General features: G+C 54.4%; 48 protein-coding genes (2 of these 48 cut by a window edge). 36 read left to right on the top strand and 12 right to left on the bottom strand.

Going from position 1 to position 57,671, the window contains the following annotated elements; all coding sequences use genetic code 11:
• From araA to ABIE48_RS24775, 4 genes are all read left to right on the top strand, one after another.
• Positions 1-393: the final stretch of an L-arabinose isomerase gene (araA, locus tag ABIE48_RS24790; protein ID WP_145029586.1), read on the top strand. The gene continues 1,098 nt to the left of window position 1, outside the view; only the last 393 of its 1,491 coding nucleotides appear in the window; its start codon lies off the left edge, out of view; the stop codon is at positions 391-393.
• Between the two features lie 125 nt (positions 394-518).
• A complete protein-coding gene (locus ABIE48_RS24785) occupies positions 519-1,619 on the top strand; it encodes a GntR family transcriptional regulator (RefSeq protein ID WP_192717420.1) in 1,101 nt (366 codons plus the stop codon).
• An 82-nt stretch (positions 1,620-1,701) separates the two neighbouring features.
• Complete coding sequence (gene araD / locus ABIE48_RS24780) at positions 1,702-2,397, top strand: L-ribulose-5-phosphate 4-epimerase (protein ID WP_145029582.1); 696 nt, start codon at positions 1,702-1,704, stop codon at positions 2,395-2,397.
• Positions 2,398-2,438: 41 nt separating this feature from the next.
• Complete coding sequence (locus tag ABIE48_RS24775) at positions 2,439-4,130, top strand: ribulokinase (RefSeq protein WP_145029580.1); 1,692 nt, start codon at positions 2,439-2,441, stop codon at positions 4,128-4,130.
• Between the two features lie 263 nt (positions 4,131-4,393).
• On the opposite strand, the gene greA is transcribed toward ABIE48_RS24775, so the two are convergent.
• Together greA and ABIE48_RS24765 are read right to left on the bottom strand one after the other, a co-directional pair.
• Complete coding sequence (greA, locus tag ABIE48_RS24770; RefSeq protein WP_076173555.1) at positions 4,394-4,867, bottom strand: transcription elongation factor GreA; 474 nt, start codon at positions 4,865-4,867, stop codon at positions 4,394-4,396.
• Between the two features lie 103 nt (positions 4,868-4,970).
• Positions 4,971-5,888, bottom strand: coding sequence for an ArsR/SmtB family transcription factor (locus ABIE48_RS24765; protein WP_076173556.1), 918 nt, complete (start codon positions 5,886-5,888; stop codon positions 4,971-4,973).
• A 302-nt stretch (positions 5,889-6,190) separates the two neighbouring features.
• Between ABIE48_RS24765 and arfA the strand changes: the two genes are divergently transcribed.
• The 15 genes from arfA to ABIE48_RS24690 all read left to right on the top strand — a co-directional run bounded on the left by arfA (position 6,191) and on the right by ABIE48_RS24690 (position 23,681).
• Positions 6,191-7,786, top strand: coding sequence for an arabinosylfuranosidase ArfA (arfA, locus tag ABIE48_RS24760; RefSeq protein ID WP_105444973.1), 1,596 nt, complete (start codon positions 6,191-6,193; stop codon positions 7,784-7,786).
• Between the two features lie 393 nt (positions 7,787-8,179).
• Positions 8,180-9,394: an extracellular solute-binding protein gene (locus ABIE48_RS24755; RefSeq protein ID WP_145029575.1), complete on the top strand. Its 1,215-nt coding sequence runs from the start codon at positions 8,180-8,182 to the stop codon at positions 9,392-9,394.
• 88 nt (positions 9,395-9,482) lie between these two features.
• Positions 9,483-10,358 (top strand): carbohydrate ABC transporter permease, encoded by an 876-nt coding sequence (locus ABIE48_RS24750; protein ID WP_116233998.1) that lies wholly within the window; start codon positions 9,483-9,485, stop codon positions 10,356-10,358.
• Positions 10,359-10,409: 51 nt separating this feature from the next.
• Positions 10,410-11,255 carry a carbohydrate ABC transporter permease gene (locus ABIE48_RS24745; protein WP_116233999.1) on the top strand — a complete coding sequence of 282 codons (846 nt, stop codon included), beginning with the start codon at positions 10,410-10,412 and terminating at the stop codon, positions 11,253-11,255.
• A 54-nt stretch (positions 11,256-11,309) separates the two neighbouring features.
• Positions 11,310-12,794 carry an alpha-N-arabinofuranosidase gene (locus tag ABIE48_RS24740; protein WP_192717418.1) on the top strand — a complete coding sequence of 495 codons (1,485 nt, stop codon included), beginning with the start codon at positions 11,310-11,312 and terminating at the stop codon, positions 12,792-12,794.
• A gap of 63 nt (positions 12,795-12,857) precedes the next feature.
• Positions 12,858-13,118, top strand: a complete 261-nt coding sequence (locus ABIE48_RS24735) for a DUF6171 family protein (protein WP_145029567.1) — start codon at positions 12,858-12,860, stop codon at positions 13,116-13,118.
• A 139-nt stretch (positions 13,119-13,257) separates the two neighbouring features.
• Positions 13,258-14,220, top strand: coding sequence for a glycoside hydrolase family 43 protein (locus ABIE48_RS24730; protein WP_192717417.1), 963 nt, complete (start codon positions 13,258-13,260; stop codon positions 14,218-14,220).
• Between the two features lie 435 nt (positions 14,221-14,655).
• Positions 14,656-15,084: a MarR family winged helix-turn-helix transcriptional regulator gene (locus ABIE48_RS24725; protein ID WP_240913402.1), complete on the top strand. Its 429-nt coding sequence runs from the start codon at positions 14,656-14,658 to the stop codon at positions 15,082-15,084.
• Positions 15,085-15,242: 158 nt separating this feature from the next.
• Positions 15,243-16,880: an MFS transporter gene (locus tag ABIE48_RS24720; protein ID WP_192717416.1), complete on the top strand. Its 1,638-nt coding sequence runs from the start codon at positions 15,243-15,245 to the stop codon at positions 16,878-16,880.
• A 42-nt stretch (positions 16,881-16,922) separates the two neighbouring features.
• On the top strand, positions 16,923-17,555 hold the full coding sequence (locus ABIE48_RS24715; RefSeq protein WP_192717415.1) for an HlyD family secretion protein: 633 nt from the start codon (positions 16,923-16,925) through the stop codon (positions 17,553-17,555).
• Between the two features lie 391 nt (positions 17,556-17,946).
• Positions 17,947-18,528 (top strand): SLOG family protein, encoded by a 582-nt coding sequence (locus tag ABIE48_RS24710; RefSeq protein WP_192717414.1) that lies wholly within the window; start codon positions 17,947-17,949, stop codon positions 18,526-18,528.
• Positions 18,529-18,593: 65 nt separating this feature from the next.
• Positions 18,594-19,580: a Gfo/Idh/MocA family protein gene (locus tag ABIE48_RS24705; RefSeq protein ID WP_192717413.1), complete on the top strand. Its 987-nt coding sequence runs from the start codon at positions 18,594-18,596 to the stop codon at positions 19,578-19,580.
• A complete protein-coding gene (locus ABIE48_RS24700; RefSeq protein WP_354519830.1) occupies positions 19,574-20,110 on the top strand; it encodes a hypothetical protein in 537 nt (178 codons plus the stop codon). The genes ABIE48_RS24705 and ABIE48_RS24700 overlap by 7 nt, the downstream gene beginning before the upstream one ends.
• A gap of 44 nt (positions 20,111-20,154) precedes the next feature.
• Complete coding sequence (locus tag ABIE48_RS24695; protein ID WP_192717412.1) at positions 20,155-21,387, top strand: aminopeptidase; 1,233 nt, start codon at positions 20,155-20,157, stop codon at positions 21,385-21,387.
• Between the two features lie 368 nt (positions 21,388-21,755).
• Entirely contained in the window at positions 21,756-23,681 is a 1,926-nt protein-coding gene (locus ABIE48_RS24690) for a PAS domain S-box protein (protein ID WP_192717411.1), read from the top strand.
• Between the two features lie 105 nt (positions 23,682-23,786).
• On the opposite strand, the gene ABIE48_RS24685 is transcribed toward ABIE48_RS24690, so the two are convergent.
• The gene (locus ABIE48_RS24685) at positions 23,787-25,232 is read right to left on the bottom strand and encodes an esterase-like activity of phytase family protein (protein WP_192717410.1); all 1,446 of its coding nucleotides are present in this window, start codon (positions 25,230-25,232) and stop codon (positions 23,787-23,789) included.
• Between the two features lie 238 nt (positions 25,233-25,470).
• Between ABIE48_RS24685 and ABIE48_RS24680 the strand changes: the two genes are divergently transcribed.
• The 4 genes from ABIE48_RS24680 (at position 25,471) to ABIE48_RS24665 (ending at position 30,593) form a co-directional block, all read left to right on the top strand.
• A complete protein-coding gene (locus ABIE48_RS24680; protein WP_192717409.1) occupies positions 25,471-26,064 on the top strand; it encodes a nitroreductase family protein in 594 nt (197 codons plus the stop codon).
• Between the two features lie 183 nt (positions 26,065-26,247).
• Positions 26,248-29,109: a family 78 glycoside hydrolase catalytic domain gene (locus tag ABIE48_RS24675; protein ID WP_192717408.1), complete on the top strand. Its 2,862-nt coding sequence runs from the start codon at positions 26,248-26,250 to the stop codon at positions 29,107-29,109.
• Positions 29,110-29,409: 300 nt separating this feature from the next.
• Positions 29,410-30,426, top strand: a complete 1,017-nt coding sequence (locus tag ABIE48_RS24670) for a TIR domain-containing protein (protein ID WP_192717407.1) — start codon at positions 29,410-29,412, stop codon at positions 30,424-30,426.
• Positions 30,423-30,593: a hypothetical protein gene (locus tag ABIE48_RS24665; protein ID WP_163881768.1), complete on the top strand. Its 171-nt coding sequence runs from the start codon at positions 30,423-30,425 to the stop codon at positions 30,591-30,593. The genes ABIE48_RS24670 and ABIE48_RS24665 overlap by 4 nt, the downstream gene beginning before the upstream one ends.
• A gap of 152 nt (positions 30,594-30,745) precedes the next feature.
• Here the strand turns inward: ABIE48_RS24665 and ABIE48_RS24660 are convergent, their stop codons facing one another.
• Both ABIE48_RS24660 and ABIE48_RS24655 read right to left on the bottom strand, forming a co-directional pair.
• Positions 30,746-31,654: an RCC1 domain-containing protein gene (locus ABIE48_RS24660; protein WP_192717406.1), complete on the bottom strand. Its 909-nt coding sequence runs from the start codon at positions 31,652-31,654 to the stop codon at positions 30,746-30,748.
• 23 nt (positions 31,655-31,677) lie between these two features.
• Positions 31,678-32,361, bottom strand: a complete 684-nt coding sequence (locus tag ABIE48_RS24655) for a DUF6273 domain-containing protein (protein WP_192717405.1) — start codon at positions 32,359-32,361, stop codon at positions 31,678-31,680.
• Positions 32,362-32,543: 182 nt separating this feature from the next.
• On the opposite strand from ABIE48_RS24655, the gene ABIE48_RS24650 reads away from it, so the two are divergent.
• The 4 genes from ABIE48_RS24650 (at position 32,544) to ABIE48_RS24635 (ending at position 37,746) form a co-directional block, all read left to right on the top strand.
• On the top strand, positions 32,544-33,335 hold the full coding sequence (locus ABIE48_RS24650) for a TatD family hydrolase (protein ID WP_192717404.1): 792 nt from the start codon (positions 32,544-32,546) through the stop codon (positions 33,333-33,335).
• Positions 33,336-33,645: 310 nt separating this feature from the next.
• On the top strand, positions 33,646-35,244 hold the full coding sequence (locus ABIE48_RS24645) for a sensor domain-containing diguanylate cyclase (RefSeq protein WP_192717403.1): 1,599 nt from the start codon (positions 33,646-33,648) through the stop codon (positions 35,242-35,244).
• Between the two features lie 511 nt (positions 35,245-35,755).
• Positions 35,756-37,027 (top strand): GTPase HflX, encoded by a 1,272-nt coding sequence (hflX, locus tag ABIE48_RS24640; protein ID WP_076173579.1) that lies wholly within the window; start codon positions 35,756-35,758, stop codon positions 37,025-37,027.
• A gap of 326 nt (positions 37,028-37,353) precedes the next feature.
• The gene (locus ABIE48_RS24635; protein WP_105444991.1) at positions 37,354-37,746 is read left to right on the top strand and encodes a YmaF family protein; all 393 of its coding nucleotides are present in this window, start codon (positions 37,354-37,356) and stop codon (positions 37,744-37,746) included.
• A gap of 9 nt (positions 37,747-37,755) precedes the next feature.
• Here ABIE48_RS24635 and ABIE48_RS24630 read toward each other — a convergent pair whose 3' ends face one another.
• Positions 37,756-39,489 carry a PQQ-dependent sugar dehydrogenase gene (locus tag ABIE48_RS24630; RefSeq protein ID WP_192717402.1) on the bottom strand — a complete coding sequence of 578 codons (1,734 nt, stop codon included), beginning with the start codon at positions 39,487-39,489 and terminating at the stop codon, positions 37,756-37,758.
• Positions 39,490-39,927: 438 nt separating this feature from the next.
• Between ABIE48_RS24630 and ABIE48_RS24625 the strand changes: the two genes are divergently transcribed.
• The 5 genes from ABIE48_RS24625 to speD all read left to right on the top strand — a co-directional run bounded on the left by ABIE48_RS24625 (position 39,928) and on the right by speD (position 43,660).
• Positions 39,928-40,257, top strand: coding sequence for a PadR family transcriptional regulator (locus ABIE48_RS24625; protein ID WP_192717401.1), 330 nt, complete (start codon positions 39,928-39,930; stop codon positions 40,255-40,257).
• A gap of 14 nt (positions 40,258-40,271) precedes the next feature.
• Positions 40,272-41,135: a pentapeptide repeat-containing protein gene (locus tag ABIE48_RS24620; RefSeq protein WP_145029531.1), complete on the top strand. Its 864-nt coding sequence runs from the start codon at positions 40,272-40,274 to the stop codon at positions 41,133-41,135.
• Positions 41,136-41,150: 15 nt separating this feature from the next.
• On the top strand, positions 41,151-41,912 hold the full coding sequence (locus tag ABIE48_RS24615; protein ID WP_192717400.1) for an ABC transporter ATP-binding protein: 762 nt from the start codon (positions 41,151-41,153) through the stop codon (positions 41,910-41,912).
• Positions 41,913-42,680 (top strand): ABC transporter permease, encoded by a 768-nt coding sequence (locus tag ABIE48_RS24610; protein ID WP_076173584.1) that lies wholly within the window; start codon positions 41,913-41,915, stop codon positions 42,678-42,680. It begins immediately after the preceding gene.
• 173 nt (positions 42,681-42,853) lie between these two features.
• On the top strand, positions 42,854-43,660 hold the full coding sequence (gene speD / locus ABIE48_RS24605; protein ID WP_116234020.1) for an adenosylmethionine decarboxylase: 807 nt from the start codon (positions 42,854-42,856) through the stop codon (positions 43,658-43,660).
• Positions 43,661-43,802: 142 nt separating this feature from the next.
• On the opposite strand, the gene ABIE48_RS24600 is transcribed toward speD, so the two are convergent.
• The 6 genes from ABIE48_RS24600 to ABIE48_RS24575 all read right to left on the bottom strand — a co-directional run bounded on the left by ABIE48_RS24600 (position 43,803) and on the right by ABIE48_RS24575 (position 49,749).
• The gene (locus tag ABIE48_RS24600) at positions 43,803-44,072 is read right to left on the bottom strand and encodes a hypothetical protein (RefSeq protein WP_076173586.1); all 270 of its coding nucleotides are present in this window, start codon (positions 44,070-44,072) and stop codon (positions 43,803-43,805) included.
• A gap of 218 nt (positions 44,073-44,290) precedes the next feature.
• Entirely contained in the window at positions 44,291-46,024 is a 1,734-nt protein-coding gene (locus ABIE48_RS24595; protein ID WP_192717399.1) for a hypothetical protein, read from the bottom strand.
• 225 nt (positions 46,025-46,249) lie between these two features.
• Positions 46,250-47,077 carry a phosphonate ABC transporter, permease protein PhnE gene (gene phnE / locus ABIE48_RS24590; protein WP_192717398.1) on the bottom strand — a complete coding sequence of 276 codons (828 nt, stop codon included), beginning with the start codon at positions 47,075-47,077 and terminating at the stop codon, positions 46,250-46,252.
• Entirely contained in the window at positions 47,074-47,889 is an 816-nt protein-coding gene (phnE, locus tag ABIE48_RS24585) for a phosphonate ABC transporter, permease protein PhnE (protein WP_192717397.1), read from the bottom strand. Before phnE (ABIE48_RS24585) ends, phnE (ABIE48_RS24590) begins: the two co-directional genes overlap by 4 nt.
• Positions 47,886-48,656 carry a phosphonate ABC transporter ATP-binding protein gene (gene phnC / locus ABIE48_RS24580; protein ID WP_145029517.1) on the bottom strand — a complete coding sequence of 257 codons (771 nt, stop codon included), beginning with the start codon at positions 48,654-48,656 and terminating at the stop codon, positions 47,886-47,888. The genes phnE (ABIE48_RS24585) and phnC overlap by 4 nt, the downstream gene beginning before the upstream one ends.
• Positions 48,657-48,771: 115 nt before the next feature.
• Entirely contained in the window at positions 48,772-49,749 is a 978-nt protein-coding gene (locus ABIE48_RS24575) for a phosphate/phosphite/phosphonate ABC transporter substrate-binding protein (protein ID WP_076173590.1), read from the bottom strand.
• A 307-nt stretch (positions 49,750-50,056) separates the two neighbouring features.
• On the opposite strand from ABIE48_RS24575, the gene ABIE48_RS24570 reads away from it, so the two are divergent.
• From ABIE48_RS24570 to ABIE48_RS24555, 4 genes are all read left to right on the top strand, one after another.
• The gene (locus ABIE48_RS24570) at positions 50,057-52,087 is read left to right on the top strand and encodes a bifunctional 2',3'-cyclic-nucleotide 2'-phosphodiesterase/3'-nucleotidase (protein ID WP_354519822.1); all 2,031 of its coding nucleotides are present in this window, start codon (positions 50,057-50,059) and stop codon (positions 52,085-52,087) included.
• A gap of 70 nt (positions 52,088-52,157) precedes the next feature.
• Entirely contained in the window at positions 52,158-52,706 is a 549-nt protein-coding gene (locus tag ABIE48_RS24565) for an AAA family ATPase (RefSeq protein WP_192717396.1), read from the top strand.
• Positions 52,707-52,982: 276 nt separating this feature from the next.
• Complete coding sequence (locus ABIE48_RS24560; RefSeq protein ID WP_192717395.1) at positions 52,983-56,630, top strand: DUF6359 domain-containing protein; 3,648 nt, start codon at positions 52,983-52,985, stop codon at positions 56,628-56,630.
• 216 nt (positions 56,631-56,846) lie between these two features.
• Positions 56,847-57,671, top strand: the 5' portion of a protein-coding gene (locus ABIE48_RS24555) for an S-layer homology domain-containing protein (protein ID WP_192717394.1). Its footprint extends 282 nt past the window's final position; only the first 825 of its 1,107 coding nucleotides appear in the window; it begins with the start codon at positions 56,847-56,849; the stop codon falls past the right edge of the window.

Genomic DNA, 57,671 nt, shown 5'->3' with positions numbered 1-57,671 from the left:
CCGCTCGGCATCGGCGGCAAAGAGGATCCGGCACGCATCGTGTTCGACGGCCAGGACGGCCCGGCGGTTAACGCTTCCCTCGTCGACCTCGGACACCGCTTCCGCCTTCTGGTGAACGTCGTGGACGGCGTGAAGGTCGACAAGCCGATGCCGAAGCTTCCGGTTGCACGCGTGCTGTGGAAGCCGCAGCCGTCGCTCCGCGAATCGGCTGAAGCCTGGATCCTGGCCGGCGGCGCGCATCACACGGTGCTGTCTTATGCCATGACGGCCGAGAACCTGACGGACTTCGCCGAAATGGCCGGCATCGAAGCCGTGGTCATCGATAAAGATACGTCCGTGCAGCGCCTGAAGAACGAGCTCCGCTGGAGCGAGGCGGCTTACCGCTTGAGATAACCGGACCGATGTCTGTGTTCACCCGGCCTTGTGTTACAATACTCAAAGAGAACGAAGCCTTCCGGGATGAATCGGCAGATCCAGCCCGCAAGGCCGAAATACAGAGCATGCCGCTGAGGTGAATGATGAATAACAGACGGATTCCCAAATATATTCTACTGAAGAACGAGCTGCTGTCCTGGTTTGAATCGGGCAAGCTGAAGCCCGGGCAGCAGGTTCCTTCTGAAAATGAAATTGCCGAACAGTTCGGCCTGAGCCGCCAGACGGTGCGCCAGACGTACAGCGAGCTGGAGAAGGAAGGCTGGCTTGAACGGATCCAGGGCAAAGGCACCTTCGCCCGGTTTCCGGGGCGCCGCGAGAGCGAGCTGGTCAAGACGATCGGCATTATGACGACGTATATATCGGATTACATCTTCCCGCATATCGTACGGGGTGCGGAAGCCGAGCTGCGGAGCAGAGGCTACCGGCTGCTGCTGTCCAGCACCGACAATAACAAGGACAAGGAAATGGAGAGCCTGAAGCTGATGACCAGCCAGCCGCTCAGCGGACTGATCATCGAACCGACGAAGAGCGCGGAGGGCAACCCGAACCTTGGCTATTATTTGGAGCTGCAGGAGAAGGGCATTCCTTACCTGATGATCAACGAGAAGTACCGGGAGCTCGAATGCCCGCTGCTTCGGATCGACGATGAGCTGGGCGGCTACAAGGCAGCCGACCATCTTCTGGCGAACGGGCATACCCGGATCGCCGGATTCTTCAAGCGGGACGACCTGCAGGGCGTCAACCGGTTGAAGGGCTTTCTGGCCGCCCACAAAGCGCGCGGCGTCGCCGTAGCTCCCAAGCGGGTCGTCACGTATACGACCGAGCAGAAGAACGACCTGCCGTTCCGGCAGGCGCTGCAGCTGCTGAGCGGAGCGGCGGAGGAACGACCGACGGCATTCGTCTGTTACAACGATGAGCTGGCGGTCAGCCTGATGGAGGCCGCGCTGCAGCTCGGACTCCGAGTGCCGGAGGACGTGTCGTTCGTCGGCTTCGACGACTCGATGCTCGCCTCGGCTTCCGGAACGAAGCTGACGACGCTGACCCATCCCAAGACGGCCATGGGCCGGGATGCGGCCAGCCAGCTGATCGCGATGATCGAAGAGGGATTGGCTCCCGGAGATACCCTGTACGAACCCGAGCTGGTGGAGCGGGACTCGGTTGTAAACCTGAACGTTAACGTGTAAAAAGGCAGATGAAAGTCCGGTTATGCGGACTTTCATCATACAACTTGTACGTACAACTATATTGGGAGAGGAAGTGTCTGCAATGCTGGAAGCACTGAAACAGCAGGTGCTGGAAGCGAATTTGGACCTGCCCAAACACGGGCTCGTCACGTTTACCTGGGGAAATGTCAGCGGCATCGACCGCGAGAGCGGGTTGTTCGTCATTAAGCCGAGCGGAGTGCCTTACGAAGAATTGAAGGCGGAGGACATGGTTGTCGTTGACCTGGAAGGCCGGGTGGTTGAAGGGAGTTTGCGCCCGTCGTCCGATACGCCAACGCATATGGTGCTGTACCGTTCCTTCCCGGAAATCGGCGGCGTGGTGCATACCCACTCCCCGTGGGGCACAAGCTGGGCCCAGGCCGGGCGGGCGCTGCCTGCTTGCGGGACGACGCATGCCGACTATTTCTACGGTGAGATTCCGGTCACCAGACCGATGACGAAGGTGGAGATTGAAGGCGCTTACGAGCTGGAGACCGGCAACGTCATCGTGGAACGTTTCCACGAGCTGGGATTGGACCCGCTGGAGGTGCCGGGGATTCTCGTGCATGCGCATGCCCCGTTCGTCTGGGGCAAGGATGCGCATAATGCGGTGCACAATGCGGTGGTGCTCGAGGAAGTGGCCAAGATTACGGCCCGGATGCTTCAGCTGAACCCGGAGACGCCGCCGATGGACCAGAGCCTGCTGGACCGCCACTTTTTGCGGAAGCATGGAGTTAACGCCTATTACGGGCAGAAGTGATATAGCAGCACTTATAAATTTGAAATGCGGAGGAATCCAAAATGGGGAAAAAGTATACCATCGGAGTGGATTATGGGACCCAGTCCGGACGTGCTGTACTGGTGGATTTGTCGAACGGCCATGAAATCGCCGACCATGTAACGCCGTATCCGCACCATGTCATTGACGAGCGTCTCCCTGGATCGGGCATCAAGCTGGAATATGATTGGGCGCTGCAGCATCCGGACGATTACCTGGAGGTGCTGAGAACTTCCGTACCGGCCGTCGTTCGTGAATCGGGCGTCAATCCCGAGGACATCATCGGCATCGGCATCGATTTTACGGCCTGTACGATGCTGCCGGTCGACGAAGCCGGCGAGCCTCTGTGCTTCCAGGCCGAGCTGGCGGACCAGCCGCACAGCTGGGTGAAGCTGTGGAAGCATCATGCGGCGCAGCCGGAAGCCGACAAAATCAACCGGATCGCCGAGGAGCGCGGCGAAGCGTTCCTGGCCCGGTACGGCGGCAAAATTTCGTCCGAGTGGATGATCGCCAAAATTTGGCAAATCCTGGACGAGGCGCCGGACATCTATGAGAAGACGAACATGTTTCTGGAAGCGACGGACTGGGTCATCTCGCAGATGACAGGCAATATCGTCCGCAACAGCTGTACGGCGGGCTATAAGGCTATTTGGCATAAGCGTGACGGCTATCCATCCAAGGAATACTTCAAAGCGCTCGATCCGCGCCTGGAGCATCTGACCGATACGAAGCTGCGCGGCGAGGTCATTCCGCTTGGAAGCAATGCGGGAGGACTGCAGCCGTCCATGGCGGAGATGATGGGCCTTAAGCCGGGCATTGCGGTGGCGGCCGGCAACGTGGACGCTCATGCGGCCGTGCCGGCGGTCGGCGTCGTGACGCCGGGCAAGCTCGTCATGGCGATGGGCACGTCGATCTGCCATATGGTGCTCGGCACGGAGGAAAAAGAAGTCGAAGGCATGTGCGGCGTCGTGGAGGACGGCATCATTCCGGGGCTCTTCGGATACGAAGCCGGTCAGTCGGCGGTCGGGGATATTTTTGAATGGTACGTGGAAGAATCCTTGCCTGCCTATGTGAAAGAAGCCGCGGCGAAGGAAGGGCTGAGTGTTCACCAATGGCTGGAAAGGGAAGCTTCTGCCTACAAACCGGGCCAATCGGGCCTGCTCGCGCTCGACTGGTGGAACGGCAACCGCTCCGTTCTGGTCGATACCGACCTGACGGGGATGATCCTTGGCATGACGCTGCTGACAAAGCCGCAGGAAGTATACCGTGCCCTGCTTGAAGCGACCGCGTTCGGCACCCGGAAAATCGTCGACGCGTTTCAGGAGAGCGGTGTCGATGTGGATGCGCTCTACGCTTGCGGCGGCCTGCCGCAGAAAAATCGCTTGCTGATGCAGATTTACGCCGACGTGACGAAACGCGAAATTTTCGTGGCGGATTCCAAGCAGACGCCGGCGCTCGGGGCGGCGATTTTCGCCGCGGTCGCTGCAGGCAAGGAAGCCGGCGGCTACGACGATGTCGTGACTGCAGCGCAGCAAATGGCGCGCGTTAAGGAGGAGACGTTCAAGCCGATTCCGGAGAACGTTGAAGTATACGAGAAGCTGTATCAGGAATATAATCTGCTGCACGATTACTTTGGCCGCGGCGAGAATGATGTGATGAAGCGGCTGAAGAAGATCAAGCTGTCCACGGAAGCGGAGCTGAAGCCCGTCCGGTAATAATTTAGCGGAAGTTTTGCTTGCGAAATCCGGAAATAGGCTCCGAAACATAAACTTATACTTTCTTTCTGATCTCATAAGAAAAACGTCTACCGACGTATCTTCGCAGAAGACAAACCGCATTTAGCGGAAGTCTTTCTTGCGAGATCCAGAAGCGGAGGCTCCGAAACTTATACTTTATGATCTCTAAACAAAGGACCGTCCTGTATTCAGGAACGGTCCTTGTTTAGACGTATGGCCTATTAGGTAACTGCAGCCGTCTTTTAGGAAGAACGGATTTCCAGCACCTCGTATTTGATCAGCCCCATCGGTGCATCGACGGTCACGACGTCCCCGACCGTTTTACCGATCAGCTCTTTGCCCAGCGGGCTTTCATACGAGATTTTGTTCTGGTAGACGTCGGCTTCCGCTGGACCAACCACGCGGTACTCGAGATCTTCCTTGAACTCGATATCGTGCAGCTTCACGAACGAGCCGACACTGACAGCAGATGAGTCTGCCTTATCGGCAATGCGGGCTTTGGTCAGCATTTTCTCCAACTGCAAAATGCGGGTCTCCATAAAAGCTTGGTCATCTTTGGCGGAGTGATATTCGCTGTTCTCCTTCAAGTCGCCGTAGCTGATCGCCAGCTTGATGCGTGCGGCCAGCTCTTTGCGCTTGACGGTCTTCAATTCCTCAAGCTCAGCCTCCAGTTGGGCAAGGCCTTCGGGGGTCAAAATAATTTCGTCATTGGACATAGTTCACAACTCCTCTTCATTACATTTTACACGATATCCATATTTCATGCGAAACATTCGGCGTTAGCGCGTAAATTGAAGAGACGGCAAGATCAGTCGAGTATTAGTCTTCCTTAACATCATACAGGACGCGGGCGAGCAGATCCTGGCTGTAGTTGCCGAAATTTTTGCCATAGATGGTCAGGCCGCGCTTGTTGACTGACTGCTCGGTGACCGAGAGACGGAAGGTAAGCTCGCTCTTGTAATCCAGCTGAATTTGGTCCAGCGTCACGTCGGAAATCCGGCAGCCGTCGATGAAACTGCCATCGTTGTTGATGCGGATCAGCTTCAGCATGCCGTATTGGTTCAGATGCGGCGGCCACCAATCGGGGTTAAACGTGCCGCGGGCATCCCCGAAGTCCCCCGGACTGGTCCAGGAACCGATCTCGATCCCGTTTAAGTGAAAATAAATGTCCGACGGGTAGTTATCGTTATATCCCGGTGCTTCCGAGCTGAGCTCCATGGAAAACTGGATTTCGCGGAATGTCTGGTTCGGCTTCAAATAATTCGGAATCCGGTATTCCAGAAACCCTTCCGCCAGCCAAATGATCTCGGCGTCGATCCGCTGCGGATCCGCAAAATAGCGCGGGTCGTCAAAGTCGCCGACGATGCTGTCCTTGGTGGCCAAACCGCAGGTAGGAACCGCCTGATAGTTGCTGTAATGGCCGACTTGAATTTCAACTTCGTACAGGTTTTCGACATCCCTGCTGCGCAGGTCAACCATCAGTTTGTCCTTATTCAAGTAACAGATCTTCTGAATGCCGTGTTTGCCGACGCTGGTATTGATCTCAATCAGACCGCTTTCTTCCAGCTTTTTGATGTGCATAGTAATCGCACCGTTGCTGAGGTTCAGCCGGGTGGCCAGGTCGTTCAGGTTCAGCGCCTGGTTTTTCGCGAGCAGTTCGAGAATTTGGATCCGGATTTCCGAGCTGAGGGCCTTGAAAATGTCGATCCCGCTCATCAGATTTTTAATATAGATCATGGAATTGAATACCTTCTTCCGATTGTAGAGGTGGTGTTCTTTTATTTTAAATAATTATAAACTAACTAAATCGTTAATGAAAGCATGCATTCCTTTTTTGTAGATATATACGAAATAGTCATAGCATATTCTACAAATCCCAGAGGGATCTTTAGATATTCTTAAAGTAAAGCAAACTAGCGTTTTCCTTGATTTTATAAGGTTTTTTAGAGTTTATACATAGCGCCGGACACAGAAATTTCATTTTGGTTTAAAAAAATATAAATAGATTTACATTTATTTATTTACAGCATACTTCATCTATGTTATTTTATACTTGTAAACGGATTCATTCAATTTATCTCAAATTATTTTATTATTTTCTAAAATGGAAGGTGATATCAGTGGCATCAGCAGCAAATAAGGCCAGGGTGGTCGTGGACAAGGCGTTTCGGATCGCCGAAGTGGATAAGCGCATCTACGGCTCGTTTATTGAGCATTTAGGCCGCGCCGTATACGGCGGCATATATGACCCGTCCCATCCCGAGACGGACAGCCTCGGTTTCCGGGAAGACGTAAAGCAGCTGGTCCAGGAGCTGGGCGTGCCCATTATCCGTTATCCCGGGGGTAACTTTGTGTCCGGCTACAATTGGGAAGATGGCGTCGGTCCGCGCGAGTCGCGTCCAAGAAGGCTGGAGCTGGCTTGGCGGACAATCGAGCCGAATGAAGTCGGGACGAACGAGTTCATGGCATGGGCCAAGGAGATCGGCTCCGAGGTCATGATGGCGGTCAACCTGGGAACGCGCGGCGTGGATGCGGCTAGGAACCTGCTCGAGTACTGCAACCATCCAAGCGGAAGCTACTGGAGCGATCTGCGGCGCAGCCACGGTTATGATCAGCCCCATAAGGTCAAGACCTGGTGCCTCGGCAACGAAATGGATGGACCCTGGCAGATCGGCCAGAAGACGCCGCAGGAGTACGGACGCCTGGCTTATGAGACCGGCAAGGCCATGAAGCTGGTGGATCCCGATATCGAGCTGGTATCATGCGGCAGCTCCAGTACGGGAATGCCGACCTTCCCGGAATGGGAAGCCATTACACTGGATCATACATATGACGTAGCCGACTTCGTATCCCTGCACCAGTACTACGGTAACCGGGACGGCGATTCGGCGAACTTCCTGGCGCGGACGATGGACATGGACCATTTTATCCGCACCGTCATTTCCACCTGCGACTACGTGAAGGCGAAGAAGCGGAGCAAGAAGACGATGTACCTGAGCTTCGACGAGTGGAACGTCTGGTACCATTCAAACGATGCGGATACGAAGATCGATCCCTGGACCGTCGGTCCGCCGCAGCTGGAGGATGTCTACAACTTTGAAGACGCGCTGTTGGTCGGCGGGATGCTCATCACCTTCCTGAAGCATGCCGACCGGGTGAAGATGGCCTGCCTTGCGCAGCTGGTCAACGTGATCGCGCCGATCATGACCGAGACCGGAGGGCGCTCCTGGAAGCAGACGATTTTCTATCCATACCTGCACGCTTCACGTTACGGCCGCGGGGTATCCCTGCAACCGATCGTGGATTCGCCGAAATACGACGCCCAGGATTATACCGATGTGCCTTATTTGGAGACGGCGGTCGTATATAACGAAGAGGAAGAAGAGCTGACCATTTTTGCGCTGAATCGCCATTTGGAGGAGGCGCTCGATGTGGAATGCGACGTCAGAGGCTTTGAAGGCTACCAGATTGCTGAGCATATCGTTCTGGAGAATGATGATTTGAAAGCGGTCAATACCGCGGCCGAAGAGAACGTTAAACCGCATTCGCGAGGCAGTGCGGCATTGAAGGACGGGTTTGTGAGCACCCGCCTGTCCAAGGCATCCTGGAACGTGATCCGGCTGAAAAAGGCTTAATTAGGGCAGGTCCTTGCTGCCCGGCTGGCAGGCGAGTTCCGGCATACCGGCCTCCATAACCCATTGGCATGGACGTAACCCATAACATCATAGACTCGCATGACTGCATCTGCCGATTCCTCTTTGACGTTTGGCAAAGGAAAGATCGTGCCAAGAGGAACGGCAGATGTTTTTTGTGGGACGAAACGACCCGCAGGAGCGATGGCGGCATCTATCCAATATGGCCTTGATGCACATCAACATGTACGTACAAGTGAAAAGGGTTCGTGTGAAATTGCAAGCTTTCAAGTTTTTCAAATCAAAAGAAGTACGCTGAACAATAAAAAAATACAAGATACAGATTCCATTTAGGGGGCGGAAGTTTTGAAGAAGAGCTTTGTTATTTCATTGTTGATGATATTTGCGGCAAGCATGCTGTTGTCGGCGTGTGGAAGCAGCAGCGAGAAGACGATTACGTTCTGGACGCCGCTGACGGGCGACGACGGAGCTTACATGGATGAGATCGTCAAAGAATACAACGCGACGAATCCCGACATCAAAGTGAAGCACGTCATCACTTCCGATATGTACACCAAGCTTTCGACCGTGCTGAACTCGGGCAAAGGCGTTCCGGACCTGGCCATTATCCACGCCGACCGCGTTCCCGGCTTCGCGAAGCAGGGCGTGCTGGAACCGATCGAAAGCGCGATCAAGGGGCAGCCGGAAATCAAGGAAGCGAATTACCTGCCGCAAGCCTGGTCCACAGGCAACATCGACGGCACCCAATATACGGTTCCGCTCGACATTCACAGCAACGTCATGTACTACAACAAGGATTTGCTGAAGAAGTATAACGCGGAATCCATTCTCGACGACAATGTCGTCACCATCGACGAAATGCTGTCCCTGAAAGGGAAACTGGCTTCGGACGAATATGTCGTCAACGATGCGCTCCTGGGCTGGGTCATTCTGGCACAGGTTCAGGACCTGGGCGGAGACATCCAGGACAACGGCAAGCCGGCCGTCAATACGCCGGTGATGAAGCAGGCTTTTGAACATGTGAAAAAGATCGCCGACGCCGGCCTCATGACACCGTTCGGCGAAGACGGCTACTTGATGTTCCAGTCCGGCAAAGTGCTGTTCTCGACGGACGGAACTTGGAGCTCGACGGCCCACGCCAAGGTTGACGGCCTGAATTTCGGCGTAACCAACGTGTACTCGCCGACGGCGGACAAGTTTACGAACCGCGCTTCCTCCCACTTATTCACGATGTTCAAGAACGACAAGCGTTCGGACGAGAAAGAAGCGGGCATCGGCGCCTTCCTGGAATTCGTGCGCGAGCACTCCCTGGAATGGGCGAAAGCCGGACAAATCGTCGCAAGTAAGCAGGTGAACGAAAGTCCGGAGTACAAGCAGTTCATGCAGTCCTTCTTCACCTCGAATGAGCAGGAGACCAAATCGCTGTACATCTACACTTACGAATACTATCCGTACGTAGCCGAAGCCGTGGATACGTACTGTGCCGATATCGTCCGGGGCAATGTGGACTTGGATGAAACGCTGCAGACGATGCAGAAGTTCGTCGAGGATAAGATCGCAGAGAGCAGCAGTAAACAGGCGACCAAGTAGGCCTTTTGCTAAGCAGATAGAAGGAAATAGTGTGCCGGACCGAAAGCGTCTGGCGCATTATTTCTCCAAAAGGAGAAATTACAAGGCTATGAATAAGAAATCATTTGCACCGTTTTTCTTTGTCGGCCCTCATCTGATTCTGTTTCTTATCTTCATTCTGATCCCAACGATTTACGGGATCTATGCTTCGTTTACGCAATGGAACTTGATGAACGATCCGGTATGGATCGGCCTGGCCAACTATAAAACGATTTTGTTCGACAGCAGCTCGACCTTTCACACCCAATTTTTCAACGGCCTGAAAAATACACTGCTGTTCGTCGTGATCAGCGTACCGCTGCTCATCGTTATTCCATTGCTGGTCGCCGTCGCGCTCGAGCACAAGCAGGTCAAGCTGAAAGGCGTCATTCAGTCGATCATCTATATTCCCGGCTTGATCTCCATTTCCGCGGCTGCTCTGATCTGGCTGCTTATATTCAATAAACAGCTGGGCATTACCGGCAACGTATTCCATTCGCAGGTGGCCTGGGCGGCGACGCAGCCTTATGCGTGGATTATTATTTTCGTCATCACGGTATGGGGCGGCGTCGGCGGCAACATGATCATTTACCGCGCGTCCATTGCCGGCGTCTCCAAGGAACTGTACGAGGCGGCGGAGATCGACGGAGCCGGATCCGTGCGCAGATTTTTCAGCATTACCCTGCCATCCATCAATTTCCCGCTGATCTATACGTTCGTCATGACGACGGCAGGCGCGTTCAACGTGTTCGGCCAGCCGTTAATGATGACCGATGGGGGACCGAGACAGAGCACGCACGTCCTGATGATGTACATCCGCCAGCTGGCCTTCGGCCAAGGGGAATCGATTGCCGGCATGGCGTCGGCGATGGCCGTACTGCTCGGTTTGGTCATTCTGGTCATTTCGGCGCTGCAGTATTATGTCATGAATCGAAATACGAGGTAGGCCGCTTAGGCAGAGGCTGGATTTAGGATACGAGAGGTAGGGTTAATCAAAATGTCCAAAAAAGTAAGTATCTCCAAATATATCGCTTACCTGTTCTTGATCGTGCTTTGCGTCATTTGGGTGATTCCGGTCGTGTTCGGAATTACGACTTCCTTCCGTTCGCAGACCGAGGTCGTGTCCTCGGGCTTTCGGCTGTTTCCGAAGGAATGGATATTTGAGAATTACGTCGCCATTCTGGAGAATACGTCCACGGCGCCGATTTTGCGCTGGCTGTTCAATTCCGTCTTTATCGCGGTATCGCACACTCTGCTCGTCATCGTCATTATTTCGATTACGGGTTACGGGTATTCCCGTATGAACTTCAAAGGGAGAGACACGCTGTTTTTCACGCTGCTGGGCATTTCGTTTTTTCCGGGCGTCGTCAACATCATCCCTTCCTATAAAATCATCGACGCCTTCGGCTGGGTGAACACTTCTTGGGCCATGATCATCCCCGGTCTCGCAGGTATGGGCAACATTTTTCTGGTCCGGCAGTTTATGAAAGGCATTCCGGGCGAGCTGGACGAATCGGCGCGTGTTGACGGCGCAGGGGATTTCCGGATTTATTTTTCGATCATCCTGCCGCTCATAAAGCCGGTGCTGATCGTGTGCGGCCTGTTTTCCTTCGTCGGATCGTGGAACGACTTCCTGTGGCCGGTTATCGTATATACGGACGTGGATAAAATGCCGATTACAGCGGGCTTGCTGCTGCTTCAGGATATTTACGGCAACTACCGCATGATCGGGCAGCTGATGGGCTCGGCGATGCTGGCGATCATTCCGACGCTGCTTCTGTTCGCGTTCGCCCAGAAATATTTTATTCAGTCGATCAATTTGAACTCAGGCATTAAAGGATAATAGGAAGTTTTTATCAAAATAAAGAGAATTAGCATCTCGTGGGAGGATTCAGCTATGCATAACGTGATCGTCAATACGGATATTTCCAAAGGGAAAATCAATAAAAATATATACGGCCATTTTGCGGAGCATCTGGGCCGCTGCATTTATGAAGGGATCTGGGTCGGCGAGGATTCTCCGATTCCGAATACGAAGGGAATCCGCAACGACGTGCTGGCGGCCCTTAAGAACATCAAGGTGCCGGTTCTGCGCTGGCCGGGCGGCTGCTTTGCCGATGAATACCACTGGAAGGACGGCGTCGGTCCAAGGGAAGGCCGTAAACGGATGGTCAACACGCACTGGGGCGGAGTCGTCGAAAACAACCATTTCGGCACCCATGAATTTATGCTGCTCTGCGAGCTGCTGGAATGCGAGCCGTACATTTGCGGCAACGTTGGCAGTGGCACGGTTCAGGAGATGTCCGAGTGGGTAGAGTACATGACGTTTGACGGCGAATCGCCGATGGCGAACTGGCGTAAAGAGAACGGCAGAGAGCAGCCGTGGAAGCTGAAGTATTTTGGCGTCGGCAATGAAAACTGGGGCTGCGGAGGCAACATGCGTCCCGAATACTATGCTGATCTGTACCGCCGTTATCAGACGTACGTGCGTAATTACGGCGATAACAAAATTTACAAAATCGCCGGCGGCGCCAATGTGGACGATTATAACTGGACGGAAGTGCTGATGAAAAACGCCGGCTGGCTGATGGACGGTCTGAGCCTGCACTACTATACGATTCCGGGCGACTTCTGGCTGGGCAAAGGCTCGGCGCTCGATTTTGAAGAAGGCGAATGGTTTATCACCATGAAGAAGGCGCTGCATATGGACGAACTGATCACGAAGCACAGCACGATCATGGACAAATACGATCCGGAGAAGCGCGTCGGCATGATCATCGATGAGTGGGGCACCTGGTTTGACGTGGAGCCGGGCACAAATCCGGGATTTTTGTACCAGCAGAACTCGATCCGCGACGCGCTGGTGGCCGGCGTGCATTTCAACATTTTCCACAACCATGCGGACCGTGTCCAGATGACGAACATCGCGCAGACGGTGAACGTCCTGCAGGCGATGATTTTGACCGAAGGCGAGAAGATGATCCTGACGCCGACGTATCATGTGTTCGATATGTTCAAGGTCCATCAGGATGCCGAGGTGCTGGCCGTCGAGTCTGCGGTCGGAAGCTATGAAATGGGCGGGGAGGCGCTGCCGCAGGTGACTGTGTCGGCTTCCAAGGATGCCGAAGGCAAGGTGCATGTCAGCCTGGTCAATATCGACCATGCCGGCGAAGCCGAAATCAGCCTGGACCTTCGCGGCCTTGCTGCCGAAAGCGTGCAGGCTTCCGGCACGATTCTGACGGCCGACCGGATGAACGCGCACAATACGTTCGAGCAGCCGGACGCCGTGGCACCAAAAGCTTTTGAAGGCGCCAATGTGGAGGGCGGTCGTTTGAGCGTGAAGCTGCCACCGATGTCCGTCGTTACACTGGCCATTCATTAATCGAAGGTTGGCTGCGTCCAGCGCCATTATTACAGTTACAGCAAATAGGGAGGATGAACTGTCATGGAACGACAGGAAGGCTGCAAAGGATGCAGCGAGAGTGTCCAGGTATCGCCGGAAAAACTGCAGCGGCTCGTAGAGATCGCGACCCGCGGCAGGGAGACGGCATCCGAAGAGGTATACCGCCGGCGGATCGGGCAGTGCGAACAGTGTCCGGGGCTTCAATACGGAACAACCTGCCAATACTGCGGCTGCCTCGTTGAGGTGAAGACCCGGCTGCTGGAATCCGCCTGTCCTTATCCTTTTGCCCCGAAATGGAGCTAGATAGAATGAACTAAAGACTTGAATGTTATAGGCCGCCTTATGGAGCGTTATAACAGGAAGTTCAATGCAAAATTTTAGTTCAATCTATATAGAACAATTGATTTTGGCATGAAGACATAGACATAAAGGAGAGCCTGATATGGAGAGAAACGAAACTTACAACAACCCGGTCGTGGAGCAGCGCGCCGATCCATGGGTTTTCAAGCATACGGATGGTTATTATTATTTCACGGCTTCTGTGCCGGAGTACGACCGGATCGAAATCCGCCGTTCCAAGACTTTGCAGGGTTTGGGTGAAGCCGAACCGGTTGTGGCATGGCGCAAATACGAGACCGGACCGCTCAGCGCGAACATCTGGGCGCCGGAGATTCATTTTATTCAGGGAAAATGGTACATCTACTTTGCGGCGGCGCGGACGACCGAGACCAATGACGGATTGTTCGACCACCGGATGTATGTTCTGGAGAACGACTCGGCCAATCCGCTGGAAGGAACCTGGACGGAGAAGGGAAAGATCCGCACCCGGTGGGAGTCTTTTGCGCTGGACGCGACCACCTTTGAGCATAACGGGGTGCTGTACTATGTTTGGGCCCAGAAAGACCCGGACATCGAGGGCAATTCAAATCTGTACATTTCGGAAATGAGCAATCCTTGGACGCTGCAGGGCAAGCAGGTTATGATCTCGACCCCGGAGTATCCGTGGGAAGTGATCGGCTTTAAAGTCAACGAAGGGGCAGCCGTACTGAAGCGGAACGGACGCATCTTCATCAGCTATTCGGCCAGCGCCACCGACCACAATTACTGCATGGGACTGTTGTATGCCGATGAATCGGCGGATCTGCTGGATCCGGCCTCATGGGTGAAGTCGCCGGAGCCGGTATTCGCCACCAACGAGGAGAACGGGCAGTATGGGCCGGGACATAACAGCTTCACGGTATCCGAGGACGGGGAAGACGTCATCGTTTATCATGCCCGGAATTATAAAGAAATTATCGGCGATCCGCTGTACGATCCGAACCGGCATACGCGGATGCAAATCTTCGGCTGGAATGAGGACGGGACGCCGAATTTCGGGGTTCCGGTGAAGGATGGAAAACGGTAATTTGCCGGGGAATAAAAATCGCAAGAGTCTGCAGCTTGGCTGCAGGCTCCTTTTTAAATTGAAATGAATGTTAAAGGACGTATGGGGCGGAAAACGTCCGTTTTATAGTTTGAACTAACGAAAACGATGCAAGCAAGGGAGTAAAATGATTCCGAAGAAGCGAAGCGGTCACATTTGGCTTTCGGATTTCTCCCTTGCAATGGTTCAATTCAATCAAGAAATCTGAAAACAAGAGTGATCGTAGGGACATTTTACGTACTTGCCCCATCATCTATTTCCATTTTTTGGCTTATACAACCGCTGCCGGTACTCATAATGAATGTACGTCGATTGACGTTCTTTCTATTTAACCAGGCCCCCCGGATGCAAAGTCCCTTCGCGCAGTGGTATGATATATTTATGAGAGCGGTTTAGCAAGAGAAGAGGGGGAGGAAGTTGAACAAAGATCGACTGGATATGATCGAGTACCAGATCGCCCTGCTGGTCCGGCTGACGACGGCGCTCAGCCCCAGATTCGGGAACCTGGACCGGTCGGAGTATCTTCTGCTCAGCGAGCTGGAGCACGCGGGCCCGCTAGCGATCAATGTGCTGGCAGAGCATCTGCTGCTGAACCTGTCCACGGCCAGCAGGCAAATCGCGGTGCTGGAATCCAAAGATTACGTCAAGCGGTATCCGGACACGAACAATGGCCGAATCAGCCTCATTGAGATTACGCCCGGCGGGCTGGATATTCTCCACAAAGTCCAGAAAGCCAGACATGATGCGTACGCGGACATTCTCAAGGAATGGAACGGTGATGGGCTGCAGCACTTGGAAGACAGCCTGACCCGGCTTAACCGGGATTTGAAACAACGGCATAAGTAGATCAGGAAAAAGCTGTGGATTTATCCAATAGCTTTTTCTCGCTGCCTGCGAAAATCCCGTTGCCAGCTGATCCACATATGTTGTATAATACAACTTGCTATTTACAAGTTGTTCTGCATACGGACGTAATCATATACAAGACGAAAGGAGGAATCCGGATGAGTCAACTCATTAGCACTCCGATGTCGGAGAAAGAAAGGGTGGCCGTTCCGCAGTATTTGATCATATCGCTGCTGACGATTTTTGCGATCGGGCCCCAATATTTCAGCAATCTGGCTTATACCATCAACCAGGTGATTATTCAGAACGGGCTGGATATGAGCTCGAATGATCTGCAGCTGCCGTCCACGCTGTCGAACCTGGCTTTCGCGCTCGGAGTACCGTTTGGACCGGTGCTGGCCCGCAGATTCGGCCTCAAGGCGCACTATCTGACGATGGTGTTTATTTTTTTGTGCGGCTCGTTGATCAACGCCGTGTCCACCGATGTGGCCGCCTTGACGATCGGGAAGGTGATTCAGGGCCTCAGCGCCGGTACGCTGTTTCTGGCGATTTTGCCGGTGAGCCTTCGTTCATTTCCGAACAAGATCCGCAATACATTTCTGTTTATGGTCATCACGGGCCTGTTTGGGGCAAGTGCCGTCGGAGCGTATTTCGGGGCCGTCTCCCTTAGTCTGGACACCTGGCGCTGGCTGTACGTGCTGAACGTCGCCTCCGCCGTCCTCTGTCTGGCCGTCGGCTATTACGGCCTGCCGAAATCGGAGGAGCATCACGGCGAGCACGAGCCATTGGATAAAACGGGAGTGTTTTTGTTTGTATTGACGATGATTTCGCTGGTGATTCCGCTGTGCAATTTAATGCAAAAGGGGTTTACTTCGTATGAGGTGTGGCCGTTTTTGGCTGTCGCCGTCATATTGGCGGTTCTGTTCGTCATCGTCGACCTCAGGGCCAAGACGCCGCTCGTTCCTTTCCGTACGCTGAAGGCGCCCAAGCCGATTTCGGGCACGATCATGGCTATCGCGTCCCATGCGGTGCTGATCTTTGCGATTGCGGGGATCACCGGTTTTTTGAAAAATAACGTCAGCTTGTCGCCAAGTTATTTGTCCCATTTTTTCATGTGGTTCTTCGTCGGCATTCTGATCACGGCTATTTTGAAAACCCTGCTGTACGACCGGCTCGGCGCCGGAGTCCTGGGTTTTATCGGATCGCTGGCCATCATTTATGTCTGCCTCAGCTGGCGGAACTTGGTGCCAACCGTAACGCTGCCTAAGCTTTACTTCCAGGCCGCCTGCCTTGGCGGCGGCGTCAGTATGGCTCTGGTCAGCGGAGCGCTCGGCACGGCCCTCGCGGGGGATATTCACAAAGCCTCCATGCGCTCCACGACGCTGCACACGATGCGGAATATCGTCGGCGCAGTGCTGTCTCCGTTGCTGGGCTGGTATTTGAGCCGGCAGAACACCATGAATTACGAGCAGATCCGTTCCCATCTTGGCGAGTTTGATGCCGAAACGAAGCTGGAGCTGGCACAGATGACCCGGAAGCTGATGGGATCGGGAATGACGGCGGCCCAGGCGCAGAGCACGGCTTCCTATGAGCTGATTGCTAATACAAAGCGGGCGGCCATCCTAGGAGCGTACCATCACTTGTTTACGATGATGCTGGTTCTTGCAGTCATTATACTGCTGGCGTCTATTGGAAAAATCGTGACAGGCAAAGGCTTTTCGCTTGTGCAAAAGCCGAAAAAGCCGCTTGCCCTGCCTGGTCCCAAGGAAAGAGTAACAGCGGAATCCCATTCTTAAGATACATTCAGAAAAAGAACGATATGGAGGAGAACAGGCAAGATGAACATTCGTTTAATCATCGGAAATGTTGTGGGCGTGCTGGTCGTGTTTATACTGATCGCAGCCGGCGCCTATGTTTATTACCAAAATGAAAACTACATCAAAACAAGCGACGCGGTCGTGTCCGCGGACATGATGCCCGTCGTATCCACATACAGCGGCGTGTTGACCGACTGGCATGTCAAGACCGGATCGAACGTGACTGACAAGGACGTCGTCGGCACCGTATCCGACGGAACGAAGGCTGTACCGGTCAGCACCCGGATGAACGGTAAAATCATCAAGAGCGATGCGCGGAAGAACGAGCTGGTTCAAGCGGGACAGGTGCTCGCACAGGAAGCCGACTTGGATCATATGTACATCATCGCAAATATTAAGGAGAAGGACCTGAAGGAGCTGAAGGTCGGCCAAAGCGTCGATATTAACGTGGACGGAGATTCGGGCAAAACGTTCAGCGGAACGGTCGATGAAATCGGCTATGCAACGACCTCGGTGTTCTCGGTGCTTCCGCAGCAAAGCTCAACCGGCAGCTACACCAAGGTCACCCAGAAGGTGCCTGTCAAAATTTCGATCAACCAGCCTTCGGATAAAGTGCTTCCCGGCATGAACGCCGAAGTGAAAATTTCTTTGTAATCTATATAAGTTGAAAAATATAAGTTGAAAAATTGAAATGGATGATGGGGCAAGTACGTAAAATGTCCCTACGATCGCTCTTGTTTTCGGATTTCTTGATTTGACTGAACCTTTTTTGGTTCAACTTATATATATTTCTGTAAAGGGGTACCTCCCCGCCACGATGGATTGGCGGCTGGTGCCCTTTTTGGCTGTCTTCCGGCTTTCTGGACCACTCCCTGTTGCCTTGATTTCGCGGTTATCATCTCCATGCTGGAAAGAGCGGCACCGAGCACAATCTGAATTTGCGGTGGAAGCCGCAAGGCAAAACAAGGTATGATAGAAGGAATGAATTACTCGCGGATCATCTGTTGAGGAAGAGGCATTCCAACTAAGTTAAGGTGTTGATGGTATGAAAAATTGTCTGGTCACCGGATACCGGGCGCATGAGCTGAACATCTTTGGCCAGAAGCATCCGGGCATTCCGTATATTAAGCAGGCGATCACGGCCAAGCTGATTCCGCTCCTTGAAGAGGGACTGGAGTGGGTCATCACCCCGGGGCAGTACGGCGTGGACCTGTGGGGCATCGAGGCGGCTATTGCGCTGAAAGAGCAGTATCCAGAGCTCAAATGCTCGATCATTTCGGCCTATGCCAGCCCGGAAGAGAAGTGGAAGGAAGATAAGCAGGAGTATTACCGGCAAATTCTCAGAGAGATCGACTATTACGGTGTCGTCAGCAACCAGCCCTACAGCGGCCCGTGGCAGTTTGCGGCCAGGGATGATCTGCTGTTCCGAAAGACCGATGGCATCGTGCTCGTGTACGACGAGGATGCGGGTGAGGGCACCGGCAAGTTTTATAAGGAGAGAGCCTTGAAGAAGCAGCAGGAAGAGGGCTATGAGTATATTAACATCAGCTCTGAAGATATTCAGTCCATGGTGGGCGAGGCCGCTCATGACATGGATTCCGAAGTGGACAGCTTCTTTGGGGAATGAGACAATATAGTCATCGTGAGTATTCACAAAGACAGAACTGACAAGTTAGGAGAGGAAGCGAGAAGATGATACGATTCGGGGTAATCGGGACCAACTGGATTACGGAGCGGTTTCTGCAGGCTGCCGCGGAGAATGACCAGTTTCAGCTTGCCGCAGTATATTCCCGGACCATGGAAAAGGGAGAGGCTTTTGCCGCGGAGCACGGATCTCCGCGGGTGTTCACGGATCTCGAGGCAATGTTATCGGACGGGGTTGTGGACGCGGTCTACATCGCCAGCCCGAACTCTTTTCACGCGGACCAGGCGATCCGGTGCATGAACCACGGCAAGCATGTGCTGTGCGAGAAGCCGATGGCTTCAAACAGCTTGGAACTGAAGCGGATGATCGAGGTGGCCCGCAGCAATGACGTGCTGCTCATGGAAGCGATGAAGTCCACGCTGATGCCGAATTTCAGAATCATGAAGGACAACCTGTATAAAATCGGCCAGATCCGGCGGTATTTTGCCAGCTACTGTCAATATTCCTCGCGCTATGACGCCTTTAAGGAGGGGACGGTGCTCAACGCCTTCAATCCCGAGTTTTCCAACGGTTCACTCATGGATTTGGGCATATACTGCATCTATCCGATGGTTTCGCTCTTCGGCCGGCCTGAATACGTGAAGGCGACAGGTATCATGTTGTCATCAGGCGTGGATGGGGAAGGCAGCATGGTGCTGCGCTATCCGGAGATGGACGCGGTCATCATGTATTCGAAAATATCCGACTCCTTCCTGCCCGCCGAAATTCAGGGTGAGAACGGAACGATGGTCATCGACCGGATCAACCAGCCTTATGAAGTGAAAATCCAGTACAGGGACGGCACGGTCGAGGACCTCACGCAGCTGCAGACCCATGAATCGATGTACTATGAGCTGGACGAGTTTATCCGGCTGATCGAACGCGGCAAACGCGACAGCAAGATCAATTCTTTGGAGAGCTCCCTCATCGTCGCGGAAATTATGGAGGATGCGAGACGCCAGATCGGTCTCAAATATGCGGCAGACGTATGGTAATGTTCGATCCGAGCATTTTCGACAACCTGAAGGTGGCGGTGGAGAACCTGGTCTACGACCTGGACAACCTTGACGGTGCGGTTCGCGTCACCGGCCGCGACGACCGGATGGAAATGTCGGTCATGTCGAGGGAATTTGCCATTCGGTTCGTGCGCAGCGGGAACGAAGCGGTGACCGCGGAGATCGGTCTCGCCGCCTCGCTGGCCGATTTGGCCGCGGAGCTGCTGGAGCAGAAGGAGGCACAGCCAGGGTGCACGATCCGAATCCGCTTTTATATGGAAGTCGGCCCGCAGGGCGAGGAATGTGCCGTCATCCAGAGCCTGCTGGAACAGCGGTGGCCGGAGCAGTCGGTGTCCCAGACGCTCAGCTGGCGCTATGGCGATGAGACGAAACGCTTGTCGAATACGGCGGAAGTCCGGTTTGACCGGAAAATCGACGAGGAACAGATGGAGGATCTGCCGGGGCTGCTGGAGCATGTCGTCCGGACCCTTGACGAACTGACCGCGCTGCTGGACCCAAAAGGAAGATAAAGTGGTATACCAGAGAAGCATTTCGTGCAAATGGAGGAAATTTGATGTATCCAACAAAGCGGCAACTAGAAAATTACGCGGAGCTAGCCGTCAAGGTAGGGGTGAACGTCCAACCTGGGCAGACCGTCGTGGTGATGGCGCCGATTATGGCCGCAAACCTTGTCCGGCTGATTTCGCTGAAAGCATACGAAGCCGGTGCTCACAATGTCTATGTGGAGTATAACGATGAGCAGCTGTCGAGGATAAAGTACCTGCATGGTCCGGAAAAAGCATTGTCGGAATATCCGCAGTGGCGGGCAGACGCCATGGTGCAGTATGCGCAAAGCGGAGCGGCATTCATTCAAATCTACTCTCCTGATCCGGATTTGCTGAACGACGTGGAGCCTGACCGCGTTGCAATAGCGTCCAAAACGGCCGCCGCCGCGTTGAACAAATACCGCAGCTATCTGATGGCCCACAAAAATGCCTGGACGTTATTATCGTACGCCACGACGGAATGGGCAAATAAGGTGTTCCCTGGTGAAGAAGAAAATTCCGCGGTGCAAAAACTGTGGAAGCATATTATTGAAGCGACCCGGATCGATCGTGAAGACCCGGTATCCGCATGGGGAGTACATAACGCAAGACTCGGCAAAATGGTTCAAATTTTGAATGACAAAAGCTACAGGCAGCTTCAATTCGAAGCGACAGGCACTTCGCTGACGATTGATTTACCCGAAGGCCACATTTGGCTTGGAGGCGCTAAGTATAACGAAAACGGGGTCCTGTTTAATCCGAATATCCCGACAGAGGAAGTTTACACGCTTCCAAGCAGGGACGGCGTCAACGGAACCGTGAAAAGCACGAAGCCGCTAAATTATAACGGCGTGGTCATCAATAATTTCACGTTGACCTTTAAGGACGGCAGAGTCAGCGAGTTTGCTGCCGAGGAAGGAGCCGAGGCGCTGCAGATGCTTTTGGATACGGATGAAGGAGCGCGGAGGTTGGGCGAGGTTGCACTCGTTCCTCACGACTCTCCGATTTCGAATTCGAATGTGATCTTTTATAATACATTGTTCGATGAAAATGCCTCCTGCCATCTGGCGCTCGGTCAAGCCTATCCGGTCAATCTTCAGAACGGCAAAGAAATGGATGCGGAGGAACTGCTGAACAAAGGCGCAAATCAGAGCCTGGTTCACGAGGACTTCATGATTGGCGCAGCCGATCTATCCATTGACGGAATAACGCGGGAAGGACGCAAAGAAGCAATCTTCCGTAACGGAAACTGGGCATTCTGACCATACCGGCTGCTTCTTACGCGTTTAGGCGAACAAAGAAACCGCCTTTTTGAGAAAGAGCGGTTTCTTTGCGTTCTGATTGGTACAATCTTAAGGTGACCTAATCTTGGGGTCTTCGCCATTCGGTCGTTTATTTCACTAAGAAAACCTGGAAAAGGAAAAAAGTTGGTCTATAAATTTCGCCATCATTTTGTCATAATTATCGTCAAAGAGGTTTCAAAATTGTCAATTTTGTTTATATCTCTTTATAAGCATGCTTATGCTTATTTTGGTATGTCAGGGGTCGGGCTACAGTTCCTTTAAGATATAAACACGATGGAGAGAAAAATACAAAAACCAGGCTGTACTACCATGGCAGGAGGCGCAAAATGAACAGAGTACAGAATGATGAGGAGTATTCTTATTTACAGCATGTGTACCAAAATGCTCCTTTTGGTGTTGCCGTGATTACCGTCCGGGGAGAATGGGTTCAAGCAAACCCGGCGCTCACCCGCATTCTGGGATATTCCTGGGAGGAACTTCAGAAACAGCGTTTTGAGAGATTGATTTACAGTGAAGATCTGGAAACCAATTTGAGCCAGGTGAAGACGCTTATTCAAAATTATCCCAAGCAGACTTCCGTCGAAATCGAAGGCCGCTACATCCGGAAAGATGAGAGAACCGTGTGGGCGGCCGTGCATATTTCCATTATGCCGGACGCGGAGGGAAATCCCGAGCATTACATAGTCGTTTTAAACGATATTTCCCATACCAAGGCTGCCGAGCAGAAGCTGCAGGAAACCGTCGAGCGGTATACCTCCCTAAAAAGATATAACCACGACGCGATCATTTCACTCGATTTAAATGGAAATATTTTGAATGCAAATACCCGAGCCGAGCAGATGACCGGCTGCAAGGTCAGCGAGATGGCGGGCAGGAGCATTGCGCGCTTTATCGGGGAGCGGAACCTGCAGCGGGTGTTGAAGGAAGCGCTGAACAATCCGACCGTAGAGCAGGATATCAAGACGCTCCGGCATAAGGACGGCCACATGGTGGAGGTCATCACGACGCTGGCACCCATCATCATCAATAACAAAAATGTGGGCTTCTATATCATTGCCAAGGATTTCACCGAGCAGCGGCAGCTCATTATGGCCAAGGAGCTGGCGGAAAGTACGAATAAAGCGAAAAGCGAGTTTCTGGCGATGATGAGCCATGAGATCCGGACGCCGATGAATGGTGTCATCGGAATGACGGATTTGCTGGAGACGACGACGGACCTCGACGATGAGCAGAAGGAATATATCGAAATTATCCGCAAGAGCGGTGAAACGCTGCTGGCCATCATCAACGATATTCTGGATTTTTCCAAAGTGGAAGCCGGTATGACGGAACTGCAGGAGGATATGTTCGATCTGAAGCAGTGCATCCAGGAAACGTTCGATATGGTGTCCGCCAAGGCGAGCGCCAAACAGCTGGAGATGTCCTTTACCGTTGAGGACGACATTCCGGAGATGCTCTTCGGGGACCCCAAGCGGATCAAGCAGGTTCTGATGAACCTCGTGGGCAACGCGGTGAAGTTTACGCTTCATGGAGGGATTACGGTCAGCGTCCGGAAGGTGTTCGAGGAGGACGAGCTGATTGATCTGGAATTCAAGGTATCGGATACGGGCATTGGCATTCCGGATAACAAGCTGGAAGCGATCTTCGAACCGTTCTCCCAGGTGGACAATTTCATGACCCGCAATTATGAAGGAACCGGGCTGGGGCTGGCCATCAGCAAGAAGCTCGTGAACGTCATGGGCGGCCATATATGGGTAGAGAAAAAGGAAGGACCCGGAACGACCTTTGTGTTTACGGTCCTTCTCAAGAACCGCCAGGAGCCTGAGCATGCCAAGCGCTGCGAACAAAAGGAAACATCCGACACCGATCCGCTCAATATTCTGATTGCGGAGGACAATGAGATCAACCAGATCGTGCTCCGCAAAATGCTGGAGAAGCAGGGCCATGCGGTGACCGTCGTCACCAACGGCCACGATGTGCTGCGGGAAGCCGAGAATACGAAGTATGACATCATCTTCATGGACGTTCAGATGCCTGGCATGAACGGTCTGGAGACGACCCGCAAGCTTCGGGCGACCCTGCCGAAGGATAGCTGTCCGATGATCGTGGCGGTCACGGCCAACGCGCTGAAGGAGGACCGGGATATCTGCCTCGGGGCAGGGATGGACGAATACATCAGCAAGCCCGTCAAAAGTCAGCCTGTTCTTGCTGTATTGGAGCAGGTCAAGCGAAAGGTTGGCAGCCGGCGGTAACGGCAGGGCGAAGATTGACCGCCAATCCTAAACGGCTTTTCGCGGAACCCAAAAAGACCGGCCATGGAGATTTCCTCCGTGGCCGGTCTTTTATAGATTTGCGCCTTATTTTAAATCGTAGGGAAGCTCGAAGGTCCACAGGTCCGTTCCGTTTTCCTTGGCATCCGGGTTGGTGACGCCAAAGTCATTGTCGTTCACGATGACCAGCGTATGTCCGTTCACCAGCGAGATGCCTTCGATTTTCTCGTTCGGATAGTTGAATTCCACCGCATCGAGCACGGTCCGCTTGAGCGGCGTCATAATGCCGGCTTGGCGAAGCTCGGACGGGCTCATCTGCTCCAGCGTTTTGCCGCTAGGTCCCGCCTCGTCATACTTGCCGAGAATGTTGGTTGCATCGGTCAGGTTGATGGCATAAATCCGTTTGAGCTGGGCGGCATCGCCGGCATTTTTGTCGCGTTCGTCGATCAGCAGCGTTTTCTCATCGATGACGTTAAGATCAGAAATGACGATATCGGATTGCTTCAGGTCCTTGAACTGGCCAGCGTCTTCAGTAAGATAGGCGTATTCGGCTACCGGTTTGAGAGTGGCCAGATCGATCTTCAAAATGCGGAGCGCCCGGGAATTATCGACGCTCTTGTCGGGATTCCGCAGCGGGCTCTGCATCGCCATGAACATCCACTTCCCGTCCGGGGTAATTCCGACCGCTTCTGCACCGCGGTTCTGGCGGCGGTCCAAATAAACGGCAGGCAGCGTATCCTTCAGCGGCAGCGCTGCCGTGTTCAGCTCGGAGCTGATCCCTTGGGGCGCCAAGCGCTGCACCAGCGTACCGTCGCGTTTTACCTGTACAAGGTAAGGGCCGTACTCGTCGGAGATCCAGAATGTATCGTCTTGTGGATTGTAGGCAAGCCCTTCAACATCAAGTCCATAAGGATCGTAAGAGATGACTTTCTGGGCGGTCGTCTCATAAGGGACCTCGTCCCGGGATTTTAGGTTCGGCAGTCCTGTAATCTTGCTGCTGCCCGTCACGGGATCTGTTCCGTTGATTTTGAGCGGAATGGTTTCCAGGACGGTGATTTTCCCTTGATCCAGCTGGATTTTATAAATGGACGGCGTATAGTTCGGCAGCGGGAACGTCCGGCGGGTCTCGCCGTTTACGTCGATTTCCCCGTTCGGGCCGCGGTCAGCCGTCGTATAGAAGACGTTATCCGGGTCGCCGGGGATATGCGCCAGCGAGGAGCCGATGCCAAATTTGATGCCCTCCGCCAGATCCGCATGATCCAACGTGTATTTACCGGTCAGCTTGGGCTTGTCCGTAAAAGAAGCCGTTTGGCGAACTTCGTCCCAGTCGACATACTTGCCGAGCAGGTTGCCGAGATCGCGGATCGGAAAATACAAGTGATCCTGCTGCTCAACGGCAGGGACGGACGGTGTAAATGACTGTCCATTAACGGAATACTTCACATCGGCCGGTGCTGCCGATGCGCTCTGAAGCAGGGCTGTGCCCCCCACGGACAAGGCCGCGAGGGCGGAAACGAACCATTTTTTTGTCATAGTGATGAACCCCTTCCCGAAGGATATGTATAAACAGCTTGTCTGCTTCAGTGTACGCTTGCAGTGTTAACAGATCATTATCGGAACGTCACCGCAGGGTAAAAGGGGGTAAATCTCCGTCTGCACGCAGCTTGGAGGAGCCCGGTGGAATCGCCGGGTTAGAAATCGCGGTCCGTTTTTTGCTACAATAGTACACAGGACTAGAATAAGCATTCTTAAAGAGAGTGGGGAATGAGATATGAACGTATCGGAAGCGATCCGCTCCAGACGGAGCATCGGGAAAGTGACGCAGGAGGAAGTGCCTGCCGCTTCCATTGAACAAATCCTGGAGGCGGGCACCTGGGCGCCGAACCACCGGATGACCGAGCCATGGCGCTTCTTCGTCCTTCGCGGGGAAGGACGGGATCTGCTCGGCAACGCATTGGCGGAAGTCGCTGTGGAGCAGGCGGGCGGACCAGGATCCCCGGAAGCCGAAGCGGCGGCGGAATCGGCCCGGCAGAAGCCGATGCGCGCTCCGGTTGTCATCGCTGTTGCGGTCACGCCGAAGGATCACCCCAAGGTGATTGAACTGGAGGAATACGGAGCGGTGTTCGCGGCGATCCAGAATATGCTGCTGGAAGCGCATGCCATGGGTCTCGGAGCGATCTGGAGAACCGGCGAGCCGACATACCACGCCAAGATGAACGAGCATTTCGGTCTTGGCCCGAACGACAAGGTACTCGGCTTTATTTATCTGGGCGTTCCGGCTGAAGGACAGGCGCCTCAAGGCAAACGCACGCCTTACCAGGACTTGACCGTCTGGGTGGACCGGGCGGATGCACTAAAGAAATAGAGGGTGGCTGAATAACGCGGCTGCTCTTATGCGGAAGAAGAGCCTGCGCGGCAAGCGCGGGCTTTTTTTTCGTGAAACGGGAAGGGAGAGCTGTCAAATGATGTTCCTTGAATTGAATTTCACTGCTTTACTTGACAACAGGGCGGTGATTGTTCAAAGCTAAGGGCAGAGAGGAGGCTTATGATGGATAAGCATTGGAAGGCGATGTGGATTTGGGGAGAGGGAGAGCCGAGCCCCCGGAATGAATGGAGATGCTTCCGCAAGACATTTGCCTATGAGGGGGACACGGGACGGCCCGTATCGCTCAGCATCACCGCAGACTCGCGCTACGTCCTTTTTGTAAACGGTTACCTGGCCGGCAGGGGAACGACGCGCTCTTGGCCGAAGGAGCAGATGTATGATACATACAGCATCGGGCACCTGCTGCGTCCGGGGGCTGACAATACGATTGCGGTGCTTGTCCTTCATTTTGGACTGGCCAATTTCTATTATCTCGCCGGGCGCGGGGGACTGATCGCCCAGGTGGAGTACGGGGACGAGGTGATCGCCGCCACGGACCGGACCTGGAGAACGGCCAGGCTGGCGGCCCAGGACAGCACTTCCCCGCGGATGTCTTGTCAGCAGGGATTTGCCGAAGTGTACGACGCCAGGCTGTGGGATGAGGCATGGAACCGGCCGGGATACGATGACGCCTCCTGGAGTGCCGCGTTGGAAATTGGCCCGGCAGGCACGCAGCCGTGGACGCGGCTCATTCCAAGGGACATCCCGTTCCTGACGGAAGAGAAGAAGTACCCGTCCAAGGTGATGTCTTTGGCCCACGTCAAGGCACCAAGGTTCACGGCCGCCATCGACCTGCGGAACCAGATGGTGAAGGACAGCATCACGCACGCCAACCCGGTAGGCTTTACCGGCCTATTGGCTGCGGTACTGGTCATGGAAGAGGACGGCGAAGTAGCCATCGGTTTTCCGACCGGAACGCGGGCCGACGATCTGTACGTAGACGGTATCCGCTGCATTCCGGCGCATGTGGATCAGCCGGAAACATACTACACGCTGACCTTGGGCAGCGGGAGTCATCTGCTGCTGATGGACATTACGTCGGGGGACCACGGCTCGGTGTTCCACATCGGTGTGGACAGCGAGGCGGCGTTTACGCTGCGGGCTCCACTTCACGCGGCACTAAATGAGGAGGGCAATCCGTTTACGGCCGTCGGTCCTTTCGATGCGGTTGAGTATATCGATTACAAGGACGGCCGGGAGCTCCGCAGGGACGATCAGGACTATTTACGGCTGAAGACGATCCGGACCGAGCAGGAGCTTCAGGGCTATGAACGCTGGACGCAGCCCGTGTCGAGACAACTGTATTCGGCCGTGGATGTATTCGGAGCCAGCGTGTGGCGGACGCTGAGCGAAAAACACCGGGTGCCGCAGGAACTGCAGTTTGCGGTGCTGCCGACGCAGAACTTCGCACAGCTCGAGCCGTTCCCCGATGGTGACTGCGAGATCGTGATTGATCTGGGCAAGGAGCGTTCCGGTTTTATCGGCTTCGAACTGGACGCGCCGGAAGGCACGATCATTGATGCGTACGGGGTCGAATACATCAAGGACGATTACCGGCAGCATACGTACGGCCTCGAAAATACGTTCCGTTATATATGCCGGTCCGGCCGCCAGTCTTACCTGTCGCCCGTCCGCCGCGGCTTCCGGTACTTGATTCTGACCATCCGCGAACAGCGTGGTCCGGTGAAGCTTCACGAAGTATACATCCGGCAGAGCACGTATCCCGCCGCCGAGATCGGCGCGTTCCGCTGCTCGGACGCCCGGCTGAACGTTATTTGGGACATCAGCCGCCACACGACCCGGCTGTGCATGGAAGACACGTTCATCGACTGCCCTTCCTATGAGCAGGTGTTCTGGGTCGGGGACAGCCGCAATGAGGCGCTCGTCAATTATTATGTGTTCGGCGTGACCGACATCGTCAAACGCTGTTTGCGGCTGGTTCCGGGATCGGCGGACATGACGCCGCTGTATGTGAACCAGGTGCCGAGCGCCTGGAACAGCGTGATCCCGAACTGGACCTTCTTCTGGGCCATCGCCTGCCGCGAATTTATTTCCCATACGAACGACACGGCGTTTGCGGCGGAAATCTGGCCGGCGGTTCAGCTGACGATGGAGGCCTACCTGGAACATCTGAACGGGGACGGACTGCTGGAGATGAAGGGCTGGAACTTCCTGGACTGGGCTCCGATCGATCAGCCTCGCGAAGGCGTCGTGACCCATCAGAACCTGTTCTTGGCCAAGGCGCTGCGCGATGCGGCGACCATTGCGGCAGCGGCCGGGCAGGAAGGGACCGCCGCCGCATATGAGGAAGCATCCGGTCAGCTGACGGAAGCCATTAACCGGCATCTGTGGTCCGATGAACGCCACGCCTATCTGGACTGCATCCATGCGGACGGCCGCCGTTCCGATACCTTCAGCATGCAGACCCAGGTGGTCGCCTACCTGTGCGGGGCCGCTTCCGGCGGCAGAAAAGCGCTGATGGAAGCCTATTTGAAGTTTCCTCCCGCGGATTTCGTGCAGATTGGCAGCCCGTTTATGTCCTTCTTTTATTACGAGGCGCTGGAGGAGGCCGGCCAGTTCGAGCTGCTGCTTGCCGACATTCGGGCCCATTACGGGCAGATGATCGATAACGACGCCACCACCTGCTGGGAGATGTACCCGAACTTCAGCGAAAACCGGGCCAATCCAAACCAGCTCACCCGGAGCCATTGCCATGCCTGGTCCGCGGCCCCGGGATATTTTCTGGGCGAATGCATTCTCGGCGTAAAACGGCTGGAGGACGGATGGAGCAGGGTGGCGGTCGCTCCCCAGCCGTGCGGACTAAGCTGGGCCAGCGGCATCGTTCCGCTGCCGGCCGGCGGCGAAATCCGCGTCCGCTGGAACGTTTCGGACAACCGGATGACGCTGCGCGTGGAGTCCCCCGCCGATGTGGAGGTCGAGGTGCGTTTTCCGGAAGGAATGCAGGGTGAGGTTGAGCTCGTATAGCGGAAAAGGATATCATTCAAGCATTTATGGTGAAGACCTACCTTATACGGCAGATGCTGTCGGTGAGGCAGGTTGTCCGTTCCCGGTACTTGGCTTGTACACGAAGGCTGCGGTTCAGCAGGGCTGTCCGCAGTCCTTTACTTTTTGTAACCTTTTTATATAGACAAGTTCTGTCAGGCATACATAGCAAACTTTGAAATCAGGGGCGGATTTTCGTAAGCGCGAAAAGTAACAGTCATTGAATCTACCATGCTATGATATACTGGTAATAGGTAGATTATGGATGTTCTGGAGGGAGTTATGGACAAACCTTTCGTTTTCATCGGCTCATCCAGGGAAGCCATTCCGATCGTGAATGCGGTGCAGGAGGAACTGGAGCACTACGCGGTCGTGACTCCTTGGCATAGAGGAGTGTTTCACGCCAACCGTTATACGATGGAGGACTTGGAAGCCCAGATCCAGGGTAGCGATTTTGCGGTTTTTGTGTTCCACCCTGATGACGTGACGCTCGTGCGGGGTAAGTTATATTATACAGCCAGAGATAATACGGTGTTTGAGATGGGCTTGTTTTGGAGTAAACTGGGGAGAGAACGGGTATTTTTTCTCGTTCCGTCGCATATTCCTGAGCAGGAGGATGAGGAGGAGGAACGGATTGAAGGCTTTAAGACGCCTTCGGATCTGTTCGGCATGACCACGCTCACCTATCAGATGAACCCGCGCAACTGGAATGCGGCCGTGGGCGTCTCGTGCAGTAAAATCGGCAGCATGATCGAGCATTGGGGCAGCAAACAGAGTGATCCTTACGATCTGCTCCGTGAATCCGAAGAGGAGAGGGACAGGCTGCTGAAGATTATCGGCTTTTTTGAGGAATTGAATCATAAGCCTACACTCGATACGGATATTTACAACCGGATCTGCAGGGCGCTGCGGCTGTCGTTTATTTCCACGCCGTATACGGTCAGCGGCACAGCACTTTTCAAAGCCGGGGACCGTACAATAAAGCAGGTCGGCAGCGACGGGGTTGGCGAAATCGGCTATGAATATTCCTTGGATGCCAATACCAACTTGAGACCTGGAGAAGAACCGATCCATGTGGTGGACGTTCACGCCAGTGGAAATGTGACATTTAGTCAACGAAATCGCAAATCGGTTGTGAAGGAATATATCTTGTGTTATCCTTTAGCGAGAAGATACGTGTTTACGGTCCACCTGAGGGGCTCCGTCCAGGTCACGGAGCAGATTTTTGAGGAGATATGTTATCTCAATAAAGCGTTACTGGATTCAATTCATGATTTATTAGGAGGGGAATCGTCATGAGTCAACGACACAGACCCACTTTTCGCAAATATGGTCTTAGGAGTACGGCGATCCTGCCTCTGAGCGGGCTGAAGAAAGTGGTAGCCCCGTCCGTTGACGGCCCAGACGAAACGTATACCGTTCTGTTCGAGAAGAAGGCGGAATACGGCAAACCCGTATACAAATAATGACGCTAGACCGCACTCCGTCAGGATGCGGTCTTTTTTATATGATCGGGCGGGATCGGATACTCCGGGCGGTGTCAACCACCTGATTCAACGTCGCGTAATCCTTGCCTTATCAGCGGTCCGGCTCATTTTATCACGTGGAGACGAGTTATTCATAGGGAAAACGAAGTGCCGGGCAGTTGGATGCCGCTCCAGCCGCTAACATTGCATTGGCCATATTCATTGTGACCCACCGCCACTACCGTGCCGTCCGATTTCAGGCCGAGCGTATGCTTACAACCCGCCGCGACGGCTACCATACCGCTCCAGCCGCTAACATCGCACTGGCCATATTCATTATGGCCCGCAGCTGTTACCGTGCCGTCCGATTTCAGGCCGATGGTATGATAACTGCCCGCCGCAATCGCCACAATTCCGCTCCAGCCGCTAACATCGCATTGGCCATGCTTGTTCAGACCCACAGCCGCCACCGTACCATCCGATTGAAGCCCGACGGTATGAAGGTAACCCGCAGCTGCCGCGACGATGCCGCGCCAGCTGCTAACATTGCATTGGGCATACCGATTGTTACCCACGGCTGTCACTGTGCCGTCCAATTGAAGACCCACGGTATGCCAGTCACCCGCCGCGACCGCAGCGATATCACGCCAGCCGCTCACATCGCATTGGCCTTCTTGATCTCGACCCACGGCCACCACCGTGCCATCCGATCGCAGGCCGACGGTACGGCGCCAGCCTGCCGCGACCGCTGCAATATCGCGCCAACCGTCTACGCTGCATTGGCCATGCTTATTCCAACCCGCCGCGACCACCGTACCGTCCGATTTCAGACCGACGGTATGGGCATTGCCTGTGTTCGCCGCCATATGAACATTACCGGCCGCAACCGCCACCAGATCATGCCAGCCGCTTACATCACATTGGCCGTATTTATTATCGCCTGCAGCCACCACCGTGCCGTCAGATTTCAGACCAACGGTATGACGAGGACCCGCCGCTATAGTTTGCCTAGGCCACTTGCTCACCTTTAACGCCGCTTCTTTCGATGTCATGCAATCCATGTCTACCTCCTTGAAAACAAGACTTAGGAAAGATTTATTTTTATAGCAGGACGCACGCCATAACCGCTTATGCTGTTATTCCCATAGCTGCGAATACTGCAGCCTGTCCCTACAAAATATGCGCGTGAAGGCTTGTTACCTTGGGTTCGCAGCCACCACCAGGAGCAGCCGGCTTCTTCGCCGTCCTTGAGGATATAGTTGTCTTTGTTCGATTTGTCATATACATATAAGCTGCATCCATCGGGCTTGTTCGTCTTGGCAAAATCGGTTCCAACCGCACGCCTCACATCCTTGCCGTGAACCCCGGATAAATTCTCTAGCTCGGCAACGCTAAGCAGAAAAACCTTGTCCTCCGTATCCGGGCAGCCTTCTCCGTTGTCCGTACAATGAGCCGTCTTGATGAATTGCTTTTCGGCGCCGCTAAATGCGGTGTTATAGAATTCATCGTTCAGCCACTCGCGCAAATCGCAGTCACGCCAAGTCCTTTCCGTGGATTCACGCCACCCCATATCCGCGTTCTTGCCGTGATACCTCCTGCAGTCCAAAATATACTCGCTCAAAACAAACAGCTCGCTTCCTGAATGATGAAGAACACGCCATTGAATTTCCAGTTCTTGACTGTCTGCAGACTGCGGATACGTGCCGAACGTAATGATATCGCCGGGCTTTAAGTTCCGGTGCGTAAAAGCTGAATGATCCTTTTCCATGAAGTTTTCCTCCCTCGCTTTTCATTTCAACTTCGATCATATAACATTCATGCAAGATTTCATTTGAAATGCCAGGAATCCTTGTGCGGAGGATCGTTGTCCCCTATAATATTGGTGCCGTACTTTATGGTTTGACTTTAAGGTAGATGCTTTAAGATAGATAACGAAAGGACTTGGCAGCCATGACTTTACCGATCATTGATATCGGCGTTAACCTGATGAATTCATCGTTCGACCGGGACCGGGAGGAGGTGTTGGCCCGGGCCGCTGAGGCGGGCATAGAGCAGCTGATCATAACCGGAACGTCCGTAGAGAGCAGTGAGGAGGCGGCGCACTACGCAAAGTCGTATCCCGGCAGGCTGTTCTCGACGGCAGGCGTTCATCCGCATGACGCCAAGGACTGCGGACCGGATACGGCGGAGCGGCTGCGGCGGCTGGCCGGGCTGCCTGAGGTGGTGGCGATCGGCGAATGCGGGCTGGACTACAACCGGGATTTTTCGCCGCGCGACGTGCAGCGCCGCTGGTTTGAGGAGCAGCTGCGTCTGGCGGAAGAGCTGGACATGCCGCTGTTTCTGCATGAACGGGACGCGAATGCCGATTTTGCCGCGATGCTGAAAGACCATCCGGCATTAATTAAGCGCGCGGTCGTGCATTGTTTTACGGGCAGCGCAGAAGAGCTGTACACCTACCTTGAGATGGGTCTGCACATCGGCATCACCGGCTGGATTTGCGACGAACGGCGGGGCGGGCATTTGCGTGAGCTCGTCCGTGACATTCCGCTGGACCGCCTGATGATCGAGACCGATGCGCCTTATCTGACACCGCGTGATCTGCGGCCGAAGCCGAAGGGCGGACGGAACGAGCCCGCTTTCCTGGCGCACATTCTCGGGGTTATCGCCGACTGTAGGGGGGAAGAGCCTGCGGCGCTGGCTGCGGCTACGGTAAGGACGACCCGGCGCTTTTTCGGAATTTAAGAGGCGGCATGACGCCGCTCTAACGCTGGACATCCCAGGACATCCCAGGACAGCCCCAGCGGGCAGCCGACCAGGCTGCCCTTTTTTAAGAGATAAGAAAGTATAAGTTTCGGAGCTTCTGCTTCCTGATCTCGCAAGAAAAACTTCCTCTAGACGCGGTCTGTCTTCTTTGAAAGTACGTCGTTAGACGTTTTTCTTATTACAGCAGATGTCACAACACGCTATAGATGCACTTCCGGCGTTCATGTATAATGTAAAGCGTCACGATGCGACATCTTTTTCTATTTTTAGACTCAAGGTGGATATAACGTTGAAATATTTGATCCAAAAAGGTTTTACGCTCCGGTTTACGATCAGCCTGCTTGTCATTATTGCGATCCTGCTTACGATGCTGACCAGCATCACTTCAGCCGTTCAAGTCAACCGCGCCTCCTTAATTGGCAATTATCTTCAGAATAACGAGCAGTATGCCAAAAAGCTGGCTTCCAATACGAACGAGCTTCTCGTTACGATGCAGCAAAATATCAATGCGATTGCCAAAATATCCGGGCGGAGCCAGGAGATGGACGCCCAGCTCTTTGACGATCTGTTTCAGGAGAATACGCAGTATTTCAACTCTATAGTCGTTGCGGACGCCAACCGCATCGTCAGGGCGCTCAGTCCGCATACGATCGGCATTGAAGTCGGGGATCAGCTGACCTCGGCCCAGAGCAAAATGGCGGTCTCCTTAAAAGCGCCCTTTATTTCGAACCCCTACCGGGCGACGACAGGGAGGTACATTATCCTCATTTCGGCACCAATCGTCGATGCATCCGGCGCTTATCAAGGGTTTGTCGGCGGAACCATTTATCTCGAAGATAAAAACGTGCTCAGCACGATGCTGAAGGAGCACTTTTTCGGCAACGGGTCTTACGTTTACGTAGTGGAGAAGAACGGGGCCATCATTTTTCATCCGGACAAGCAGCGAATCGGCAAATCGGTCATCAGCAATCCGGTCGTGAAAAACGTCCTGATGAAAAAAAGCGGGTCGCAGCGGGTGACGAACTCCGAAGGGGGCCAATTCTTTGCGGGTTACGCTTATGAACCGAGCAGCTCGTGGGGGATTATTTCCCAGACGCCGACGTCGGTCATTGACAAGCCGCTTCATGATTTGATCAAAAGGGTGCTTCTCGCCTCCCTTCCGTTCCTGCTGCTGATCCTCATTTTGGGATGGTGGGTGGCCAGCCGCATTGCCAAACCGCTCAATACGCTGGCTCAATTTTCCGACCAGGCCACACTTGGCTCGGTACGCCCGCAGAACGTCCCCGACATTAAATCGGCTTATTATGAGGTCAGGCTGCTGTCGCAAAGCGTCAAAATCGCGTTCCAGCACTTGAATCAGGATTTGACCCAGCTTCGGAACGAGGCGGGCGTCGACGAGCTGACCGGGCTGGCCAACCGGAGGACGCTGGATACGGTGCTGCAGCAGTGGACCGAGTACCATGTGCCCTTTGCGGTCATTTTAATAGACATTGACCACTTTAAGGAAGTCAACGATACCTATGGGCATGTGCTCGGCGATCAGGTGCTGAAGCACTTGGCCCAGCTGATGCGAAACGTGTCCTTGGAAGGGGATTTGTGCTTCCGCTATGGGGGCGAGGAATTCGGGATTCTGGTGCAGCGCAGCGGGCCGAGGGAAGCCGGCGTGGTGGCCGAACGCTTAAGAAAAGAGATGGAGAGAACCGCGAACCCGATCGGAGTGCCGGTGACGATCTCGGCTGGCGTAGCGGCATATCCCGAGCATGGACGCTCACCGCGCGATTTGATCCTGAAAGCGGACGAGGCGCTGTACCGCTCCAAGACGGGCGGACGCAACTGCGTCACGCTGTCGGGGGAAGCGAAGGTTACGCAGGTACGTGCGGGAAGGTAGCGAAAATAAAATCATTTCATCTTTTGGAAATTGGGAATTGTGTCCGCCGCGCTGTTGTGTTAACATGGGGATACTTATAATGATCGGAGGGTTCGAATTAGATATGTACTACATCAAATTCCGTTTTTTCACTTTGTGCCGCTAACTGAATAGTGCTCAAAGGCTCTGCCCCTGTGCGGAGCGAACGGGATTGGTCTGCATATCTTTTGGAACCCGATATATACGTGCCGAGTGTGCTCATTATTTGAGTTATGCCGGGTGTATGAGAGGGAGGGTGATCCACCCTCTTTTTGCTGTCTTCAGGCAGCCGTATGGCGTTCCTCATGCAATAACATAAAACCAGCCTGATTGGAGAATGCTTAGGACACCTTAAGCTTGACGGGCAGCTGTCATCGAGCAAGGGAGTTCTTCTTTTCCAGCGCTGATATATCCGTTCGCTTTAAACCACAGGGTACAGCCTGCGGTTTTTTCGTTTCATCGAACAATTCAAGCTAATTCGGAGGTAAAATATATGGAACCCATTCAACAAAAAGCGATATTAGTCGGCGTGAACCTGAACAACCAGCCCGATTTCGAATACTCCATGGAGGAGCTCGGCAATTTGGCCGAAGCCTGCGAGGTGGAGGTCGTTGGGCAGCTGACGCAAAATATGGAGCGCGTCAACAAATCCCATTACATCGGTACCGGGAAAGTCGAGGAACTGGGCGGCTTATTCCGGGGACTCGAGGCGAATCTGATTATTTTCAATGACGAGCTCTCGCCGTCGCAGCTTCGCAACCTGGAAGCGGATCTGGAGTGCAAGGTGATCGACCGGACGATTCTGATTTTGGATATTTTTGAAAAAAGGGCCAAAACGCGGGAAGCCCAGCTTCAAGTGGAGGTTGCTCAGCTGCAGTATATGCTGCCGCGCCTCGTGGGCCTGCGCGAGTCCCTCGGACGGCAGGGTGGCGGCGTCGGCATGCACAACCGCGGCTCAGGCGAAACCCGGCTGGAGCTGGACCGCCGCCGGATCGAGGAGAAGATCAGCGCCTTGAATAAGGAGCTGGAATCGCTGGTGTTTCAGCGGCAGACGCAGCGGAAGCAGCGGAAGAAAAACGAGCTTCCGGTCGTGTCGCTGGTCGGCTATACCAATGCGGGCAAATCGACAATCATGAATGCCATGCTGGAGGCCTATTCTGCGGCCGGACCGACCGGCGAAAAGGCGGTATTCGAGAAGGATATGCTGTTCGCCACGCTGGAAACGTCCGTGCGGAGCATACAGCTGGAGGATCATAAATCCTTTCTGCTCACCGACACGGTCGGGTTTGTCAGCAAGCTGCCCCATCATCTCGTCAAGGCGTTCCGGTCGACGCTGGAGGAAGTGTCCGAGGCGGACCTGCTCATCCATGTCGTGGATTACTCGAACCCGAAGTATGAGCAGCTGATCCGAATTACGGAGGACACGCTGAAGGACATCGGCGTTACGGACATTCCCACCATCTTTGCTTATAACAAATGCGATCTGGCGGGCGTGGACATTCCAGAGGTCAAGGAGAAAAGCGTCTATCTGGCAGCCAAGCCGAGAATCGGTATGACCGAGCTGGTGGATCTGATCCGCAGCTCCGTGTTCAAGGATTACGTCACCTGCGAAATGCTGATCCCGTATGACCGGGGCCAGGTGGTTTCGTATTTGAACGAGCATGCCAGCATCCACGCAACCGAGTATGAAAATGAAGGTACACGGCTCTCGCTGGAATGCCGGCTTCAGGACTTTGAGAAATATCGCGAATACGTTATAGAATAATGCTGAATTAAACGTCTATCGACGTACGTTCGCCGGAGACAGAAAGCATTGGTTCAGCTCCGCTGAAAATTTATGAATTCTATCATCTACAAAAAACCTGCTGATTCACGACAAGCTGAGGTCGTGAATCGGCAGGTTTTTTGCTGCCTAACTATCGGATGGATGACCGCCATGGCTGAACGTTTCAACCGTTTGTAAGATTTTTAACCGTAAACCATATTTCTGCATAATGGAACAGGCTAACGCCATATGATTTCTGCAGTATGATGAAGCCGATGTTTTTTGCTTGATCAAACCGATAACTTGAATCATAGGAGGTTAGTCCATTGGAAATCCCAATCACAGGTTTGCTGTTTCATTCTGAAGGTTCCGGTTCCGAACATCATCACAGCCTGCTTATTACTTCGTGGGATGGAAGGCCGGTCCGGGTCCATGTTCATCCGATTTCAGGTGATACTTCGTTTGACGTGGGGCACTATCATCACTACGCCGGAACAACAGAACCTGCCCCCAGCGGCGTTCCCCATGTCCACCGTTATCATGTGGAAACATCTTTTAATGATCAGCATGTTCATTATATTCAAGGGACGACGGGACCGGCCATTCCTTTGCCGGGAGGCGGGCATTATCACGATTTTGCGGGTTATACCACCGTTAACGGCAGAATCCCGCACTCGCATCGGTACGGAGGCAGAACAGGGAACGAAGAGGAGGATTAAGCCGATCCGCTATACTTTCACGATCTTCCACAGGCTCCCGGTTCCAGGAGTCGGGTTATGCTTACCCATCAGGCCAAAATCGACAAGGTACAGCTCATTTCCTTCGGCATTAAATTTGACATCAATGGGCCGGATCGGCCCTTGTTTCGTGGATTCGCCAAGCGGATTGGTCAGAAAGTTGGAAATTTGCCCGGTATCCAGGTTGACTTTAACCACTTTGAATCCAGGAAGTTCCTCGGTTTTTTCAAAACCGGATTCTCCAAACTGGGCGACATACAGCTCCCCTGGACTGCCGAAATCAGCGTTTGCACAAATATCAAATTTCATGGAAGCGCTATGCGGCTGCAGACGGGCCAGTGGTTGAGCGGCAAGCGGAGGATGGTTACGGATAAGAAAGGCAGGCTTCGCTTGTTCCGCGGCATGAAAGTGGGGGAGGGTTACGGGCAAACCGCTAAACAGCTCCGGAAATCCGTACCATCCCCCTGGGGTGACCTCCCAAATCTTATCCCAATCAAGCCTGATTTGCCGGCTCCCCCGCGGATCCGCGCCATGGTCCGTTACGATCAGTTTCCCGTTAATTGGGGAAAATCTTAAACCGAACGTATTCCGGAAGCCGTCTGCGACGATCTGTAGGTGGCTTCCGTCAGGATTACAGCGGTAGATGACCCCGTTAGCCAACAATCGGCCTTTGACGATGTCCCCTTTTTTGCTCGGAACACCAAAGGCATGGTATGCCCCCGTTACTGCTGCCGCTGGTTGATCGGATAGCGGATCCCGGGTAATAAAATTGGTGCCGATCAATTCCAAGTCTCTGGCCGGCATATCGTGAAATTGCGGGTGATGCTTCAGGATCAGCATATTATCCAGCCCTACAACAGCCGAATTCGTGGCGGTACCAACGGAAAAGTACAGTTTGCCGTCAGGGCCGAACAGAATGTCTCCGGTAAAATGGTCCCCGCATGTGCGCAGCCCGCTGACAATCGTTTGCCTGCTGCCGTTCGGCGATACTCGAATAATTTCCCCGCATCCGTCTGCCGGCTTTTCCCCTAAATTTCCTGCAGCTACATACAAATCCCCATGATGCCAGGCAATGCCTGTCACAGGACCTCCAAATCCTGAGGCGATTTCCGTAAAGGAGCCATCCGATTCCAGGCGGAGCACGCGGCCCTTTCCTGGTTCAGTCCCGTAAGCAAACCCGGCTTCGGCAACATAGACCGCTCCTTGGGGGTCAAATGTCATAACGGTCGGGAACGTGAGTCCTGTGGCGATCCGCGTTAACCGGTACCCCTTTTCCAATATGTAATCAGGTTTTTGCGTTTCGTGTTGGGGTTTGAAAAGCTGACCAAATGCCGCTTTTAATTCCGTAAGCGTATTGACCTGCGCCAGCTGTGACTTTATCAAGTCTTCGATCCCCAATGAATACGAGGAAACCGGCAAAAAGTAATCGTGATAGCTGATGTACTCCTGTAATAATTCATACTCCCGCTGATGGAGTTCTTTGATACAGTCCAGAAGCAGATTATACCTTATATTCACCGTTGCAGAAGGACTGGATACCCCAAGTGAAGCAGCGAGCTTCCTCAATGCATCCAATTGCTGTTCCTGCTTGTTCAGCAAATCGTTCAGCGGTGCCTTCAGTTTGGGAAATGGGTTATTCTCTTGAAGATGCCGGTACAGAAAATAATTGACCCATTCCCAGTGATACTGCTTTTGAACCATTCCCTGCGGTACATATTCGTTCATTGATACACTCCTCCTCGATCCTCCAAAAGGAAAGTGGTGTTCAGGATGTCGCTAGATTTCCAGACTAAGGCTTGTAATGTATATTCCATTCCTGATTTCAATAGAAGGTTCATGACTGAATGAAAATATGGTCATTTCCCGGAAAATATTTGTCGGACGGCAGCCCATTTTGCAGCAGGCTCTCATCAAGGGCTGATGCTAAAAACAGCGGTGGACTAGGACTGGAAGTGCAGTCTTAGATTGCCGCTGTTTTCTGTTTTCAGCAGGGGTGAACCATTTAACCGCAAAAGAAATCTCGTTAAACCAAGTTTGTTTTTGCTGAATGTACACCGTTTCTTATTCTTCAAGCACCTGTATTTTCGGCAAAGTATTTTTATTAGCAAATTACATTGACAGTCATAGTAGTATATCGTATCATGCAGATATGGAGGTGATTACATGAAAGACAACAAAATCACATCCGACCTGCTGCGAGGCCATACCGACACGATGATTTTACGACTCTTATCCGAAGCCGACTGCTACGGTTATGAAATTGTCAAGCTGATTGCCGAGCGTTCGGGCGGTGAGTATGAATTAAAGGAAGCCACGATGTACTCCAGCGTTCGGCGGCTTGAAGGTGACGGTGATATCGAGTGGTATTGGGGCGGTGAATCGCAGGGCGGACGGCGCAAGTATTTTCGGATGACCGAGAAGGGCAAGGCAACTTATGAACGCAATCAAAGCAACTGGAAGTACGCCAAGCGGGTGCTTGAAAACTTATTATAAGGAGAGATGATGGGATGAACGAGAAATTGACGAATTATCTGAACGAGGTTTTTGCTGCATACGAAGGGGTGAGAAGCGTCAGCGAATTAAAGGCCGACCTGCACTCCGATCTGCAGGAGCGGTTCCGTGAGCTGAAAGCCGAGGGCAAGGACGATGAGACGGCTTTGGAGATGACCATCGACAGTATCGGCGACATTGAGCAAACCGTACTGGAGGTGGCAAACCTTTCCCGTTCGCTGGAGCGGCAGGTGCTGACCAACCTCAGTGCGAGCAACTTGGCCGAAAGCGACTTTGCGGGCGTTACCGCACATAAGGGGAAATTCACATCAAGCACGCTCCGAGGCTCCGACTTCACGAATGCGGATTTGACCGGCAGTTCATTTAAGAGCAGCGATGTGAAGGATGCCCGTTTTGACGGCGCAAACCTGACCGACTGCAACCTGACCACCCTGGACCTGGCCAATGCAAGCTTTAACCAATCCACTCTTGTACGAACGAACTTCAGCAAGTCGTGGCTGGCCGGAGCCACATTCACAGGCGTTCACCTGACCGACGTCAGCCTGACGATGACCGCTCTCACCAAAACCGTCTTTGATAATTGTGTATTCGACGGGGTGGACTTCACATCATCCGATCTGACAGGGCAGCGCTTCGATGGTCAAATCTTCATTGGCGTCAAGTTCGACAGAGCCGGGTTGAAGGAAGTTTCGTTCAAGGGCGCTACGCTCAAAAATGTGTCTTTTCAAGGGTCGTTGTTGTCCAAGAAATATTACCGCGCCGTTAAAACGATCTGCTTTGACGGGGCGACGATGGATAAGTTGACCTTTGCCGCACTCAAGGGCATGGATGCCGATTTGTCAAAAGTTACGGTGATCTGAAAAGGAGGAGAAGATATGCCAAACAAATCGATTCAAGTCAAAGGACTGCAAAAATCCTACAAACAGCAGCAAGTTCTAAAAGGTGTGGATTTTGAGGTGGATCAGGGAAGCATTTTCGCCCTGCTCGGCTCCAACGGGGCGGGTAAGACGACAACCGTAAAAATCCTTACCACGCTGCTTAAGCCTGACGGCGGAACCGCCACCGTCAACGGATTCGATGTCACCTCAAAGCCGGACCATGTACGGCAGTCGATCAGTTTGACCGGTCAGTTTGCCGCCGTGGACGAAAATTTGACAGGGCAGGAAAATCTCATCATGATCGCCAAGCTGCGGCATCTCGCAGCTCCGCGTGTGGTCGCACGCGATCTGCTTATGCGCTTCGGCTTAACGGATGCCGCGAACCGGAGAGTATCTGCTTATTCGGGAGGGATGCGCCGCAGGCTCGACCTCGCCATGAGCCTGATCGGAAAACCGCAGATCATTTTCCTTGACGAGCCGACGACCGGGCTTGATCCCGAGGCGCGCATCGAGGTGTGGAAGATCGTCAAGGAGCTTGCCGAAGGCGGCACGACCGTATTCCTGACCACGCAGTATCTGGAGGAAGCTGAACAGCTTGCCGATCGAATCGCCATTCTGCATGAGGGCAAGATTATCGCGGGCGGCACGCTCGCGGAGCTGAAAAAGCTGTTCCCGCCTGCAAAGGTAGAGTACGTTGAAAAACAGCCGTCATTGGAAGACATATTTCTTGCCATCGTTGGCAAAAAGGAGGAAAAGTAAATGGAAGCGGTAAAGAAGCATTACTTCAGCGATATGGGTGTGATGCTCGGACGTTCCATGCGCCATATTTTCCGCAGCTGGGACACCATTATCACGGTCACGATCATGCCGATCGCATTTATGCTGCTGTTCGTTTATGTATTCGGAGGCGCCATTCAAACCGGCACGGATAACTATGTAAATTATTTGCTGCCAGGCATTTTGCTGATTGCCATTGCAAGCGGAATTTCTTATACGGCGTACCGCCTGTTTATCGATGTGCAGCGGGGCATATTCGAGCGGTTCCACTCCATGCCGATTGCCCGTTCCACCATGCTGTGGGGACATGTGATCAGCTCGCTGGTATCCAATGCCATATCGGTGGTCGTCATCATTCTTGTTGCGCTATTAATGGGCTTTCGTTCGTCGGCCGGGCTGCTGCCATGGCTTGCCGTAGCCGGCATACTGATGCTGTTTACACTGGCGTTAACGTGGGTCGCGGCGATTGCCGGGTTGTCCGCCAAATCCGTGGATGGAGCAAGCGCCTTTTCCTATCCGATTATCTTCCTGCCGTTCATCAGCTCCGCGTTTGTGCCGACCGATTCGATGCCCCGGGTCGTTCGCGCCTTTGCCGACAACCAGCCGGTGACCTCGATTGTAGAAGCGATCCGTTCGCTGCTGTCAGGTCAGCCTGTGGGCAATGATATCTGGGTCGCTCTTGCATGGTGCGTCGGAATCATGCTCGTGGCATATGTTTTTGCAATGAGAGCATATAAGAAACGGGTGTGATATCCGTAAATCCCCGCTTATCTCAAGCTGCTGCCTACCATCCGGCTTTGTTTGTCCCTGCCCCATTTGGGGTAAAAAGTGTAAATAAACAAAAGCTGCCGTTCTAGACGGATAATGCACCATGATCAGGGAATATTAGGCAGTGGACATGAAGACAGCGGGGTGAATGTGCAATGAAGGAAATACCGGAGCAGCACGTTAAGCTGCATGGGTTTAACAACCTGACGAAGTCGCTCAGCTTTAATATGTATGATATCTGCTTTACGCGGACCAAAGAAGAGCGCGAGGCTTACCTGGAATACATCGATGAGCAGTATAATGCGGAGCGTCTGACGACGATTCTGAAGACGGTGTCGGATATTATCGGGGCTCACGTGCTGAATATAGCCAAACAGGATTACGTGCCGCAGGGGGCGAGCGTGACAATTCTCGTCTCCGAAGGGCCGGTGGTGGAGGTTCCACAGGAGTCTTATTCCGAATCGCCCGGGCCCCTGCCGGATTCAGTCGTCATGGCCTTGGATAAAAGCCATATTACGGTTCATACGTATCCGGAGTTCCATCCGGACGAGGGCATCAGCACCTTCCGGGCCGATATCGACGTATCGACCTGCGGGGAGATTTCGCCGCTGAAGGCGCTGAACTATCTCATTCATTCTTTTGACACGGATATTATGACCATCGACTACCGGGTTCGCGGATTTACGCGCGATATTAACGGCCATAAGCTGTTCATCGACCACGATATCAATTCGATCCAGAACTATATCCCGGATGAGGTGAAGGATATGTACGACATGATCGACGTGAACGTGTATCAGGAGCATATCTTTCATACGAAATGCAAGCTGCGGGAATTTGACCTGGACAATTACTTGTTCGGCTATACGAAGGATACGCTGAGCGAGAGCGAGCAGGAAGAAATCACGGAGCGGATTACACTGGAAATGGACGAGATTTATTACGGCAAAAATTTGGTGTGAGGCAGATGAACCTGGTGCGGAAGTGATGAAGTTAAATTCGATAAGGCGATGAAGTCATGAAAGAGAATAAAAGCCTAACTACGCTGGCAATGAGGCGCTGTGCTCACATAGGGGTACGGCGCTTTTATTTTGCTGGCGGCAGTTATTTGAAAATGCTGATCAAGATGGAGATCACCGCAAACAGGGCGATGCCGGACATAAAAAAGTAGCCGAAGTACCGGATCGGGGCGGGGAGCTGGTCCATATTGACCTTTTTGGGCGGGCCGCCGCCTTCGATGGTTTGTATGTTTCTGAGCTGCTCGTCAACATAACTTTCATGATCAAGGGTCGCAGCGGTTTCGCTCGCGGGCTGCGTTTCGTGAACTGCGGGCTTTCCTTGCGGACTGGCGGAACGGGATCGGTTGGGGTCCATGGGGGTCAGCTCCTTTTTTGTTTAAAATTACATTTAATTTCCATTATTGTAACATACGGGGGATGGAAAAGCATCTTCAGCCGGATAGTAAAAAAAAGACTGGATCTGTGGGAAAGCCACGTGGATCCTGTCTTTTTTAGTAGAAGAGAGCCCGTTGAGAAAATTCATGATTGTACACGAGGGGGCGATCTCGTTGCCGTGATGCGGGATTAAACCTTTTATGGCTGAGATGTGCCAGACTCGGCGCCTGCCGGATCGGGCGTGCTTGGCTCGGACGAGTCAGGATCAGCGCTTCCGGGATTGGACGTGTCTGGATCGGACGAACCTGAGGCGGTATCACCTGAATCGGCCGGGACCGGATTGGACGGTTCAGGATCCGTGCTGCCCGGAACAACGGAACCCGGGTCGGTCGAATCCGACTCGGCTGGACCGGTCTCTTCGCTTATGCTGTTAACCGGTTTTGGGACGTAAGGTTTGACGACCAGAAGGGAGGCGGCGGCTGTCTGTCCGTTATATTCGGCCTTAATACTCGTCAGGCCCGGTGCCAGCCCGATAATATTACCCTCTTCGTCAATGGATGCGATCTCGGGATTCTCGATTGAAAATCGGGTCTCTTTGGTCACCGGAAGGACGGTGCCGTCCGGTTTTTTCAACAAAGCGACGATATCAATCATGTCGTTTACCGTCACGGAATACTCGCTGTCATCCAGGAAAAATTCACCTTCGCCGGGCTGCTCGCCTTGAGATACGAGCTTGAACTTCGTGAGCTGAAGATAAGCGGAGGACTCGATACTGTTTAAATATACAAACCCGCCGCCTTGAAGAAGGGCTGCGTGATTGAAATTTCCCGTATACCCGGGGATCTCCTGGCGCAGGACATCCATGGTTTTCCCTTCGGCGTTAAGCTTCAGGATCACATGATCATCGCTCGTTTGATCTTTGCCGAGTACCAGATAACCATCGTCTACCTGGCTCATTTGCAAGAACGAAATATCGTCCAATTCCCGCGAGGAATCGGTTAATCTCAGGTTCCACAGCGTATTTCCGGAACGGTCAATTTCCCAGAGGCCTTCGGCATTCAGCATGATATAGCCCTTCCCGTCAGCCGAGGGTATGATCTGCTTGTAATCCAGCCTCCCCCAGTCCGAAGTCTCTTTTATGCGTTTGGATATCAGGTTTCCGGAAGCATTATATTTGACCAACAAAGGATAGTATGTAGAGGAATCATAGTATCTGCCTACCACCCAAAAACCGCCGTCCGAAGTCTCGGCAGCAGCGTTGAAAACTTGACCATCCCTAAAATCGGTCGGTCCGCCCCCGCTGTAACGAAATGTATGGTCCCATTGCATATTGCCGTCTTTGTCCGTTTTGAAGACGTAGGCAGGAGCCGTATCGGAGCGGTTATAGGTGGAGGACGTCACGATAAAACCGCCGTCGCTCGTTTCCTGGACGCTGTTGACCGGATTTGCGAAGACGGTGCTGTAGGCCCGGTTCCATTCCACTTGTCCCGTGGACGACAACTTAAGGAGGTATGCCCGATAAAGGGGCCCGCCATTGGAACGGTCATCGAGGGCTGCACCAATGATATATCCTCCGTCCCGGGTCTGTTGAATGTCGTACCCGTGATACGCTTCCGTGACGTAATGATCGTCGAAAAAGTCCGTCTCCCACTCGGTGCCGCCGCTTGCATCCGTTTTGATCACATGAAGACTGGTGGGACCAAAGGTACGGCTCGTGAGGTCGCTGAGCATGACAAAGCCGCCATCGGCCGTCGGCGCCACATGATCCGGCGTATTGTAGTTCGTGGAATCCCCGTACAATTGGGTCCATTCCACTTCTAGCTGGGAAGAGCTTATGTCCGCATAACTTGTAGCGGTCTGGCTCACCCATAGACAAATTCCTGTCACCAAAGCCATCAACATCATCGCCGGCTTGCGCAAGGCTGTCGTCAATCTGCAACACTCCTTTAGCATTGGTAATATGATCAAATTCTATTGTGCGGCAGGAGCAGGCTGCCCAACAGGTGCGCTGTAACCATTCTGCATATGAGGTTTGTCTTATTTTCAAGTTAGCTGGAAACCGCGGCATCAGGCATTCGACATTTACCTTGGAAACAGAAAATAGCTGCAAAAATGCAGCTATTGTGTCCATTCTTACCTGTTATTCAGCGACCTCGTTTAGATGATTTTTCTCCGCACCCATCCCGAAATGAGATCTGTCAGGATGACCAGGACGATGATCCCCAGTAAAATGATGCCCACACGGTTCCAGTTGCGCACCTGCAGCGCGAAAATCAGCGGGGTCCCGATGCCTCCGGCACCGACCAGACCGAGGGTCGTGGCAGAGCGGATGTTGATCTCGAACCGGTACAGCGAGTAGGAAAGGAACTGCGGGATGACCTGCGGCAGCACCGCATACCGAAGCACCTGCAGGCGGTTCGCCCCGGACGCGATCAGGGCCTCCTCCGGCCCGCGGTCGATGCTCTCGATCGTCTCCGAGTAGAGTTTGCCCAGCATGCCGACGGAATGGATGCCCAAGGCAAGAACGCCGGCAAAGGAGCCGGGACCGACGGCTTTAATGAACAGAATCGCCACGATAATCTCCGGGAACACCCGGATGACGCTCAGAACCAGCTTGCCGATGCCGGACAGCGCGAGACCGCGGCTCATATTGCTGGAAGCCCAGAAAGCGAACGGAATGCAGACGACGGCTGCAACGATGGTGCCGAGGACGGAGATGACGAGCGTATCGAGCAGACCCCGAAGCAGATCCTCTCCGTCCGGAATATACACAAAAGACCAATCCGGATGCAGGAAGCCGGTCAGGATGGACTTGGAGACGGTGCCCGCCGTCCCTTGAATCCCTTCAAAGTGCATCCCCTGGATGGACCACCAGTAGACGGCAATCACCACCAGCGTGACCAGTCCTAAACGGATGCGTGAGCGAAGTGCCGAGCCGGCTGACACCAGCGTGCCGGACGGCGGCAAAGATGTGTTACGGTTCATAATAATCTCCTCCGAATCAGCGCGCTGCCGTAATCGATGATCAGAACGATGACGAGGGTCAGCAGGATGATGATGCAGGCGCGGTCGTACCGGAACAAGCCGAGGGAGCGGTCGAGCAGGAGGCCGATACCGCCCGCACCGACAAGCCCGAGCACGGCGGCTGCGCGCACGTTCACCTCAAACGTATACAGCAGATACGACATAAAATAGGGCAGTGCCTGCGGGATAACGGCATACCGGATGATCTGCAGCCGGTTTCCGCCGACGGCCGACATCGCCTCCAGCGGCCCCGGGTCGATCGCTTCGATGGCCTCGAACGTCAGCTTGGCGATAATGCCGAAGGAGAAAAAGACGAGCGCCAGCATTCCTGCAAATGGGCCGATGCCGAACACGGCGACGAATATGGCCGCGAACAGCAGGTCAGGAACGGTGCGGACGAGGTTCAGCACCATCCGTACCGGCAGCGAGACGAAGCGGCTGACGCGCAGATTGGACGCGGACAGCAGCGCCACCGGAATCGCCAGCAGCCCGCCGAGGGAGGTGCCGAGCACGGCGATCTGCACGGTTTCCATCATCGGGGCCCATATCGTGGGCAGATAGCTCCAATCCGGCGGGAACATTTCCGCCAGGAGGCCGCCCATCTGCGGCAGGCCGGTGATGAGCTGGTAGGGGGTGACCTCGGTGCGGATCGAGCAGGCGATGAGGATTGCGATCAGGACGATCCACCCCGCGTACCGCTTGTATTTCGGCGGCGGAGCCATCCCGGGAAGGGAGGCCGGCTGCAGCGGCCCTGCCTGAGGCGCCGCCTTCATGACACGCCTCCCAGCAGCTCGTCTTTGAGGACCGGCCGCCCATAGATTTCAGCCAGCGCCTCGTCTGTTGCCTCCTCCGGGGTACCGTCGAAAACGACCTCGCCGGCGCGTAGCCCGATGATCCGGGTCGCATACTCCCGGGCCAGGTCGATAAAATGAAGGTTGATCACGGTCGTAATGTTCATCTCGCGGTTGATCCGCTTCAGGTCGTCCATGACCTGGCGGGTGGTGAGCGGGTCCAGCGAGGCGACGGGCTCGTCCGCGAGAATGACCCGGGCCTCCTGCGCGAGCGCGCGGGCGATCGAGACGCGCTGCTGCTGGCCGCCGGACAGCTGGTCGGCGCGGACGTAGGCTTTTTCACGGATGTTGACGCGGTTCAGAGCTTCGAGCGCGATGGCGACGTCCGGCTTCGGAAACCAGCCCAGCATCGTCCGCAGCGTCGAATGGTAGCCGACCCGCCCGGACAGCACGTTGCTGAGCACGCTCTGGCGCTTGATCAGATTGAAGTTTTGGAACACCATGCCGATATCGCGGCGGATCAGCCGAAGCTGGCGGCCGGCAGCGCGGGTGACGGACTGTCCGCCGACGCGGATTTCCCCGGAGGAAATTTCGTTCAGCCGGTTAATGCTGCGCAAAAAGGTGGACTTGCCCGCGCCGGACAGTCCGACGATGACGACAAGCTCACCTTCCTTGATGGTCAGATTAATGTCGCGAAGTCCGACCGTTCCGTTGGGGTACACTTTGGAGACGTGATCGAATTCAATCATGAGATTCCAACTTTCTGTCGTATTTTCAGATAAAACGGGAAAACAACACCGCCATGAAGCCATTGGACGGTGCTGCCCGGTTCATTGTATCTACATTGAAATGATATGCTTGAATTTACTTGATTTCCTGCCCGACGGCTTCGGCGTATTCGCGAACCGGATCGAAGTTTTTGTCATCGCCTTTGGCATAGCCGACATGCGTGTAAATGTCTTTGATGATTTGTGCGCCTTCCGCATCGTTCGTAATGTCGATGAACGCCTGGCTGATTTTGTCCCTCCAGCTTTGGTCCATGTCGTTGCGCACGCTGACCGTATCGTTGGGGATTTTGGCCGTATAGTGAAGGACGCGGGTCTTTTCGAAGACGTCCGGAACGTCCTTTTTCACCGTGTTGCGCGCATCCTGGAATACGGCGACAGCATCAACCTGACCGTTCAGGAGCGCCATAATGGCGGCATCATGCCCTTTGATCGTCACGCCCTGGACGTCTTTGTCCGGATCGATGCCTTCCTTCTTCAGCTCAGCCGCAGGGAATACATAGCCGGCGGAGGAAGTGACGTCCTGCCATCCGATCTTTTTGCCCTTCAAGTCCTGAAGGCTTTGGATCGGCGAATCCTTTTTCACAACGATCATCGCTTTGTAGAAATCGACCTTTTCCGTGGTGTCTTCGCCGGTATCGTCTTTAATGCCGTAGCGCTGCGCCTGAAGCAGCAGGTCGGCGGCTTTCTTTTTGTCGTGGGCCAGTACGTAAGCGTTCGGCGGCAGGAAGCCGACGTCCACCTGCTTGGAAGCCATCGCTTCCACGATCGTGTTATAGTCCGGGGAAACCGTCACATGAACCGGAATGCCGAGACGGTCGCCGAGGAGCTTTTCCAGCGGCTTCGTTTTGGCTTCCAGGGTGTCGGCATTTTGGGATGGAACGAACTGCACGTTCAGTTCTTTGGGCACATAAGCCGTGGCAGCCGCTTCCGCCGTACCCGAGGCCGATGAGGCGGCTGTGCTGCCCGAGTCGCTGCCGCTGGTTTTAGACCCGCATGCCGCTAAGCCGGCAGCCAGGGCCAAGGTCATACTGATGGATAGTACTTTTTTAAACATGGATGATCCCCTCTCCACTTGATTCATCTATTTGGCCAGTAGCGGGTTTAGCCCCGTCTGACAGGAAAGAGCTTATCACACGTTCCAGGGGACAAGGGTTAACGGAGAAGAGGTCTTTTGTAAACGAATGTAAAAATTTAGTACTTCAGAACGGAGGGTCCGGCGTGTTTCTAAGGCGAAAGGTCTACTTCCAATAAGTAGAAACAGGTCCGAAAGGGCGTTTACGTGGAATTAATGGTTTTCCGTTATACTGGAAAATAGGAAGGGCCGGCTTGTTTCAAGCCGGTCGGGAGGAGAGGAGACATCGATGAATATAGTGAACGGGATGATCCCCGATAACAATACAACGGTCAGCCTGCGGATTCTGTCGACGACGGACGTGCATGCCTGCCTGATGGATTATGATTATTACCGGGATCAACGGGATGCCTCCATCGGGCTGGTCCGGACAGCCGCCTTGATTGCAAGCGCAAGGGATGAGGTGCCGAATACGCTGCTCGTGGATAACGGAGACTTGATTCAGGGAACGCCGCTCGGAACGTACGCCGCTAAAAAATATGTCGCCATGAAGCAAGGGCAAGAGCCGTACGTTCACCCCGCAATCCGGGTCATGAATGCGATGGGTTATGACGCGGCAACTTTGGGCAACCATGAATTCAACTATGGACTCAACATGCTGGACGACGTCATTGCCGGAGCGGATTTTCCCTATGTCAACGCCAACGTATATTTCGATGAGGGCGTTGGCCTTGAGCCTGAGGAATGCAGCCGGAACAGGTATAAACCGTATGTCATCTTGGATAAAAGATGCCTGGACGATGCCGGGCAGGACCATCTTATCCGAATTGGGCTCATCGGCTTCGTGCCGCCGCAAATCATGGACTGGGACCAAGCTAACCTTGAAGGCCGGGTGAAGGTAAAGGACATCCTGCTGTCCGCGCTGGAATGGGTTCCGAAGATGAAGGAGGAAGGCGCGGATCTGGTCGTGGCGCTGGCTCATACGGGCTTCGACGGCAAGGTGGCGCTGACGGACGGCAATGCCGAGAACGCGGTGTATCCGCTCAGTTTGGTGCCTGGCATTGATGCGCTGGCCTTTTCCCATACGCATCATGTGTTTCCTGCGGATAAGCATCTGCTGGATGCTTCCTTTAAGGATGAGAGCGGTGAACTCCTTCCGGACATCAATCCGGAAAAGGGGACGATTCACGGCATTCCGGCCGTACAGGCCGGGTTCGGCGCAGGGCATTTGGGCGTGATCGACCTGTCGCTTCAATTTCGGCAGGGGAGATGGCAGGTGGTGCAGGGGACGTCCTCGGTCCGCCGTTTGGAAAAGGAGGAGGATGCGGCACGCGACACGCCGCTTCGAGACGCAGAAATCGCCGAGCTCCTCCGGCAGGACCATGAGGCGACCGTCGCCTATGCCAATGAGCCGATCGGTACCATTCATGCCCCGCTGCACAGCTATTTTTCCCTGGTGCAGGATGACGCCTCCGTTCAGCTCGTCAACCATGCCCAGACGTGGTACGCCCGGCGGATGATTGCGGCTTCCATGCCGGAGCTGCAGCAGCTGCCGGTATTGTCCGTGGGCTCGCCGTTCAAAGCGGGGCGCAACGGTCCCAAGGAATATGCGGATATTCCGGCCGGGCCGATTGCGATCAAGAGCGCGACGGAGCTGTATTTGTATGACAATACGATCAAAGGGGTGCGGATTTCCGGCCGGGCCGTCAAGGAGTGGCTGGAAATGACCGCAGGAGCGTACAATCGCATCGATCTGCTGTCCTCGGAGGAACAGCCGCTGCTGAACCCGCAGTTTTCCGTGTTTAATTTCGACGTGATCAGCGGCATCACGTACGAGATCGACGTAACGCAGCCGGCCAAATATAAGCTGGATGGCAGTCTGAACGACCCGGATGCCAGCAGGATCGTTCGTCTGTGTTACGAAGGGGCTCCCTTGGATCCGGATCAGGAGTTTATCGTGATTTCGAGCAACTATCGGGTCTTTGGCGGCGGCAATTTCCCCGGGATCCGGGAGATGGAGCTGGTCATCGATTCCGAGGATGAATGCCGGCAGGTGCTGATTGACTACATTACGGCATGCGGTGAAATTCCGGCTGAGGCGGAGCCGAACTGGCGCTTCACACCGGTGGAAGGCCCTGTGAATGTCACATTTACGACATCGCCTGACGCGGTGAAATATACTGGAGATTATCCGCACATCCGATATACCGGGCGGCAGAACGATCAAGGCTTCGGCATTTTCAGCCTGGATCTGGGGCGGCGGTCGCCGGAGCGGGAGACGGAGGCCCGGAATCCGGGAAAGATTGGTTTAAAGGAATAAATCCCCTGACGATCCGAAAATGCCCAATATATAATGATAGGATAACGGGTATTCAAGGAGGGGATCGTACATGGCAGCTCATTCCATTCAGCAGCCTGCCGTTATCGTAATTACCGGCATTATGGCAAGCGGCAAATCGACGGTAGCGCAGCTGCTCGCCGAGCGGCTCGACAAGTCCGTTCATCTTCGCGGCGACCTGTTCCGGAGAATGATCGTGAACGACCGGAAGGAGGTCGAGCCGGACGCTTCCGAAGAGGAGCTGGGCCAGCTGCTGCTTCGCTACCGGCTTGCCGCGCAGGCGGCGGATACGTACGCCGGGTCAGGGTTTACGGTCGTGGTGCAGGACGTCATCGTCGGCCGGGTGCTGGAAGATTTTTTGTCCTTCCTGCAGAGCCGCCCGGTATATTTGGTGGTGCTGTGTCCCAGCCCTGAGGCAGTGGAGCGGCGGGAAGCGCAGCGGTCCAAAAAGGGCTACGGGGCCTGGACGGTGGACGCCTTAAACCGCGTGCTGCATGATGAAACGCCCCGGTTCGGTTTGTGGCTGGATTCCTCCAGCTTGACGCCGGGGGAGACAGTGGACAAGATCATGTCCGGCATAGCAGAAGCCAAGATTCGTTAAATAACGGCAGGGTATGACATCAATGTTGAGGGGAGAGTCCCAGGCATAAGCCTAAAGGTCTCTCTTTTTTTTGCGCCAAAATGAGGACTGCGGCACTGCCCGCCCTTCCGCTCCCTCATATAAAATCCAAGGTAGGGAAGGGTTTCCTTAACAACCACGGTGTATTTGCACAGCAGTCCCATATTTTACATAATCCGCAATAAGCCATAATAAAGGGATGTTAACCTGAGGAAGCCGCAATCATAATTGCCGGAATGTAAAGGAGGAGTTCGCAAGATGGACAACCCGTATTTCGTCCGCAGGAAAAAGCTCACAGGTCTATTTCTGGCATGGCTGCTGCTGCTGTCCGCCGCCTTGGGATACATGCCCGCACAGGCTGCGGCTGCGGTTCCGCTCACGGTGGCCGAAGCTCTTGCCAAAAACAACAGCGGAGAAACCGCGACCGTTGAAGGCTACATCGTCGGTGAGATGTACAATTCCAAACCGATTTATTCGGGCTTTCAGGACGATTTTAACGTATTGATTGCCGATACACCCGGGGAGAAGACACAGAGCAACATGATCGATGTCCAGATCCCGGCTTCCTACCGCTCCCAGTACGGTCTGAAGACGAACCCCGCCAACGTGGGGAAAAAACTGACCGTTACCGGGCAATTGGCTGCGTACAGCGGCATGGCTGGAATCAAAAGCCCGACAGCAATGTCCCTGGACGGGGAGTCCGGAGAAAATCCCGGCGGAGGCACGCCGAACCCGGCGGATCCGGGCAGCGAAAATATCGGCGTTCCGACGACGCTGCCGGATGGCACGGGGAAAAAGGTGCTGTTCGACGAAACGCACGGACAGACGGCCGGAGCTTCGGACTGGGTCATTGACGGCGCATTTTCAGACTTTGCCGACGGGCTGAGGGATGCGGGCTTCCAAGTGGACGCGCTGCAAAGAACGCTGCCGATGGACTCGCACGCTTTTGACACGCCGGCCATTACGCTGAGCAAACTGAAGCAATACGACGTCTTTATTATCGGCGAAGCCAACATCCCGTTTAAGGCGTCCGAGCAGGCCGCCATGCTGACGTATGTCAAGGAAGGCGGCAGTATATTTTTCATCTCCGACCACTACAATTCCGACCGGAACCTGAACCGCTGGGACTCCTCGGAAGTGATGAACGGCTACCGGCGCGGAGCATTTGGTAATCCGGCCAAGGGCATGTCCACCGCCGAAGCGGCATCGGGCGCGATGCAGGACGTAACCAGCACAGACTGGCTCGGCCAGAACTTCGGCGTGCGCTTCCGCTTCAATTCGGTTGGGGACGTTACCAAAACCGACGCGGTGAAATATGATCAGTCTTTCGGTATTACCGCAGGCGTTAATGATGTGGAGATGCACAGCGGCTCCACGCTGACGATTCTGGATCCGACCCGGGTCAAGGGCGTTGTCTACCTCCCGGAAAATGTGCCGGGCTGGGGCAATGCCGTAGAAAACAGCGACAAGGCAAACTTCCCGAACGGAGGCGTCTATAAAAACGGTGGTATCGCCGAAGGGCCGTTCGCTGCCGTTTCCAAGCTGGAAAAAGGAAAGGCTGCATTCATCGGCGACTCATCGCCGGTCGAGGACCCAACGCCGGGATACGTCCGCGAGGACAACGGCGGCAAGAAAACGACTTACGACGGCTTCAAGGGGGAAGCGCAGGACGCCGTCTTCCTCGTCCAGACGGTAAAATGGCTGGCAGTTCATGAAGATTACGCAACATTCGAAAATCAGGGCATTACGCTTGATGAGCCGACGCCGCTGCTCGGCAAGCTGGAAGAACCGGCAACATCGGCCGAAATTCCAGGAACTGAGCCGTGGACGACGCCGGCCGCAGGGTATAAATGGTATGATCCGACGACTTACAAAGCCGGTTCCTATGGAGCCGGCGGTACGCCGCCCGTCGTTACCATTCCCGATTTGACAACCATCGCGGAAGCGCGTAAAGTGGCGGACAACGATTACGTTACGGTGCAGGGTGTGGTCACGTCGGAGCCGGGAGTTTTTGGCGGCTCAGGATTTTACATGCAGGACGGCACCGGCGGTGTCTATGTGTATCCGAGCAAAGCGACAGGCTACCATGTCGGGGATAAGGTCAAGCTGACCGCGCAAAAGCTGACCTATAACACCGAGGTCGAGCTGGCCAACGAGGTCCAGGTGGCCAAGCTGGACGCCCAGGCCGATATTCCGGCTCCGGTTCCGCAGGCTGCGGCCGCGGTCAATGACAGCAATCAGGGGCAGCTTATTGCGATCAAAAACGCGGCGGTGCAAAACTACGCCACTGTCACGGGCTCCCTGGAATTCGATCTCGTCAGCGGCGGCACGACGAACCGTGTCCGCGTCGACAGCCGGACGGGCATCAGCGCAGATGCGCTGAAGCAGGCCTATCCGGCAGGAACGGCCGTCGATATTACCGGGATCTCTTCGATCTTTAAAGGCGCCTACCAGTTGAAGCTTCTGAAAGAAAGCGATATTCGTCCGGCTGGGGCTGCCGGAGACAATCACGCTCCGGCATTTGCCGACGTGCCTGCCCAGACCGTGAAAGCCGGGCAGCAAGTGACGTTTTCGGTGTACGCCAACGATGAGGACGGAGACGCGTTAAGTTATGAGGCGGTGTCGCTGCCGGAGGGAGCGGCCTTTGATGCGGCTTCCGGAAAATTCACGTGGACGCCGGCTGCGGAAGGCAGCTACACAGCTTCCTTCCGGGTTCAGGACGGAAAGGGCGGTACCGATACGCTCCAGGTCAGCATCACGGTTGAAGCGGCAGGGACGCAGGCGCCGAACTCCGCCGTGCTGACCGGTCCGGCCGCTGCTTCCGCGGGAGCGCAGGTTGATTTGGGCATAGGCATCACCAAGCCGTCGTTTGCCTTTACGGCACTGGACCTGATCGTCAAGTACGATCCGGCCAAGCTGGAATTTGCGACCGTGGCGAATACGGACGGTACGCTGGCACTGGCCGAAGGCGCGGTAAGCTCGTCGCGCACCGGATTTGGCGTGCTGGCCACCGGGGTGAAGCCGGAATCAGGCGAGATCCGCATCATCATGGCCAGCACCGGCCAGGAGAACGCCGTCTCGGAAGACGGGGAGCTGTTGAAGCTCCGCGGCACGTTGAAAGCCGGCGTCTCCGGAAGCGCAGCCGTGTCGGTGTCCGCCTTTAACATTTCGGCGGACGGCAATTCGAGCCCGGTGAACACGGACTCCGCTGCGCTGCAGATCCAGATCGCCACGGCTGACCGGGCGGCGCTGCTTGCCGCCATCGGCGAAGCGCAGAAGCTGGCGGATCAGGCCGTCACGGGAACCGAGCCGGGGCAGTACCCGGCATCGGCGAAGACCGCGCTGCTGTCGGCGATCAGCGGCGCCAAGCGCGTGGCGGACGATGCCGCTGCAACGCAGAAGGCGATCGACGATGCGCTGACTGCTCTGAAAGCGGCGGTCAGCACGTTCAAGAACGCCGTCATCCCGGTTCCTTCGATTCCGGTGGACAAGTCGGCCCTCACTTCGGCGATTGCCTCCGCGCAGATCATCTATGACCGGGCGGTCACAGGCGATAAGGTCGGCCAATATCCGGCTGCGGCCAAGGCCGAACTGCTGTCGGCCATCCAGGCGGCGAACGCGGTCAAAGGCAGCTCTACCGCGACGCAAAATCAGGTGGATTCGGCTGCGGCTGCACTCGGCAGCGCCGTAACCACCTTCCAGAAGAAGCTGATCACGCTGGTACCTGGTGCGGTGCAGATTACGGTGCAGGATTTGTCCATCCTCGCCAAGTACTACGGCATCCAGTCAACGGATCCCAACTGGAGCCGCGTTGCTCCGGCGGACCTGTTCAGCGAAGGCGAAATTTCGATCCGTTCGCTGGCTGCGGTAGCGCAGATGATCATCGGCAGCTGGTACGCGAAGTAATGGGATAGAGAACCGGAAGGTTTTCAAGCCCGGCTCATACGCTGTGCCATGTCTCGCATGATTCATGCGGGTATTGGGACCGTATCGGGATGGATATCATCCAATGGATATGGTCGTAAGCAGCATTAGAAATCAACTGCTTAGAAAAGGATACAATCGCAGGAGCGGTGCAGGCTGCTCCTGCGATTTTCAATTCATGGAAAGAGGGCTGGACGTATGCCACGAAAACAATCTACCCGCTATGCCGCATGGGCTGTAGCCATTTGTGTCGGACTCATCGGATCAGGAAACCCCGCAAACGCTGCAGTTTCCGAAGTACGAATGGCTGGCAGCTCCCCGGTTGTCACGACCATGGCTGCTGCAGGAACCGCCGCCGCTGCAGAGGTCCCTTCCTTGTCACTGGGGGCAACTTCCAATGGCTCCAAGGTGACGGTCACGGTGACCTGCGAGCAGCTGAAGGACTTGTATGCGTATGAGCTGACGCTCAGCTTTGACCCGGCGAAGCTGGCTTTCCGCACCGCTTCCTCGGGGACATCCGGCTTTTCGGTCGAACCGATTGTCAAAAACAACGAAATCCGTCTGGCCCACACCAAAGTAGGAAAAACAGCCGGAGACAGCGGCAAGCTTCAGCTCGCCGTCATTGAGTTTACGGCGCTGCAGGCGGCTACGTCCCGAGTGGCCGTGGAGAGCGCCAAATTGGTGGATTCCGCTCTCCGCTCATCCGAGATGTCCGTCAAGCCGGAAATCACGGTCCGGCCGGGCAAAGCGGAAGGAACGCCGGGCTCTTTCCGGGATATCCGCGGCCACTGGGCGGAGCAGCCAATTCTGAATGCGGTCCAGCAGGGATGGGTCAGCGGATATCCCGACGGCACGTTTCAGCCGGGCAAGGAAGTGACCCGGGCAGAGTTCGCCAGCATGATGATGCGTGCGGTCTCGATGGGTCAGACGGCCGGCTCGCAGGCGCTGGCTTTTTCCGACGCGAAGAAAATTCCGGCCTGGGCGCTGGCCTCTGTTCAGGATGCCGTGTCGCGCGGCATCATG

The sequence above is a fragment of the Paenibacillus sp. OAE614 genome, from assembly GCF_040546645.1.
Classification (GTDB): domain Bacteria; phylum Bacillota; class Bacilli; order Paenibacillales; family Paenibacillaceae; genus Paenibacillus_AQ; species Paenibacillus_AQ favisporus.
Note: the sequence above shows the minus strand (reverse complement) of the source record. Positions and strands in the feature narration are given on the sequence as shown.

Bases quoted from the DNA above. Each gene is read 5' to 3' on its own strand.
- ABIE48_RS24785 (WP_192717420.1), top strand. From the start codon at position 519: ATGAATAACAGACGGATTCCCAAATATATTCTACTGAAGAACGAGCTG.
- araD (WP_145029582.1), top strand. From the start codon at position 1,702: ATGCTGGAAGCACTGAAACAGCAGGTGCTGGAAGCGAATTTGGACCTG.
- ABIE48_RS24775 (WP_145029580.1), top strand. From the start codon at position 2,439: ATGGGGAAAAAGTATACCATCGGAGTGGATTATGGGACCCAGTCCGGA.
- greA (WP_076173555.1), bottom strand. From the start codon at position 4,867: ATGTCCAATGACGAAATTATTTTGACCCCCGAAGGCCTTGCCCAACTG.
- ABIE48_RS24765 (WP_076173556.1), bottom strand. From the start codon at position 5,888: ATGATCTATATTAAAAATCTGATGAGCGGGATCGACATTTTCAAGGCC.
- arfA (WP_105444973.1), top strand. From the start codon at position 6,191: ATGTTATTTTATACTTGTAAACGGATTCATTCAATTTATCTCAAATTA.
- ABIE48_RS24755 (WP_145029575.1), top strand. From the start codon at position 8,180: ATGATATTTGCGGCAAGCATGCTGTTGTCGGCGTGTGGAAGCAGCAGC.
- ABIE48_RS24750 (WP_116233998.1), top strand. From the start codon at position 9,483: ATGAATAAGAAATCATTTGCACCGTTTTTCTTTGTCGGCCCTCATCTG.
- ABIE48_RS24745 (WP_116233999.1), top strand. From the start codon at position 10,410: ATGTCCAAAAAAGTAAGTATCTCCAAATATATCGCTTACCTGTTCTTG.
- ABIE48_RS24740 (WP_192717418.1), top strand. From the start codon at position 11,310: ATGCATAACGTGATCGTCAATACGGATATTTCCAAAGGGAAAATCAAT.
- ABIE48_RS24735 (WP_145029567.1), top strand. From the start codon at position 12,858: ATGGAACGACAGGAAGGCTGCAAAGGATGCAGCGAGAGTGTCCAGGTA.
- ABIE48_RS24730 (WP_192717417.1), top strand. From the start codon at position 13,258: ATGGAGAGAAACGAAACTTACAACAACCCGGTCGTGGAGCAGCGCGCC.
- ABIE48_RS24720 (WP_192717416.1), top strand. From the start codon at position 15,243: ATGAGTCAACTCATTAGCACTCCGATGTCGGAGAAAGAAAGGGTGGCC.
- ABIE48_RS24715 (WP_192717415.1), top strand. From the start codon at position 16,923: ATGAACATTCGTTTAATCATCGGAAATGTTGTGGGCGTGCTGGTCGTG.
- ABIE48_RS24710 (WP_192717414.1), top strand. From the start codon at position 17,947: ATGAAAAATTGTCTGGTCACCGGATACCGGGCGCATGAGCTGAACATC.
- ABIE48_RS24705 (WP_192717413.1), top strand. From the start codon at position 18,594: ATGATACGATTCGGGGTAATCGGGACCAACTGGATTACGGAGCGGTTT.
- ABIE48_RS24700 (WP_354519830.1), top strand. From the start codon at position 19,574: ATGGTAATGTTCGATCCGAGCATTTTCGACAACCTGAAGGTGGCGGTG.
- ABIE48_RS24695 (WP_192717412.1), top strand. From the start codon at position 20,155: ATGTATCCAACAAAGCGGCAACTAGAAAATTACGCGGAGCTAGCCGTC.
- ABIE48_RS24690 (WP_192717411.1), top strand. From the start codon at position 21,756: ATGAACAGAGTACAGAATGATGAGGAGTATTCTTATTTACAGCATGTG.
- ABIE48_RS24685 (WP_192717410.1), bottom strand. From the start codon at position 25,232: ATGACAAAAAAATGGTTCGTTTCCGCCCTCGCGGCCTTGTCCGTGGGG.
- ABIE48_RS24680 (WP_192717409.1), top strand. From the start codon at position 25,471: ATGAACGTATCGGAAGCGATCCGCTCCAGACGGAGCATCGGGAAAGTG.
- ABIE48_RS24675 (WP_192717408.1), top strand. From the start codon at position 26,248: ATGGATAAGCATTGGAAGGCGATGTGGATTTGGGGAGAGGGAGAGCCG.
- ABIE48_RS24670 (WP_192717407.1), top strand. From the start codon at position 29,410: ATGGACAAACCTTTCGTTTTCATCGGCTCATCCAGGGAAGCCATTCCG.
- ABIE48_RS24665 (WP_163881768.1), top strand. From the start codon at position 30,423: ATGAGTCAACGACACAGACCCACTTTTCGCAAATATGGTCTTAGGAGT.
- ABIE48_RS24660 (WP_192717406.1), bottom strand. From the start codon at position 31,654: ATGGATTGCATGACATCGAAAGAAGCGGCGTTAAAGGTGAGCAAGTGG.
- ABIE48_RS24655 (WP_192717405.1), bottom strand. From the start codon at position 32,361: ATGGAAAAGGATCATTCAGCTTTTACGCACCGGAACTTAAAGCCCGGC.
- ABIE48_RS24650 (WP_192717404.1), top strand. From the start codon at position 32,544: ATGACTTTACCGATCATTGATATCGGCGTTAACCTGATGAATTCATCG.
- hflX (WP_076173579.1), top strand. From the start codon at position 35,756: ATGGAACCCATTCAACAAAAAGCGATATTAGTCGGCGTGAACCTGAAC.
- ABIE48_RS24630 (WP_192717402.1), bottom strand. From the start codon at position 39,489: ATGAACGAATATGTACCGCAGGGAATGGTTCAAAAGCAGTATCACTGG.
- ABIE48_RS24625 (WP_192717401.1), top strand. From the start codon at position 39,928: ATGAAAGACAACAAAATCACATCCGACCTGCTGCGAGGCCATACCGAC.
- ABIE48_RS24620 (WP_145029531.1), top strand. From the start codon at position 40,272: ATGAACGAGAAATTGACGAATTATCTGAACGAGGTTTTTGCTGCATAC.
- ABIE48_RS24615 (WP_192717400.1), top strand. From the start codon at position 41,151: ATGCCAAACAAATCGATTCAAGTCAAAGGACTGCAAAAATCCTACAAA.
- ABIE48_RS24610 (WP_076173584.1), top strand. From the start codon at position 41,913: ATGGAAGCGGTAAAGAAGCATTACTTCAGCGATATGGGTGTGATGCTC.
- speD (WP_116234020.1), top strand. From the start codon at position 42,854: ATGAAGGAAATACCGGAGCAGCACGTTAAGCTGCATGGGTTTAACAAC.
- ABIE48_RS24600 (WP_076173586.1), bottom strand. From the start codon at position 44,072: ATGGACCCCAACCGATCCCGTTCCGCCAGTCCGCAAGGAAAGCCCGCA.
- phnE (WP_192717398.1), bottom strand. From the start codon at position 47,077: ATGAACCGTAACACATCTTTGCCGCCGTCCGGCACGCTGGTGTCAGCC.
- phnE (WP_192717397.1), bottom strand. From the start codon at position 47,889: ATGAAGGCGGCGCCTCAGGCAGGGCCGCTGCAGCCGGCCTCCCTTCCC.
- phnC (WP_145029517.1), bottom strand. From the start codon at position 48,656: ATGATTGAATTCGATCACGTCTCCAAAGTGTACCCCAACGGAACGGTC.
- ABIE48_RS24575 (WP_076173590.1), bottom strand. From the start codon at position 49,749: ATGTTTAAAAAAGTACTATCCATCAGTATGACCTTGGCCCTGGCTGCC.
- ABIE48_RS24570 (WP_354519822.1), top strand. From the start codon at position 50,057: ATGAATATAGTGAACGGGATGATCCCCGATAACAATACAACGGTCAGC.
- ABIE48_RS24565 (WP_192717396.1), top strand. From the start codon at position 52,158: ATGGCAGCTCATTCCATTCAGCAGCCTGCCGTTATCGTAATTACCGGC.
- ABIE48_RS24560 (WP_192717395.1), top strand. From the start codon at position 52,983: ATGGACAACCCGTATTTCGTCCGCAGGAAAAAGCTCACAGGTCTATTT.